This is a genomic window from Pseudomonas sp. IT-P12 (assembly GCF_949767465.1).
Lineage (GTDB): Bacteria > Pseudomonadota > Gammaproteobacteria > Pseudomonadales > Pseudomonadaceae > Aquipseudomonas.
Genome location: NZ_CATKPY010000023.1, coordinates 519,045 through 575,671 on the forward strand (window position 1 = coordinate 519,045; position 56,627 = coordinate 575,671).

The window sequence follows — 56,627 nt, forward strand, 5'->3', positions numbered from 1 at the left end:
GCAGCCATCTGTGGGGCCCGGCAGGCCGCTTGGTCGGGGGCTGGCTGCCGCAGAAACAGGGCTTTGTGGCTGCCGAATCGGTGCGCTTCGCCGCGCTTGATCGGGCGTTGAGCCCGGCGTTCTGCCACAGCGACGACGCCGTGCGGCATGCCCATGAGCAGGCCGGCAAACGCGACGGCTGGAGCTTTGGCCTGGTGCTCACCTCATCGCGCCTGGCTCATTCGGTCACCAGCCTGCCGGTCGCGGCGCACGACCTGAAATTTCCCCATGAACGGGTGTTTCTGCGGGGGCAACTGCCCACCGGGTATTCGGTGCAGGGCCTGTATCTGTGCGCGCCGGCCCGGCAGCCGGAAGAGCTGCCGCGCTCCGAGGTGTTTCGCAGTTTCATTGCGCCTTCGGTGCTCGCGGCGGCGCTGTCGGCCGTGCAGGTGTTCACGGCGGGGACGTTGACCCGGTTTCACCCGTTGTACCTGTCCTGCGCCGATGGCGCGCTGCTCAGGTACGACGCCGTGGCGTGGGACAACGATCTGCAAAGCCATGCGAAGCTGACGGCTTATGTGCAGTCGTTGCAGGGCGATGGCAACCCTGCCGACTACATCCGCAAGGTTGCGCGCGGCGGTCGGCTCGAGGTGCTGGTGCGCAGTGCCACTTGGGCGATGACCGGGCGTGTCGGGCCCACGTGGTCGCCAGGCAAGGTCGAGGCCCGGGTTACCGCCGACGATGAACGCCTGGCGCTCGGCCCGTTGTGTGCCCACCCGGACGACGCGGCGCGATGGATGTGGCGGCGGCTGCGCAACACCCGTGGCGAAGCGCGATTGGCGGCGATTCTACGGGACGCTCAATCGAACGTCGTCGCCACCGAACCGCTGGAGGATGCCGGGCCGACCGTGCCCCCCGGGCTGCGTGACGCTACGCCGGCCTTTCGCCGCCTGTTTGTCGGGGCCATGGCTCGCGGGGCGTCCAAGCGGTATCCGGCCGGTTATGAGGTGATGGGTGTGCAGCAACTCTACAAGGTCGATGACCGGGAGCAGCGGTTCAGCAGTCGGTTTGAGGAAACGCTCTATCGCAATTTCGTCGCTCAGGATGAGATCCGGGCTTGCATCGCGTTGCTCAGGGGCCATGGCGTCGCCGACGGCCGTTATTACCTGACGCCACGAAACGGCGCGTTGCTCGCCTTTCGCCCCGGTTACCAAGACAGCGAGTCCCAGGTGCTGCTCGACGCCTGGTCCGATGAGGCACACGGCGTCACGCGGTCCAGGCTCTCGCACGTGCTCGGCACCCTGATCCTCACGGGCCGACTGGAGATCCTGGAACCTGACCGGTTCTGGCACCCTCGCGGCCCGCTTACGACCCGTTTGTTACTGGAGATGAGCCGTCGACCGAGCTGATCCCTCGTGTGCCTCCGGGCTCATCGCTGACGCGGGGTGCCCGCTACCCCGCAGCAGCGTTCACGCCGCCGAGTCCGGTTCCGCCTGCCGATTGAAACGCGTCAGCAGCAGTCGATCCAGCACCCAGACCACCACCAGCGAAGCGCCCACCAGCGGGAACGCCACGGCCAGCACCAGCATGATCGCCACGCCGGTTTTCCAGGTCGGCAGGTCGTGGCGCAGCGGTGGAACGCCGAACTTGCCCTGTGGCCGGCGCTTCCACCAGATCACCACGCCGCTGACGGCGCTGAGCAGGATCATCAGGCAGATCAGCAACACGATGATCTGGTTCAGCGTGCCGAACATCTTGCCTTCGTGCAGCATCACGCCCAGCTCCGTCGCGCGGGCGACGGTGCCGTATTGCTCCCAGCGCACATCGGCCAGGACTTTGCCGCTGTATTGATCGACGTGCAGGGTGGCGTCGTTGCGCGGGTCGTCGGCGAACACGGCGATGGTGAAGACGCCGGTCGCGGTGGTCGGGAAGGTGATGCTGTAGCCCGGTTCGACCTGGCGTTGTTCGGCAATCTCCTGCACCGCCTGCAAGCTGACGGTTGGCGCGGCGGGGCCATCGTGCGCCGCACCGTGGGCCATGTGTTCGGCATGGTCGCCGGACATCGGCATCGGCGTGTTTTCCATGGCCCACGGCACGGTCTGGCGGGTGGCGGTGTTGAGGCTGCGTGCCTCCACGTCCGACTTGGGCATGTCGTTCCACATGGCATCGGGAAACACATTCCACACGGCGGCGTATTGCTTGCCCCAGAAGCCGGTCCAGGTCATGCCGCTCAGCAGCATCACCAGCAGCAGCGTGGCGCCCCAGAAACCGGTGACGGCATGCAGGTCGCGCCACAGCACGCGGCCGCGACTGCTCAGGCGCGGCCACAGGATCCCGGCCGCCTGGCCTCGCGGCCACCACAGGAACACCCCGGACACCACCAGCACCACGCCCCAGCCGGCGGCCATTTCGATCAGTCGGTCACCCACCGTGCCGATCATCAATTCACCATGAATCGCCCGCGCCACGGCTTGCAGGTTCTTCTTGGCGTCTTGCTCGCCGAGGATGTCGCCGTGGTACGGATCGACAAACACGTTCAGCTCCGTATCGCCATCGAGCACGACGAACTGCGCGCTTCGCCCGGCACTCACGGGGGGCAGGTATTGCTTGATGGCGGCTTGCGGGTAAGCGGTTTTCACCCGCTCGAGCAGCTCGTCGGCCGGCACGCTGTGATGCCCGGCCGGGACGTTCATCAGGTGGCCGTACATCAACGGATCGAGCTGCGGCTTGAACAGGTAGACGGTGCCGGTCAGGGCCAGCATCACCATGAATGGCGCGACGAACAGACCGGCATAGAAATGCCAGCGCCAGGCCAGGTTGTAGAAATTCACTTTGGGCTGTTTCATCGGTTGTGCTCCGCTTGGCGTGAGGCTGTTTTAGTTGTTCATTCCCGGACCCCACAGGAGCGAGCGGGCTCGCTCCTGTGGGGTGGTGTTCAGAAACTCATGTCCACCTTGGTCCAGAGCGTGCGCCCCGGTTCCTTGATGGCCTGCGGGTCATTGGCCGGGTAACCGAAACCGGCGTTGCCGGCCAGGTTCAAATGCTCGGCGTACGCCTTGCCGAACAGGTTGTCGACGCCGCTGCTGACCTTCCAGTGCTTGTTGATCCGGTAGGCGCCATTAAGCGAAAACACGCCGAACCCCGGGGTCTTGGTGAAGTCCTTGCCCACCACGTTGCCCTTGTTCTGGTCGATGCGGTTTTGCGCCGCGACCACTCGCCACAGGGCGCCGGCGCTCCAGTTGTCTTCGCTGTAGGTCAGACCGAACCGAGCATCCAGCGGTGGCATTTGCGGCAGTGCCTTGCCGTCGCTGCTGTTCTTGCCCCAGGCATAGGCCAGGGTGGCGTCGGCCTTCCAGTTCGAGGTGAGCTTGTAGGCCGCGCCGAGTTCGCCACCCATGATCCGCGCGTCGATGTTCTCGGCTTGCGAGGTCATGCCCATCATGCCGGGCGTGTAGTCGAACAGGATGTAGTCACGGATCTGCCCGACATAACCCGAGGCCCAGGCTTCGAGGTCATCGGTCTTGTACTGCAGGCCGAAGTCGAGCTGAGTGGTTTTCTCCGGCTTGATCGCATCGAAGGCATTCACCGAACCGGCCGGGCCAACGTTGGGCGAGAACAACTCCCAGTAGTCGGGGAAGCGCTGGGTATGGCCCAGGCCTGCGTACAGCGTGGTCGGGCTGTCGGCCAGGTCGTGTTCGTAGCGTACGAAACCGCTGGGCAGGGTATCGGCGCGGGTGTCGTCGGCCGTCGGGTTGGGCCGGGTCATCATCCCGGAGCCAGTGGTCTGGCGGAAATCCCTGGCGGATGCGCGATCGAGTCGGGCGCCGCCGATCAGGCGATTGCGGTCGGCGGCGTACCAGGTCAGTTCGCTGAACACGCCGTAGTTGTGGAAGTCGGCGTCCTTGCTGTACGGCAGCTCCTTGTAGGTGTCGACGCCCATGCTGCTGCGTTGGCGATGCTCGTTGGTCTGCGCGTCGAGGCCGCTGATCAATTGCACATCGGCCCAGCGCCAGGTGGCCTTGATCCGTGCGCCGAGGGTGCGGCGATCGACGTTGGAGGCCATCGGCCCGGCCATCATCCCGGTGCCGGAGGGGGTGCGCAGGCTGTAGTTGTCCATCACGTGGTCAGCGTAGTTGTAGTAGACCTGTGCCTCGATCTTGTCCAGCACTTCGCCGATGTTGGATTTTTCAAAACGCAGCCCCAGGCTTTCGCGTTTGAACTGCGCGCCGTCCATGCCCCGTCCGGCGTAACGTGCTTCGCCATCGCCCTTGCCGGCAGTGAGTTCCAGCAGCGTGTCGGCATCCGGTGTCCAGCCGACGGCGACATCGCCGTTCCACTTGTCGTAGCGTGACGCCACGGTGTCATTGTTGCCGTCGCGATAGTCATCGGCCTGGGCGGTGTTGCCGATCACCCGCATGTAGCCCAGGGGACCGCCTGCGGCGGCGTCCACGGTTTTGTCGAAGCGGCCGTTGGAACCGGCCAGTACGCTGGCGTTCACCCGCGTGCCGAGTTCGCCGAAGCTTTCCGGCTCACGGTCGAACAGGATGGTGCCAGCCGACGAGCCCGGCCCCCAGAGCACGGTCTGTGGGCCTTTGATCACGGTCAGTCTGTCGTAGGTTTCCGGGGAAATGTACGAGGTCGGGGCGTCCATGCGGCCGGGGCAGGCGCCTAGCATCACGCCGCCATTGGTGAGGATGTTCAGCCGTGAGCCGAACATTCCGCGCAACACCGGGTCGCCATTGGTGCCGCCGTTGCGGACCAGGGCGAAGCCGGGAATGGTCTTCAGGTAATCACCACCGTCGCTGGCGGGCACCGGTTGGCGTGGGTCCTTGGGATTGGTGACGACGGTCAGTGGTGAACTCGGGGCGACGGCGGTGATTACCGTGGGGCTCAGTTCTTCACGGTGGTCGGCGTGTTCGTCCGCCACCACCAGAGGGGTCAGCAGTGCGCCGCACAGGAAGGCAGTGGCGTGCCTGAAACGTACGCGCACGGCGTTCAGGGCGAAAGTCGCTTGGGCAGGGCTCAAGCGTGGGTCAGCAGAAAACCTGGACATGACAATTTCCATCGAACAGTCGTAAACGATACGGACGGCAACCTGCGCGTTTCCTGTGGGCGTGCTCGCGGCAGCGCGGCGTCAGGCGACCTCGATGTCGACTGAACCGCCCTTGTCGCAAGCCGGCTCGCTCCCTCAGGGGACTCTGGCTGTCTTCGGACCGTGTGATAGCTGGGGGGTGTTTACGCGACGATGGGGGGCGCTCGGGTGCGGGCACCGGGGAAGAAGGTGGACCGGGCGTGGCCCAGTCGTTCGGCGGGAATGCTGAAGGTGTTGGTGAAGGGTGTAGCGAATGCGATGAAGGACTGGCCACCCGTCAGCGCCGGGCAATTGAACAGCAGGCTGCAATAGCCGCACTTTTCCCAGATCGCATGATGGCTCGCCTCGGGTGGGCAGTGCTCGGCGGCGGGTGCGGCGTCATGCTCGCCGTGGTCCATCGCCGCCATGTCCATGCTCATGTCCATCGACATGCTCATGTTCATGGTCATTGCAGCGGCGCGTTGATCCATCGGCATCGACTGGGAAATCAGCGGGCCGATAAAGATCATCAACATGGCGAACAGGCTTATCCAGCTGCCACGAGTCAGTCCCCGGGACTGACGACGGGAGGCGGATGACCTGGCGCTAAGCGGGCGCATGGGCGATGTCAGCTCTGGCGATCAGGGTTTGTGGACGTGGGTCTGGGTGCCGTCGGGGGCGGTTTTCTGCACCGCGACTTCGACGGTTACGTCACCGGATTTCTCGAAATGCATCGTCAGCGGGAAACGCTTGCCGTCGCTCAGCAGGCTGCGGTCCTTCAGTTCCAGCAACATGACGTGATACGCCATCGGCGCGAAGGTGACGGTGCCGCCGGCGGGAATCTCGACCCGGGGCACTTGCTGCATTTTCATCAGGTCGTTCTGCATCACGTGTTCGTGCAGCTCGGCGATGCCGGCAATCGGTGAATCGACGCCGAGCAGGGTATCGGCCGCTTTGCCGGTGTTGTGAATCACGAAGTAGGTCGCGACGGTCGGCGCGTTGGGTGGCAGTTCCTGCGACCAGGGGTGAGCGATTTCCAGTTCGCCCACTTTGTATTCATGGGCATTGGCAAAACAGGCAGGCAGCAGCAATGCGGCCAGGACGATGAGTTTGTTCAACATGGCAGTGCTCCGGACGATTCAAAACGCAGGTCAACGTGCGAGAAGCAATCACACCAGAGGGGAAGCGCGGGGATTGAGGTTCGGCCATTGCTGGCGCGGGGTGGGGTTGTCGAGAGAGGTGGCAGGCTGGCTTCGATGGCTTTCGAAACGGGCGAAATACAAGTGCGGTGCGTGCCCCGGCAATGCCACCAGCGGCGCGGAACCGGAGCAGCACCAGCAATGCTGCATGTTGGAATGTTCGTCGCTCTGCGGCGCTTTCTGCTCCAGGTCGCCCAGGGAGATCGCCACCATGCGGGTGCCGCCGGACGAACAGAAACTGCCCCACATCACTTGCTCGGCGGGGGCTTGCGCCGCCTGCGCCATCGCTCCGGTCATCGGCATGGCGAGCAGGTTGAACAGCACTGCGAAGCAGGCTATCCAGGCAATTGCGAGCCGTTGTCGGGACATGGGACGAATCCGGTTGGGTGGTCAATCAGGCGCGGCTATTTAGCCTGATCAGTGCCGATAAGTAAAAAGACGGCGTGCGGTTTGGTGTCGCAGTTCGAGCGGTTACTGCTCTAGCGTTCAGCTCGCGCGTACTGCATGTACTTGCATATCGACGCCAAGCGTAGCCCGAATCACGGCGAAAATGGCTGCCAGGTTATCCATGCTTGGATTGCCCTTGGCGGACAGCATCCGATGAAGGCTTTTGCTTGGTTTGGCCGTCTCCTTTGCCAGTTCTTCGAATCCAACGGTGGCGTTGACGAGGTCCCGCAGGATGATCCTGGCCATTTCAGGCTCGCCGTTAAGAAACAGCGTAGCAGCCTCATCCAATAATGCCTGTGCGAACTCGGGGTCGCGCTGGGCGCGCTCGGAAATGGTGTGTTTGTAACTGCGAGTGAGTGCCATGACCTTACCTACGATTCTGCTCAGCTCTTTTGCGAATGCGAAACTCGGCTATGAGAGACTTCGCTTGTTTGATGTCGGTTCTTTGGGTGGACTTGTTTCCTCCGCCGAAGAGGATGATCAGACGTTTTCCTTCTTGAACCAGATAGATTCGATAACCGGGGCCCCAATCTATCCGGTACTCGCCGAGACCGTCGAACCACTTGATGTTGGATGTGTTGCCTGACTCCAGCCGCAACAGGGCAACCGATACCTTGCATGCTGCTTGCGCATCTAGGCTGGAAAACCATTGTCCAAACGGGCTTGTGTCGTTTTCCCGCAGGTATTCTTCGAGTGTGATCACGGACGGCCTTGAAGGTAACAAATAGGTTACTGTTCACGCAAGCCAGTGATCTTGCCTTACAGAAAGGTGGCCGCCAATGCGCCAAGTGTTTCCTCCAGCGTCGAAAACTCCCGATCCACCGCCGCCAACACCGGCCGCTTCAACACCAGCACCGGCACCCCGCGCTCGCGTGCCACTTCCAGTTTTGGTTCGGTGGCGGTGCTGCCGCTGTTTTTGCTGACGAGCACGTCGATCTGGCGACGCTCGAACAGCGCACGCTCGTCGTCGATCAGGAACGGCCCCCGGGCCCCGATCACTTCGCAGCGCGAATTGCCGGGGTAAACGTCCAGGGCGCGCAGGGTCCAGAATTGCTCCGACGGAATTTCATCCAGGTGTTGCAGGGGCTCGCGGCCGAGGGTGAACAGCGGTCGCCGGAATGGTTCAAGGGCCTGGATCAACTCCGCCCAGTCGCTGACGTCGCGCCAGTCATCCCCTGCCTGCGGTTGCCAGGCCGGACGCCTGAGCGCCCAGCAGGGAATGCCGCTCAACCGGGCGGCACTCGCGGCGTTCTGGCTGATCTGCGCGGCATAGGGATGCGTTGCGTCCAGCAGCAGGTCGATGCCTTCGTCACGAATGTATTGCGCCAGCCCCTCGGCACCGCCATAGCCGCCGACACGCACCTGGCAACTCAGGTCATCGGGCACGCGACCGATGCCGGCCAGGCTGTAGATGTGTTCCGGCCCCAGCGTGCGGGCGATGGCCAATGCCTCGGTGACGCCGCCCAGCAGCAGAATGCGCTTCATCGAACAGTCCCCGCCTGGCCGACGATCGCGCCCTGGCGGTCGATGGCAAACACTTCCACCTGAACCTGCGCCGGCACCACGCTGCGGGCGAATGCCAGGGCGTGCTGACACACTGCATCACCGAGCGCGATACCCGCGGCGCTGGCCATCGCCAGGGCTTGCTGGCTGGTGTTGGCCTCGCGGATCCCCTGCTGCAACGCCGCGTCGGCGCCGAGCGTTGCCGCCCATTCGGCCAACTGCGGCAAGTCGATGCTCGAATGCCGGCTGTGCAAATCCATGTGCCCGGCCGCCAGTTTGCTGATCTTGCCGAACCCGCCGCAAAGGCTGAGTTTATCCACGGGGACTTTGCGCAGGTGCTTGAGCACGGCACCGACGAAGTCGCCCATTTCGATCAGGGCAATTTCCGGCAGGCTGTACACCCGGCGCATGGTGTCTTCGCTGGCGTTGCCGGTGCACGCGGCAATGTGTCGGTAACCGTTGGTCTTCGCTACGTCGATCCCTTGCTGGATCGAGGCGATGTACGCCGAGCAGGAGAACGGCCGGACGATGCCGCTGGTGCCCAGGATCGACAAGCCACCGAGAATCCCCAGTCTCGGATTCATGGTTTTGAGCGCCAGCGCCTCGCCGCCTTCGACGTTGACCGTGACCTCGAAACCGCCCGGGTATCCCAGCTCCTGTGCCAGCCCCATCAGGTGCTCGGTGATCATTTTGCGCGGCACCGGATTGATCGCCGGTTCGCCGACCGCCAGCACCAGGCCCGGTCGGGTGACGGTGCCCACACCGCGCCCGGCGCAGAAGCGGATGCCCGGTTCGGCGCGCAATCGCACCTGGGAGAACAGCAGTGCGCCATGGGTGACGTCCGGGTCATCGCCGGCATCCTTGAGGGTGCCGGCCTCGGCGCCCTCATCCAGCAGGCGGCAGAATTCCAGGCGCATCTGTACGCGCTTGCCCTTGGGCAGGACGATGTCCACGGCGTCCGCGCCGGCGCCGCCAAGCAGCAATCGCGCTGCGGCGAGGCTGGTGGCGGTGGCGCAGCTGCCAGTGGTCAGGCCGCTGCGCAGGGGCCTGGGCTGTTCGGCGGTTTCGTCACGCATCGAGAGGTTTGACCACATCCAGCAGGGTTATCGGCAAGGCCTGGCGCCAAGTGTCGAAGCCGCCGAGCGGTTGCGCCTGGGCGATGTGAATGCGCGTCAGCTCGCCACCGTGTTGCTCGCGCCAGGCCATCAGGGTCATTTCACTTTGCAGTGTCACGGCGTTGGCGACCAGTCGGCCGCCGGGTTTCAGCTGCGCCCAGCAGGTGTCGAGCACACCTTCGCGGGTGACGCCGCCACCGATGAAAATCGCATCCGGGGGTTCAAGGCCGGCAAGGGCGTGCGGTGCCTTGCCGCGAACCAACTGCAGGCCGGGTACACCCAGCGCGTCGCGGTTATGTTCGATCAGCGCCTGGCGTCCCTCATCGGCCTCGATGGCCAGCGCACGGCAGCTGGGATGAGCGCGCATCCACTCGATACCGATCGAGCCGCTGCCCGCGCCGACGTCCCACAGCAGCTCACCGGGCACCGGAGCCAGGCGGGCGAGGGTGATGGCGCGGACATCGCGTTTGGTCAACTGGCCGTCGTGTTCGAACGCCGAGTCCGGCAGGCCGGCCAGGCGCGATAGACGCGGCGCAGCGGTTTCGGCGATGCATTCGATGGCGACCAGGTTCAGGTCGGCAATCGAAGGATCGCTCCAGGCCTGCGCGAGGCCATCAATGCGCCGCTCGGCGGCACCGCCCAGGTGTTCCAGCACCGTCAGGCGGCTGGGGCCGAACCCACGCTCGCGCAACAGCGCGGCAATCGCCGCCGGGCTGTGGCCATCGTTACTGAGCACCAACAGGCGAACACCGCTGAACAGTTGTGCATGGAGCGCCGCGATCGGGCGTGCAACGACCGACAGCGTGACCACCTCCTGCAACGGCCAGCCCATGCGTGCGGCGGCCAGCGAGCAGGACGAGGGCGCGGGCAGGATCAGTATTTCATCGCTGGGCAACTGCCGGACGAGGCTGGCACCGACGCCGAAAAACATCGGGTCGCCGCTGGCCAGCACGCACACCGGCTCGCCGCGCAGGGCCAGCACCGGGTCGATGGAAAACGGGCTGGGCCAGGTGTCGCGCCGGCCCCGGATGCAGGGCGGCAACAGGTCCAGGTGTCGCTGGCCGCCGAAGATTCGCGAGGCGCGCAACAGCGCGTGCCGGGCGTTCTTGCCCAGGCCTTTGAAACCGTCTTCACCGATGCCGATAACCGTCAGCCAGGGCGTCATGCCTGCTCCTTGAAAAAGCCGCCCACTCATGAAGGGCGAGCGGGTTCGTGCCGGGCGCAATGATACCGCGCTGCAGCGCTTTCTGTTCCTCGAGTGCTCTGGTCGTCCGACAGGCTTTTCATACCCGGTTGCAAAGCAGGCATAATACCGCCCGCTTTGCCCGCGAAGCGCCTCGCCACCTGTACGGGTCATGCCCTTGAACGAACGTCCGATGTCCACCGCAGTACGCCCCTCGGCCTGTCCGGGACTGTTACGCATCGTCCCGGCGCTGGACGGCGGTATCTGCCGCATCAAGTTGACCGGCGGCTCGATCAGCAGCGCCCAGGCCGATGCGGTGGCCCGTGCAGCAGAGGACTTCGCCAGCGGTGCGATTGAAGCGACCAACCGCGCCAACCTGCAGATACGCGGGATAGGCGCGGAACAGGCGGCGTTGATCGAGCGCCTGCTGGCGGCGGGTCTCGGCCCGCACCACGCGGCCGGCGATGACGTGCGCAACCTGATGCTCAGTCCGAGTGCCGGCATAGACCGGCACATGCTGTTCGATACCCGCGCCCTGGCCGAGCAGATCCTGGCCACCGTGCAGCGCCATGAGCCCTTTCACGATCTCAGCCCCAAGTTCGCCCTGCAGCTGGATGGCGGTGAGGCGCTGGCAATGCTCGAGCACCCCAACGACCTGTGGCTCTCGGCCTACGGGCAAGCGGGCGAGTGCCGACTTGCGTTCGGCCTGGCGGGTTGTCCCACGGACGTGCCGGCCGGGTCGGTGGCGCTGGACGCTGGCCATGACCTGGTGGTCGCGGTGCTGGAGTTGTTCCTTGAACTGGCGCGCCCCGAGCAGACGCGCATGCGTCATGTGCTGGCCGACATGCCGGTTACCACGTTCGTGGCGCGACTGGCCGAGCGCGTGCCCCTTCAGCCGGTCACGGGCTGGCAGCGCCCGGTCCATGAGACGGGCCTGCACATGGGGGCGCACGCGCAGTCGCAGGCGCAACACGTCTATGTCGGTGGCGTGCCGCCCCTGGGCCGACTCGATGGCGCGATGCTGCGCGGTGCCGCGCAACTGGCGTGCGAATACGGTGATGCAACGCTGCGATTCACGCCCTGGCAAAGCCTGCTGTTGCCCAATGTACCCCGCGAGCACGCCGATGAAGTCCTGCGCCGCCTGCAGCAGTTGGGGCTGTTGTGCGACGCCGATCAGGCCTTGTCGCAGTTGATCGCCTGCACTGGATCCACGGGCTGTGGCCGGGGCCTGGCCGACACCAAGGGCGATGCCCGGCAACTGGCGGCGCTGTTGCAGCGTCACGGTGATGCGTTGCAGGTGCACCTGAGCGGTTGCCCGCGCTCCTGCGCCGCCGCGCATATCGCCCCGGTGACCCTGCTGGCCGTTACCCCCGGTCACTATGACCTCTATTTTCGCGAAGCGGGGCAGCCGGGTTTCGGCGCCCCGCACGCACGCAACCTTACTATTGAAGCGGTCGACGCCTTGCTCGCCGCCCGCTCACGGAGCCCGCTTGATGCTTGATTATATTCGCGACGGTCAGGAGATCTATCGCAACTCCTTCGCGATCATTCGCGCCGAGGCCAACCTCGCGCGCATTCCTGCCGATCTGGAAAAGCTCGCGGTCCGCGTGATTCACGCCTGCGGCATGGTCGATGCCATCGACGGCTTGCAGTTCTCCCCGGGCGCCGGCCAGGCCGGGCGCGATGCGCTGGCGGCCGGTGCGCCGATCCTGTGCGATGCGCGTATGGTGTCCGAGGGCATCACCCGCGCGCGTCTGCCGGCCAACAATCAGGTGATCTGCACCCTGCGCGACGACAGCGTGCCGCAAATGGCCCGTGAGCTGGGCAACACCCGCTCGGCCGTAGCCCTGGAATTGTGGCGCCCGCACCTGGAAGGCAGCGTCGTGGTGATCGGCAACGCACCGACCGCCTTGTTCTATTTGCTGGAAATGCTCGACGCCGGCGCCCCGAAACCGGCGCTGATCCTGGGCTTCCCGGTGGGCTTCGTCGGCGCCGCCGAATCCAAGGCAGCGCTGGCGGCGGACAGCCGTGGCGTGCCGTTCGTGATCATGCAGGGCCGGCTGGGCGGTAGCGCCATGGCCGCCGCTGCGGTCAATGCCCTCGCCACGGAGATCGAATGATGCAGCAACCTGGACGCTTGATCGGCCTGGGCGTCGGCCCGGGTGATCCGGAACTGATTACCGTCAAGGCGCTGCGACTGCTGCGCGAATCGCCGGTGGTGGCGTACTTCGTCGCCAAGGGCAAGAAGGGCAACGCGTTCGGCATCATCGAGGCGCACCTGCAAACGGCGCAGACGTTGCTGCCACTGGTGTACCCGGTGACAACCGAAGCCTTGCCGGCACCGCTGTCGTATGAACAGGTCATCAGCGATTTCTACGATGCGGCCGGCGAAGAGCTCGCCGCGCACCTGGACGCCGGCCGGGACGTGGCGGTGATCTGCGAGGGCGATCCGTTCTTCTACGGTTCCTACATGTACCTGCACGATCGTCTGGCCGAACGTTATGAAGCCGAAGTGGTGCCGGGTGTCTGCTCGATGCTCGGCGGTGCGTCGGTGCTCGGTGCGCCATTGGTGTATCGCAACCAGAGCCTGTCGGTGCTGTCCGGTGTTTTGCCGCACGAGGACCTCAAGCGACGCCTGGCCGATGCCGACGCGGCGGTGATCATGAAACTGGGGCGCAACCTGCCCAAGGTGCGTCAGGTACTGGAGGAACTCGGGCTGGCGGGGCGTGCGCTGTACGTCGAACGCGCGACCATGGCCAACCAGAAGATCGTGCCGCTGGCGGAGGTCGAGCCGATGTCCTCGCCCTACTTCTCGCTGATCATCGTTCCGGGTGAAAGGTGGCAAGGCTGATGACGCGTCCAGTTCCGGCGATTGTCATTCTTGGCAATGGCAGCCTCGCCACCGCGCGCAGAATCCAACAGCTGTACCCCGGCGCCCTGGTCCATGGTCTGGCCGAACGGGTCGAGGGTGCGGATCGTGTCTATCGCGAATTCGGCGCGACCCTGCGCGAACTCTATCAACAGGACACGCCGATCATCGCCCTGTGCGCGGCCGGCATCGTGATCCGCACCCTCGCACCCTTGCTGCTGGAGAAAGGTGCCGAGCCGCCGGTGCTGGCCGTTGCCGAAGACGGCAGCGCGGTGGTGCCGTTGCTGGGGGGGCTGGGTGGGGTGAACGTCCTGGCGCGGGAGATAGGCGCTGCGTTGCAGGTGCCGGCCGCGATCACCACCAGTGGCGAATTGCGTTTCGGCACCTGCCTGCTCAACCCGCCCACTGGCTTCGCGCTCGGTGATCTGGCGTTGGGCAAGCGTTTCGTCTCCGATCTACTCGCCGGTGAAACGGTGCGCATCGAAGGCTCGGCCCCATGGTTGGCCGACGCGCAGTTACCGCAGGACCCCGAGGCGCGGCTGGCGGTGTATGTCGGGCATGCCGAGCGCACGCCCACGGCCAACGAATTACTGATCTACCCGCGCAACGTACTGGTGGCGGTCAGTGCCGGGGTGGCCGACCTGCCGCAGGCGATTCGCGAGGCGCTGCACCAGGCGAACATCGCTGTGCAATCGGTGGCGTTGCTGTTGGCGGCCGATCGTGACATGGCCGACCCGTCGTTGCGCGAAGCCGCACTGGAACTGGGGGTGCCGCTGCGCTTTGCCAGCGGCACCGCAGCGCTCAGGGAACGGGCGCGCAACGCCGTCGATCAGCCGGTGTCGATCTTCGGCGATGACGCCATCGCCATCGCCGTGGCCGAACATCCGCTGCAGCCGCTGTCGATCGGCCGTCCGCGCGGGCGCCTGGCGGTGATCGGCCTGGGGCCTGGCGCGGCGGAGTTGATGGTCCCGGCGGTCAAGGCGGAGCTGGCCCGGGCCAACGATGTGCTGGGCTATGAAACCTACGTGCGCATGGCCGGCCCGTTCCGCGCCGATCAAGTGCTGCATTGCACCGACAACCGCGAAGAGATGCAGCGTGCCCGTCATGCCTTCGAACTGGCGGCGCAGGGGCGCTCGGTGGTGGTGGTGTCTTCGGGCGATCCGGGCGTGTTCGCCATGGCGGCGGCGGTGCTCGAGGCGTTGCATGAGTCCACCGACCCTGCATGGCACAACGTTGAACTGGAAATGCTGCCGGGGGTGTCCGCCTCCCTGGCAACGGCCGCGCAGGCCGGGGCACCGCTGGGGCATGACTTCTGCGTCATGTCGCTGTCGGACAACCTCAAACCCTGGGCCATCATCGAGAAGCGCCTGGACCTGGCAGCGCAGGCGGACCTGGCGCTGGCGTTCTACAACCCGATCTCCCGCTCGCGCCCCTGGCAGCTGGGGCGTGCGCTGGAGATCGTTGCGCAACATCGTCTGCCCCAGACCCCGGTGGTCCTGGGCCGCGACATCGGTCGCCCCGGCCAGACCTTGCGCGTGACGACGCTCGGGCAACTGACGCCTGATCAGGTGGACATGCGCACCATGGTGCTGGTCGGTTCTTCGACGACCTGCACTTTTCCTCGTCCGGACGGCGGTGTCTGGGTGTATACCCCGCGCTGGTACGGCGCCAAGCCCGGCAGTTGATTAAAACGGCTCCCTCGGAGCCGCTTTAATGTTTGAAAGTATCCTTCTTTCAGTAAAGTTAGAGCGGCGTTAGTGTGTCGGTAATTAATGGTATAAGTTGCACTTTATTATTGAGTTGAATGTTTGTTATGCCTGTTTTAGTTTGCGGTTGCCGCATGGAGCGGTTATCAATTAGCCGAAGGACTAAAACATGAATAACGCATTGGATAATAATGCCGTAGAACCTACTTTCAGCACGGCGGCGCAAGATGCCTTCTTTGAAAGTATTGAAGCGGAACTGGCCAAGGTGGCTTCGCCGCGTCGGGTCAGGCGCTCCACCGGGACGATGAAGGACGCTGCCGGGCGCGACGATCCGTCGCCCGATGCTTCGGTTGTCGGCCCATCCCTGGTTGTCTTCGAACAACGCCTCAGCGCCGAGGACCGCCAGTGTGCCCTCGACAGCCAGGCATTCGCCGAAGCCGTGGTCAGCCGCATGCCTGCCGACACTTCCCAGGAAAAGCGCTACGAAAAATACAACGAATGCCTGGCCGCTGCGGGCTGGCCCATGGAGAGCTTCACCCGCAAGCAGTATGAATCCAAAGAGCTGACGCTGACCATGAACGAAGCGCTGCTTCAGGTATTGAAGACCGTGATCAGTGCGGGCTCCGGCAATGTATTGAATCTGGTGCTCAGTGGTTTTGAACAGCTCAAGGGCGACGCGAAAGCCCTCACGATCATCGATTCGGGCAGCAAGAACAGCCAGCTTGTCAGCTTCAAGGCGGTGCCCTGCATCGTCGCTCCAGGGGGCGGCATGGCGATGGTCATGGGCGGGCTGGACGTCTACAGCAAGAACTACCGTGGCAACTTCCTGTTTTTCACTTTCAATACGGCAGGGGTTCGTATCTTTCAGGCCGCTGGTCTTCGACACTTCAATCGGCGTGCATACGAACGTAAGCGCAATGAGATCGAAGCCTATGTCGATCAGTTCGGTGCTGACCTGTTCGCGAAGTTGGTGGGCTGACGACTACAATCGGTGCTGAGGTATTCAAATGTCAACGATTGCTGATGCAGTGGTAGTGGGCGGTTGTTTGTCGTCCTTTACCCCGCAAGTAAGTTCGCAAGATCGCCAGGACATACAGGACTGCCTGTTATATGCCGAGTTGGCCGCCAATGACAAATACCCGGGGCGAGTCTCGAAAAAGGTCTGGTTCGATTATTATCAGGGACGCCTGATAAAAGCCGGTTTCAAGCTGAAGGCTTTCGTTGCTTCCGAGCCGGTCCGGGTGGCGAATATTCAGGAACTGTTGGCGATGAGTCATACGGTGATCGGTCGCATGGGCTACCCCAGTCTGGGGCAACTTCTTCGTGATACCTACAAAACCCTGACGCTGGACCGTTTTGCCTGGGAATTTTTCCAGGGCAATGTGGCGCGAGGGGGGCAGGGCATTCTCAAATGTTCGCCGTGCGAGCGCCTGGCGTCGGGTGAAACGGTGGTGTGCCTGTTGAGCGTGCAATACAGCACCCGGGTGACGGAGCAGGCGTTTTTTCTCTGGAGCGAGTTTCACGAGGATCTGCAGATTGTCCCGGGTGGTGGTGTCTTTGCCTTCGACCCGGAGGTGTTCCAGCGCTACCGTGAGCGAGTGCATGAAAAAATAGAGTCGTACTCCGCCAAAAGCCTGGTGCACGAACTCAAGCTCTGAAGGTGCAGTGACTGAAAACGAAAAAGGCCTTGTTCCCGGGAACAAGGCCTTTTTTACGGCTGTCACACCTGGGCAGATCAAGGCACCAGGTAACCTCGGACCCCGGTGAAAATGATCTGCGCCGCCAGGGCACAGACGAACAGCCCCATCAGCCGGCTGACAATCTGCAAGCCCTGATCACCGAGAAGGCGCTCGATGCGATTCGACAGATACAGCACCACGCCGACGGTGAAGCTGGCCAGGGCGATGCTGAGGATGGCGGTGAGTTTGTCGTCCCAGTGCGGTTGGCTGACGCCCATCACCAGCAACGCACCGATGGTACCGGGGCCGACGGTCAGGGGGATGGTCAGGGGGACGATGGTGACGTCCTGCTGCACGTTATCGGTCTGTACCGCCGACTTGCCTTGGGCCATGCCCAACGCCGAGATGAACAGCACGCTGCCCGCACCGATACGGAAAGCGTCCACGGTGATGCCGAACACGCTGAAAATGACGCGACCGAACAAATACAGCAGGACACTGGAGACCAGCGTGGCGATCGCCACTTTCCAGGCGAGCCGGTGCTGTTCCTTGCGCGAATAACCGCGGGTCAGGCTGATGAAGCAGGACAACACAAAGAACGGGCTATAGAGCACCAGCATCTTCAGGTAAACGCTGAACAACACGTGGAGCATGGGGCAGGCTCACTGGCGAGGGAAGTCGGGGGGAGTCTATCAGGCGTCGCCGACTCTGTCGGCTCAGGACGTTTGCGCGGCCGCGCGGTTCTGCTGTTCGCGCTGGGCGACCCAATGCTCGATCAGCTCGCGCAGTTGTGACAGCTCCACCGGCTTGGCCATGTGCCCGTCCATGCCAGCCTGGCGCGCACGCTCCTTGTGTTCGGCGAGGATGTGCGCGGTCAACGCGACGACCGGGGTACGAACCCGTTGGTTGCTGACTTCCCATGCGCGCAGTTGCTGGGTGGCGGAGAATCCGTCGAGGATCGGCATCTCGCAATCCATCAACACCAGATCGTAGCGCTGCGCCTTCATCGCCTGCAAGGCTTCCTCGCCATTGCTCGCGGTGTCCGGTTGCAGGTTGAGCTTGCCCAGCATGCCACGGATGACCTTGGTCGAAATGCTGTTGTCTTCGGCAACCAGAATGCGGAAATCACTGGGGACCTTGACCGGCACGGTCGGGCCGCTGGGTGTTTGCGGCGAAACGGCGAGCCCCTTGTTGCGCTGGTTCAGTTCATCGGCCAGGGTGGTCTTGAGGGTATAGCCGGCCACGGGTTTGGCGAGGATGCGCTTGATCCCGGAGTTGCGCGCGATGATCTTGCTCGGCGCATTGCTGATGCCGGTGAGCATGACCAGCAGGATGTCGTGGTTGAGGCTCGGGTCTTCCTTGATCTTGGCCGCCAGTTGCATGCCGGTCATGCCGGGCATGTTCTGGTCCAGCAGCACCACATCGAAGTAGTCGCGCAGGTGCGCCTTGGTGCGCAGCAGCGCCAAGGCTTCCTTGCCGGATGGCACCGCACTGACGTTCAGGCCCCAGGCACTGCACTGCTGCACCAGCACCTTGCGACAGGTGTCGTTGTCATCCACCACCAGCACCCGTGCCCCCTGCAACGGGCCGTCGAGGTCGGAGGTCGGGTGTTCGAGCCGGTCAGGGTCCAGGGGCAGGGTCAGCCACAGGGTGCTGCCCTGGTTGGCGCCACTCTTGATACCGAATTCCCCTTGCATCAGGCGAATCAGCTGGCGGGCAATCACCAGTCCGAGGTTGCCGCCCAGGCGGGTGGCGGACAGGAAGTTCTTGCTGTGCAGCTCGGCGTGCATCAACGCGTCGCGCTCTTCGGCGTCCATCGGTTCGCCGCTGTCCTGCACGGCAATGCGCAGGCGTGGACGGGCGCTGCGTTCGTCGAGAGCGACGACGATCAGGATCTCGCCTTCGTCGGTTTTCTTCAGGGCGTTTTCCAGCAGGCTCAGCAGGGTCTGGCGCAGGCGTGTCGGGTCGCCGCTGATGACCCGCGGCACTTGCGGCTGGATGAAGCTGATCAGTTCGACGTTCTGCTGTTCGGCCTTGGCGCGGAAGATGCTCAGGCAATCCTCGATCAGCGCATTGAGGTCGAACTGCACGTCGTCCAGCTCGATCTGCCCGGATTCGAGCTTGGAGATGTCGAGGATCTCGTTGATCAATGTCAGCAGTTCGTTGCCGGCACTGTGGATGGTTTGCACGTAGTCGCGCTGCTTGACCGACAGCGGGGTGCCCAGCAACAGCTCGGTCATGCCCAGCACGCCATTCATCGGGGTGCGGATTTCGTGGCTGATTTTCGCCAGGAATTCAGCCTTGGCATTGATTTCGGCATTGCTGGCGGCGAGATCGCGGCTGATGCTGAAACGGTCTTCGGTGATGCTGCGCTGACGCTCGCTCAGCGCGATGCTCATCAGCAGGCCGCTGAGGCAGATGAACGCCAGCAGGGCGGTGATCAGGCCTTGCGGTTCAATCAGCGTCAGCCCCATCAGGGCCGGAAGAATGATCAGCGTGCCGAGGTTGAACACGACCATGGCGGCCACGAACAGCCGCGCCGGGCGATAGCCTTTTTGCCAGTGCCAGGCGCTGACGAACAGCATCGTCAGGCCGGCGAGGGCGACCATGGCGTAGGTGATGATGTTCAGGGGCAGCGTATTGACGAACAACAGCAGCAGGCCGCAGAAACAGATGAACAGAATGTCGCCCAGCAGCAGCTTGTTCAGCGGATGGGGGCCGAGCGGGGCGAAGAAACGGTAAGCGAACATCAGACCGCAGGGCGCGGTCAGCAGCAGGGCGAGGTAAGCGCCCGGTGTCTGCAGGCCGTGCCAGTCCGGCAGCCAGGGTCCGGCGAGGTTGAGCAGCAATGCCACGCTGAGCATCAGCAACGCTTCACAGCCGGCCAGCCACAGGCTGCTGCGCGAGCGGGTATAGGCGTAGCGGATCAGGTTGTGCAGGATCAGCATGCCGATGCAGCCGAACAGCAGGCCGTAAATCAACGTCTGGTTCTGATTCGCCGCGGTCATGATCGCCGATTGCAGGGTGATGTAGGGCCGCATCTGGTGTTCGGACGCCAGTCGCAGGTAAACATCGAGGGGTTTGTCACTTTGCGGCAACGGCAACATGAAGTCGCTGTTGGGCAACGGCCGTTCGGCCTGAGGCTGTTCGGAACCGCTGTTCAGCTGATCGATCAGCTTGTCGCCGTCGAGCACATACAGGTTGAGGCGTGACAGGTCGGGGGCAAACACCCGCAGCAACTGTTCGTGTTTGCCGGGGGCCAGCCTGAAGCGCAGCCAGAGCGCGCCGCCGGGTTCGGCTGCGGTGAGGCGTTCGAGTTCGGTGGGGCTGAATTGATTGATATAGCGAGCGGAACGGATGTCGCTCAGTTGCAGGTCGCCCTGCTCGTCGAACAATACCGCCCACCCACTGCCCTGCGCGGCCTGGGCCGACAGCATGAAGAGCAGCGTCATCAGCGTGACGGTGAAACCTATGGCAATCCTGAGCCAGCGCACGGCGAAATCCCTTCGTAGGTTGATGCCAGAGTATAACTATGCGCGGCGCCGGAATAGTCCGGCAAGGGCCTGAAACCCTTGCCCGACCGAATGAAACGCTTATTCCTGATTTTCGCCACGCTCGCGGGCAATGGCGCGGTAGCCAATGTCCTTGCGATAGAAACAGCCTTCCCAGTCAATCTTCGCTGCCAGCTTGTACGCCTGTTGCTGAGCGGCATCGACGCTGGCGCCCATGGCGGTTGCGCACAGTACCCGGCCACCGGCGGTTACCACTTGACCGTCCTTCAGCGCGGTGCCGGCGTGGAAGACTTTACCCTCCAGGCCCGCAGCGGCGTCCAGGCCCTTGATGGCTGCGCCTTTAGCGTAGTCGCCAGGATAGCCGCCTGCCGCCAGCACGATGCCGACGCTCGGACGTGGATCCCATTGCGCTTCGACTTTGTCCAGGGCTTGAGCCAATGCCGCTTCGACCAGCAACACCAGGCTCGATTGCAGGCGCAGCATGACCGGCTGAGTCTCAGGGTCGCCGAAACGGCAGTTGAATTCGATAACTTTTGGGTTACCAGCCTTGTCGATCATCAGGCCGGCGTACAGGAAACCGGTGTAGACATTGCCTTCGTCGGCCATGCCGCGCACGGTCGGCCAGATCACCAGGTCCATGACGCGCTGGTGCACTTCGCTGGTGACCACGGGCGCCGGGGAGTAAGCGCCCATGCCGCCGGTGTTCGGGCCGGTGTCGCCGTCGCCGACGCGTTTGTGGTCCTGGCTGGTGGCCATCGGCAGCACGTTCTTGCCGTCGACCATGACGATGAAGCTGGCTTCTTCGCCGTCCAGGAACTCCTCGATGACCACACGCGAACCGGCGTCGCCGAACGCATTGCCGGCGAGCATGTCGCGCACGGCGTCCTCGGCTTCGGCCAGGGTCATGGCCACGATCACGCCTTTACCGGCGGCCAGGCCATCGGCCTTGATCACGATCGGAGCACCCTTTTCACGCAGGTAAGCCAGGGCCGGCTCGATCTCGGTGAAATTCTGGTAGTCAGCGGTCGGGATCTTGTGGCGTGCCAGGAAATCCTTGGTGAACGCTTTCGAACCTTCCAGTTGCGCGGCACCGGCCGTCGGGCCGAAGCAATCCAGGCCACGGGAACGGAACAGGTCGACGACGCCGGCGACCAGCGGCACTTCCGGACCGACGATGGTCAGGGAAACATTTTTCTCGGCGAAATCGGCCAGTTGTTCCAGGGCCAGCACGTCGATGGCGACGTTTTCGCACTTGGCTTCGATGGCGGTACCGGCATTGCCCGGGGCCACGAAAACCTTCTGCACGCGCGGATCCTGAGCCACTTTCCAGGCCAGGGCGTGTTCACGGCCACCGCTGCCAATGATCAAAACATTCATTTCAAAAACCTCGGATGACGCTGATTCTGTTTTGGACCCCACAACGCTTCACGTTGTAGGAGGTCGCGATGAAGCCGGTAGATGCAAGGCGGAGTCGGCCTCGATGAGCGGAGTTGCCTCTAGGCAATGAGCATCTTCGAGGTCGGCTCCAACGCATCAGGTGCCGGTTTCAGTGCGGCCGTTGTTCGATTAGTGGCGGAAGTGGCGCATGCCGGTGAACACCATGGCGATGCCAGCCTCGTCGGCGGCCGCAATCACTTCCGCATCACGCATCGAACCACCCGGCTGGATCACCGCTGTAATCCCGACCTTGGCGGCATTGTCCAGGCCGTCGCGGAACGGGAAGAAGGCATCGGAAGCCATGACCGAGCCCGCAACCTGCAAACCGGCGTGCTCGGCCTTGATCGCGGCGATGCGTGCCGAATTCACGCGGCTCATCTGACCTGCGCCGACACCGATGGTCTGACGGTTCTTGGCGTAGACGATGGCGTTGGACTTGACGTACTTGGCCACTTTCCAGGCGAAGATCAGGTCGTTGATTTCCTGTTCGGTCGGTGCGCGCTTGGTCACCACTTTCAGGTCATCGGCGCTGATCATGCCGATATCGCGGCTCTGCACCAGCAGACCGCCGTTGACACGCTTGTAGTCCCAGGCCGCGGCGCGATCCGCCGACCATTCGCCGCAGGCCAGCAGGCGTACGTTGGCTTTGGCGGCGACGATGGCGCGGGCTTCTTCGCTGACGCTTGGGGCGATGATCACTTCGACGAACTGACGCTCGACGATGGCCTTGGCGGTTTCAGCGTCCAGCTCGCGGTTGAAGGCGATGATGCCGCCGAACGCCGATTCGGTGTCGGTGGCGTAGGCCAGGTCGTAGGCCTTGCGGATACCGCCTTCGGCATCCGGGCTCACCGCGACGCCGCACGGGTTGGCATGCTTGACGATCACGCAGGCTGGCTTGACGAAGCTCTTCACGCATTCCAGCGCGGCGTCAGTGTCGGCCACGTTGTTGTACGACAGCTCCTTGCCCTGCAGCTGGGTGGCGGTGGCGATGCCGACTTCAGCCGGGTTGGCTTCCACGTAGAACGCCGCGCTCTGGTGCGGGTTCTCGCCGTAGCGCATTTCCTGGGCCTTGACGAACTGGCTGTTGAAGGTGCGCGGGAACTCGCTGCGACCTTCGGTGGAGAGGGTCTCGGCGGCCTGGTTCACGGTACCCATGTAGTTGGCGATCATGCCGTCGTAGGCGGCGGTGTGTTCGAACGCCTTGAGCATCAGGTCGAAACGCTGGGCGTAGGTCAGGCCGCCGGCCTTGAGGTTTTCCAGGACGTTGGCGTAGTCGCTGGCGTTGACTACGATGGCCACGTCCTTGTGGTTCTTGGCGGCGGAACGGACCATGGTCGGGCCGCCGATGTCGATGTTCTCGATGGCGGTCGGCAGGTCGCAGCCCGGCTTGCTGATGGTGGCTTCGAACGGGTACAGGTTGACCGCCACCAGATCGATCGGCTTGATGCCGTGCTCGTTCATGATGGCGTCGTCGATACCGCGACGACCGAGGATCCCGCCGTGGATTTTCGGGTGCAGGGTTTTTACCCGACCGTCCATCATCTCTGCGAAACCGGTGTAATCCGCGACTTCCACTGCGGCAACGCCGTTGTCGCGCAGCAGCTTGAACGTTCCGCCGGTGGAGAGGATCTCGACGCCCAGGGCTTCAAGCTCTTTGGCGAATTCGAGGATCCCGGTCTTGTCGGAGACGCTGATCAAGGCGCGGCGGATCGGCAGGCGGGTAGTCTGGTCGGTCATTTCAATTTCCATCAAAAGCAAAGGAGTCAGCAAAAAAGGCGACCGTTTTTACGCGGGCGCCTTTCTGGTTTGATTGAATGCTTACAGCAAATCGTACTGCTTGAGTTTCTTGCGCAGGGTGCCCCGGTTGAGTCCGAGCAGCTCGCTGGCCTTGGTCTGGTTGCCCTTGACGTAGTTCATCACGCACTCGAGCAGGGGCGCCTCGACTTCGGAAAGCACCAGGTTGTACACATCCGTGACGGCAGCGCCCTCAAGGTGGGCGAAATAATTGTGCAGCGCCTTCTCGACATTGCCGCGAAGGGTCTGACCTTCTTCGCTGGGCGTATTGAGGTGCTGTTTCAAATTCACGTTGTCGCTCACGGGCGTTGTTCCACTCACTAAAGTCTCTGTCATCATCGTCATGCGGCCACCCACTCTCCGTCCCCTGTCAGGCTCTTATAACGTTCGGCAAAGAAGCTCCGAACGTTGGCGCATTGTGCTTCCGTATCTTCCAAACGATTGAAGTGGGCGCGAAACTCCCTGGCGCCCGGCAAGGTTGCGAGATACCAGCCCACATGCTTGCGGGCGATCCGCACGCCCATGACGTCTCCATAGAAGACGTGCAGTGCAGCCAGATGCTCTAGCAGAATGCGTTCCACTTCGACCAGTTCCAGCGCCGGGAGCTTCTCGCCGGTACGCAGGTAATGGTCGATCTCACGAAAAATCCATGGCCGCCCCTGGGCAGCCCGTCCTACCAGCAATCCATCGGCACCGGTTGCGTTGAGCACATACCGGGCCTTTTCCGGCGAATCGATGTCGCCGTTGGCGAAGACGGGCATCGACACCGCCTGCTTGATCGCGGCGATGGTGTCGTACTCGGCTTCACCGGTGTACAGGTCAGCACGGGTGCGGCCATGGACCGCCAACGCCTTGATGCCTGCCTGCTCGGCAATCTTCGCCACCGTCACACCGTTCTTGTTGTCCCGGTCCCAGCCGGTACGAATCTTCAGCGTGACCGGCACATCGACTGCGGCCACTACGGCCTGCAGGATCTCGGTCACCAATGCCTCATCCTTCAACAGCGCGGAACCGGCCGCCTTGTTACAGACCTTCTTCGCCGGACAACCCATGTTGATATCAACAATCTGCGCGCCCAGCTCGACGTTGGCCCGGGCCGCCTCCGCCAGCATCTGTGCATCGCCACCGGCGATCTGCACCGAGCGGGGCTCGGGATCGCCTTCGTGGATCATGCGCATGCGCGATTTGCGGGTGTTCCACAAACTCATGTCGCTGGTGACCATTTCCGAGACTACTAGTCCTGCGCCCAGTCGCTTGCACAGCTGACGAAAGGGTTGGTCGGTGACGCCCGCCATCGGGGCGAGAATCAAGCCGTTTTGCAGTGTGTATGGACCGATGCGTACCGCCGACATAGGACTTCCCTGTTGTGGGGCCGGATCATGAGAGTTCGAAAAAGGGTTGGCATGATACCCGCTCTCGATGACCGGATAAAGGCTGAATTGAACAAAATCTGAACAGTTATTCTGTTATCGCCAGCAGTTTGGTATGAGCGGTGTCTGTCAGAAATGTGCCGTCAAACCCCGATCGCTGAAGCGTTTCACTCGGGCGAATGGAAGCTCAGGCTGTAGTTCACGGCTTTTGCGCCTGGGTCGAGAATGTCCAGGGCGATGTGGATCGGTGTCTGCGGAGGCATTTCTGTCATGCCTTCGAGGTCGCCGTTGAGGTACTCGCCGGGTTTGAAGCGACGACTGGCGATCAGGTGACCGTTGAGGTCGGCAAAGCGCAGCTCCAGCAGCGGGAAGGGCTGGGAGAACGGGGCGCGGTTGTAGATGATCGCGTCGACCACCAGGGCGCCATTGAATTCAGGGTGGCTGCGTACCACCAGGTTGCTGCTCTTGATTTTCGCGATGTCGACTTTGGACGGCACCGTGCAACCGATTTGCGGACAGAACTGCTGGAACCAGGGGCGGTACTGATCCTGGCGAGCCAGCTCATCGAAGTGGTAGGCGATGTACTGGCCGACAAGGGCGCCGGCACCGAGCAGGATCAGCAACAGCCAGAGAAAGCGTCGGCCCCAGGGCGAGCGACGTTGCTGCCAGTCGAGCTGAAGCGGGTCGTCGGTCAGGTCTTGCAGGACCTCGGCACGCATCGCCGGCTCGCGCCGCTTGCGCAGGGGTTCGATGGACGGCAGGTTGGCGTCGAGTTCGTCATCGGCGTCGGCCGCCGACAGGCGTTCGTGATGCAGCGGAGCGTCGAGCGGGTCGTCCAGGCGCAGTTGCGCGGGTTGCGGTTCCTCGTCGAGCTCCTCAGGTTCCAGAGATAGCGAGGGTTCGGTGCGCGAGGGTTTGCCTGGCTCGATGTCCGGTTCTGGCGTGATCGTCGCCTCAATGGCGTCTGCGGCTTCAGCGGCTTCAGCGCGTTCGGCCGGCGAGTCGCTGAACAGGCTGTCGGACCAGGGAGCGTCGTCCGCTTCGGTGCTGTCGCGGCGGGCGCTCAGGTTGTCTTCGCGGTGGCGGCCGAACTCGGTCGTCGGCTGGATTTCCCGTTGTTCGAGCCGGGCGAGTTCTTCGTCCAGGTCCAGGGCGTCCAGGTCGAGTTCAGCGGCGCTCCACTGCTTTTGACTGATGGCTCGCGGCTCGGGCGCCGTCGTCTCGGCCAGTGGCGGGGCCACGGGTGTCACCGCCTCCTTGCCGGCCTGCTCCAGCAGCTGCTTGGCGGCGTTGAACACCTGCAGACACGAGCCGCAACGAACCACTCCCCGGGCCACGCTCAATTGAGCATGGCTGACGCGGAAGCTGGTTTGGCAATGCGGGCACTGAGTGACGAAGCTGTCGGTCATGCGGCGATCCGGATTATGCAGGCGTCCATTCTAGCGCCGACGGCCAGTGATGCGCACCCAGCCGTCACGATTGGCGATCGGGTCGAGGTCGAAGTCCTGCGCATAGGCGCCAGCCACTTCTTCGCCCTGCTCGGCGAGAATCCCCGAAAGCGCCAGGCGACCGCCCGGCTTGACCAGGCTGGACAATTGCGGCGCCAGAGATACCAGCGGCCCGGCAAGAATGTTGGCCACCAGCACGTCGGCCTGAACCGGCGGCAGGTCTTGCGGCAGGTACAGCGGGAACAGGGCCTCGGCAATGTTGTTGCGACCGGCGTTGTCGCGGGAGGCTTCCAGCGCCTGCACGTCGATGTCGGTGCCGACGGCTTCCTTCGCACCCAGCAGCAGGGCGGCGATGGCCAGGATTCCCGAGCCGCAGCCGAAGTCCAGCACGTTGCAGCCTTTCAGGTCCTGGCCGTCCAGCCATTCCAGGCACAGCGCGGTGGTCGGGTGGGTCCCGGTGCCGAAGGCGAGGCCCGGATCGAGCAACAGGTTCACCGCCTCGGGTTCGGGGGCGGCGTGCCAGCTCGGCACGATCCACAGGCGCTGCCCGAAACGCATGGGCTGGAAACCATCCATCCAGCTGCGCTCCCAGTCCTGGTCCTCGATGACTTCGCTGTGATGTTCGGGCAGCGGGCTGCCCGTCAGCAGCTCGAGGTGGGCCAGGACGGCGGCCGCTTCGGTGCCGCCCTCGAACAGGGCCAGCAAATGCGTGTGCGACCACAGCGGCGTGGTATTGAGTTCCGGCTCGAAGATCGGTTGATCTTCGGCGTCCATGAAGGTCACCGAGACGGCGCCGACTTCGAGGAAAGCGTCTTCGTAGGTTTCGGCTTGTTCTGGGCTGATGGCGAGACGGACTTGCAGCCAAGGCATGGCGGGCACCTTTGAAAAATATTGATTGCAGCCTAGCGGTCTGCGAGAAGCGCGCAAGTTTACGCGAGCGCGGGGCGTTTGTGGGAGTGATCCTTGAACACGCCGGACCCGCCAGGGCGAGCCAGGAACAACAAAGCCGCCCGAAGGCGGCTTTGTCATTGCGGGTTGAAAGCTTAGTGCTTTTCACCAGCCAGCTTGTGTTCCAGGTAGTGGATGTTGATCCCACCCTTGCAGAAGCCTTCATCACGGACCAGATCACGGTGCAGCGGGATGTTGGTCTTGATCCCGTCGACCACGATTTCGTCCAGCGCATTGCGCATGCGCGCCATGGCTTCGTCGCGGGTTGCGCCGTAGGTGATCAGCTTGCCGATCAACGAGTCGTAGTTCGGCGGAACCGCATAACCGCTGTACAGGTGCGAGTCGACGCGAACGCCGTTGCCGCCTGGTGCGTGGAAATGCTTGACCGTGCCCGGGCTCGGCATGAAGGTTTTCGGGTCTTCGGCGTTGATCCGGCATTCCAGCGCGTGACCGCGGATGACCACGTCATCCTGGGTGAACGACAGCTTGTTGCCGGCGGCGATGCTGAGCATCTCCTTGACGATGTCGATGCCGGTGACCATTTCCGAAACCGGGTGCTCTACCTGGACACGAGTGTTCATCTCGATAAAGTAGAAGCGACCGTTCTCGTACAGGAACTCGAAAGTGCCGGCGCCACGGTAACCGATGTCGATGCACGCCTTGACGCAGCGGGCGAAGACTTCCTGGCGAGCCTTCTCGTCGATGCCCGGTGCCGGCGCTTCTTCGAGAACTTTCTGGTGACGGCGCTGCAGCGAGCAGTCCCGGTCGCCCAGGTGCACGGCGTTGCCCTGGCCATCGGACAATACCTGAACTTCCACGTGGCGCGGATTGGTCAGGAATTTTTCCAGATAGACCATCGGGTTGCCGAACGCTGCGCCCGCTTCGGAGCGGGTCAGCTTCGCCGAGGAGATCAGGTCTTCTTCCTTGTGCACCACACGCATGCCGCGACCACCACCACCGCCAGCGGCTTTGATGATCACCGGGTAACCGACTTCGCGACCAATGCGCAGGGCGGTTTCTTCGTCTTCAGGCAGTGGGCCGTCGGAACCCGGAACGGTTGGAACGCCGGCAGCAATCATGGCGTGCTTGGCCGATACCTTGTCGCCCATCAGGCGAATGGTTTCGGCTTTCGGACCAATGAAGGCGAAGCCGGAGTTCTCGACCTGCTCAGCGAAATCAGCGTTTTCCGCAAGGAAACCGTAGCCTGGGTGAATGGCGGTAGCGCCGGTCACTTCGGCTGCGGCGATGATTGCCGGAATGTGCAGGTAAGAGTGGGCGGCAGAAGCCGGGCCGATGCAGACGGATTCGTCTGCCAGACCCAGGTGCATCAGCTCTTTGTCGGCCTTGGAGTAAACGGCGACGGTCTTGATGCCCATCTCTTTGCAGGCACGCAGAATCCGCAGTGCGATCTCACCGCGGTTGGCGATCAGAACTTTTTCCAACTTCGCAGTCATCAAAGTTTCTCCGCGGTTCAAACGATGGTGAACAGCGGTTGGTCGTACTCAACCGGCTGGCCGTCTTCGACGAGGATGGACTCGATCACACCGCTGGTTTCGGCTTCGATGTGGTTCATCATCTTCATGGCTTCGACGATGCACAGGGTGTCGCCTTTCTTCACGGTCTGGCCCACTTCGACGAACGCTGGCGAAGTTGGCGAAGACTTGCGATAGAAGGTGCCGACCATCGGCGAACGGGCAACGGTGCCGTTCAGTGCTGGCGCGGCGGGAGCAGCCGGGGCGGCAGCGGCAGCCGGAGCAGCGGCAGGCGCGGCAACCGGAGCAGGCATTGGCGCCGGAGCGTAGTACTGCTGGGCTGGAGTCTTGCTGTTACGGCTGATGCGTACGGACTCTTCGCCTTCCTTGATCTCGAGCTCGTCGATGCCGGACTCTTCCAGCAATTCGATCAGTTTCTTAACTTTACGGATATCCATGAATCATCAACTCCCAAGGGTCGGTCAGGGGCGTTTAACGCTTGTTGTTCAAGCTTTTGCCTGGCTTTCAAGCTGCTCTAGAGCGGCCTCCAGGGCCAGTCGGTAACCGCTGGCGCCAAGGCCGCAGATCACTCCCACCGCTACGTCGGAGAAGTAAGAGTGATGGCGGAAAGGTTCGCGTTTGTGCACGTTGGACAAATGCACTTCGATGAATGGGATGCTCACCGCCAGCAGCGCGTCACGTAATGCGACACTTGTGTGCGTAAAAGCTGCTGGGTTGATCAGAATGAAGTCCACGCCTTCGCTGCGGGCCGCGTGGATACGGTCGATCAATTCGTACTCGGCGTTGCTTTGCAGATGCAGCAGGTGATGGCCGGCGGCACGGGCTCGTTGCTCCAGGTCCTGGTTGATCTGCGCCAGTGTCGTGGCACCATAGGTGCCCGGTTCCCGGGTGCCGAGCAGGTTCAGGTTGGGGCCGTGCAGGACCAATAGGGTTGCCATCTGCTGTTCCTTGTTATCCGAATGCAATTGTCAGAACCCGGCGACTATGCCGCAAAGCCTTTGTGACTGTCCAGTTCTATGCAATAGCCAGCACGATGGCCGATGTTTGCGCGAAATATGTGACTGGCTGATGAATTCCGGTCATTTGCTTTCGCGCCGCGCCTGCGCGACCCGATCGGCGAAGTCCCTTGCATTGATTTCGCCGATCACCCGCGCATCGGTACGTTCGACGCCATCCTCGCCGAAGAACATCAGCGCCGGAGGACCGAACAGCTGATAGCGGTCGAGCAGGACGCGCTGTTCGGCGTTGCTGGCGGTGATGTCAAAGCGCACCAGGCGATAGCCCTTCAGGCGTTCGACGACGTTGGCGTCGCTGAGGACCTCGCGCTCAATGACTTTGCAACTGATGCACCAGTCGGCGTACCAGTCGAGCAGCAGTGGCGTGCCGGACGATCTTGCATCTGCGAGGGCGCGGTCCAGTTCCGCCGCAGTGGTCACGGTTTGCCAGTCGTCGGTGCCTTGCAGCGATTGCTGGGTGCCTGTGACGATGCGCGGCTGGCCGATCGGGTTGAACGGGTCGGTCTGGCCACTGAACGCGCCGTACCAGCAGGCCAGTGCATAAAACAGCAGGAACAGGCCGAGCAACTGGCCAAGGCGCTTGCGTGGCGGTTTATAGACAAACTCCAGGGCGCCGAGGAACAGCCCGACGCCACCGGCCAGCAGGCCGATCAGCAGCAGGGTGATCTGCCCCGGCAAGACCCGGCTGAGCAAACCGATTGCCAGTCCCAGCAGCAACACCCCGATCGCGTTTTTCACATAGACCAGCCAGGGGCCGCTCTTCGGCAGCCAGGCAGCGCCCCCGGTGGCGACCAGCAACAGTGGCGCGCCCATGCCGAGTCCGAGCATGAACAATTTCAAGCCTCCGCCCAGGGCGTCGCCGCTGGCGCTGATGTACAGCAACGCGCCGGCCAGCGGTGCCGAGACGCAGGGCGAAACCAGCAGACTGGACACCACCCCCAGCACCGCCGCGCCCCACAACGAACCGCCCTCGGTGCGACCGGCGATGCGGTCCAGCCGGCTGCTGATCGCGTGTGGCAGCTTGAGTTCGAAGACGCCGAACATCGCCAGGGCAAACAGTGCGAAAAACATCGCGAATGGCACCAGCACCCAGGCCGACTGCAGGCGCGCCTGGAGATTCAACTGGGCCCCGAACAACCCCATCAGGGCGCCGAGCAGGGCAAAACACGCGGCCATCGGCAGCACGTAGGCGAGGGACAGGTTGAAGCCGCGCCATCCGCCGACCTGGCCGCGCAACACCACCCCGGAAAGGATCGGCAACATTGGCAGCACGCAGGGGGTGAACGTCAGGCCCAGGCCTGCCAGGAAAAACAGCGCCAGTTCGCGCCAGCTCCAGTGCTTGCCGGCGTCCGTGCCGTCGATCTTCAGGCGTTCGGTCTCGGGCGGATAGCACAGGCCTTTGTCAGCGCAGCCCTGATAAGTGACGAGCAGCGTGAAAGCCCGTTGCTCGGTGCGCGGCAGTTCGACATCGAGGATGCCGTGGTAAACCTCGACATCGCCAAAGTACTCGTCGTGCTTTTGTTCACCCTTGGGCAGTTGCACCGCGCCGAGGGCAACGTCGGACGGTTCGGCGCGAAACTGAAACCGCTGGCGGTAGAGGTAGTAACCCTCGCTGGCGACGAATCGCAGCTTGATCGATTGCGGCGTGCTCTGCACCAGGCTCAGCTGAAAGGCTTCGCGCACCGGCAGGAAGTCGGCGCTGTTGTTGATCGAGCCTAACGTGGCGCTGGGTCGGCTCTCCAGCAGGCCGCCGGCGCCGGCCGGCAGGGCGAACACTATGAACAGCAGGCAGAGCAGGCGGCGCATGACGATCTCGCGTATCGGAATTGCGGGCATGATAGCGGACCGTGGCAGGGCGTGCCGGGCGTCGTGCTGCGACCAATGTTCCGGCGCCTTCGAGCAAGCCTGCGCCGACATTCAACCCTGTGCTGCCATGGGAATGCGAGCACAGGGTGTGCGGGCTTGCTCGTGAAGGAGTTTTATCAGACGCGGAAGGCCTGGACGGCGGTATCCAGCCGTTCACCGAGCACCAGCAAGTGCTCGCCTTGCTCACGGCCCTGGCCAATGCGCAACAGGTTATCCCCGCCCAACTGGTGAATCCTCTCGCTGTGATCTCGGATTTCGCTGACCGCGCCGCTCTGTTGTGCGGTGACGTCGGCAATCCGGATCGCTGTGTCGGCAATGGTCTGGATCGCCCCGACGATCTTGTCCAGCGCGCCGTCGGCGGCCTGGGCCTGATTGGCAGTGGCTTCGGCGTGCTCGACCTGGGCGCGCATGCCTTCCACCGATTCTCGCGCCGCCGTTTGCAGCCCGGCGATCAAGGTCTGGATTTCTGCCGTGGCGCCTGCAGTGCGTTGCGCCAATGAGCGGACTTCTTCGGCAACGACCGCAAACCCTCGGCCCATTTCCCCGGCGCGGGCTGCTTCGATGGCGGCGTTCAGGGCCAGCAGGTTGGTCTGGTCGGCAATCGAGCGGATCACTGTCAGGACCCCGCCAATGGTGGCGGACTCCTCGGCCAGGTGTTCGATCATCTGCGCATTGCCTTGCACTTCCTCCACCAACGCATGCAGGCCGGTGAGGCTCAGGCCGATGACTTCCTGGCCGTGCTCCACCGCCAGCCCGGCATGACGGCTGGCGTCGGCGGCCTGGCTGGCATCGCCGGCGACCTGTTGAATGGTCGCCTCCAGTTCGCCCAGTGAGTCGCGAATCAGCGCGGTGTCGCCGGCCTGGTGTTCGGCGCCGTTGTGCAGGTCGTTGCTCAGTTCGGCGAGCGTGCGGCTACTGCCGGCGACCTGTTCGGCGTTGAGGCGGATGGTCCCCACCAGATCGGCCAGGTAGGCGCGCAACCGGTTGAGCGAGGCCTGGATGTCATGCAACTCGCGGTTGGTCTTGCCCAGTTCGATGTCCCGGCTGAAGTCGCCCTCGGCCCAGGTCGACAGGGCCGGTGCGAGGTTGGTCAGGGTCCGGGCGAGGCGGCGTTGCAGAGTGTCGATGAGCAAGGCGATCAGCAGGATCAGGCCGATCATCACCCCTTGCATCAGGCGCACTTCACCCTGGATTTGCCCGTGTTGAGCGCGAACCACCGGTTCCAGGCCGGCGATGGCCTGTTGCACTTCGGTGATTTTCAGGTGCGTCGCGGTGCTGAGGTCGGCACGTTTGCGGATTTGCTCGCGGGTGCGCTCAAGTTCGGCGGGATAGCGGGTCAGCAGGCTGTTGAGTTCGCGCTTGAGCCCGACACCGGCATCCTCGGCTGCGGTTTTTTCGCTGTTCTCCAGCCCCATCATGGCGGCGAAATCGTCGGATACCGATTCGGTGGTGGTGGCGACGCCGAGCAGCGGCAGGGCGTTGAGCAATTCGGCTTGAGCGCGAATGTTGGTGACTTCACGTTCAACGTCCGCCGCCAGTTCGCTGCGACCGCTGCTGACCAGTTTGTCCCGGGCCAGTGACAGTTTGCCCAGGTGCTGGGACGCGGCCAGCAAAGGTGTCAGATAGGGTGCGTTGCCGCTGGCGTACTGGCTGAGCTGGTCGAGGCTGGCGCCGAGTTCGCGTTCGGCTTGCAGCAACAGGGCCTGCGGGTCGCCCGCGAGTTTGCCGGCGGCCAACAGGTCGGTTTTGCTGAATTCATCCAGGTTCGTCAGGCTGGGGCGCAGGGTGTCGGCCAGTGTCGACGGCAATTCCCCCAATTCCTTTTGCAGCGTTTCGATGGCCTGACTGGCAGCGCTCAGGCGCAGGGCATCACCGCTGGCGAGGTAGTCCTCGACGTTGCGCGCCACTTGATTCTGGAACTGCTGGGACAACCCCAGGTAGCGCTCCATCAACAGATACGGACGTTCCAGGGCTCTTTGCGACCACCACAGCGTCGCGCCAAGGGCCACGCACACGGCGACTAAAAGAAGGGTATTGAAATTGGTCAGCAGCTTGAGGCGCATCGCGGACTACCAACGGCAGAATGGTAAGCCCGTGAAGTTATTGCGATTGTGTTACACGGTTATGACCGATGGAGTCGAATCCGATGAAAAAGTGGCATTTTGCTTTGATGTCCGGGCGGCATGCACACGGTTGCGTCCGGCGTGCTTGGCGCGATACAGCGCCTCGTCCGCCTGACTGGCCATCATCAGGCTGTCAGAGTCCTCACAGAGTTCGACCACCCCGGCGCTGAAGGTGCACCACAGGTCCTGGGGCTGGGCCGGGTAGTGAATTTCCGCAAACCGCTGGCGGATTTCGTCGAGCACCTGGTGTGCCGCCTCGATATCGGTGTCGGGCATGACGATGGCGAACTCCTCGCCGCCGTAGCGCCCGATGAAGTCGGTCTTGCGCAGGCGTTGCTTGAGAAACAGTGCCAGGCTCTTGATCACGCGATCACCCATGGGGTGGCCGTGGCTGTCGTTGACCCGTTTGAAATGATCGATGTCGAGCATCGCAAAACTCAGCGGCTTGCTCTCGCGGCGCGAGCGGAAGCTGCAGTCTTCGAGCAATTGCAGAATGTGCGTGTGGTTGTACAGCCCGGTGAGGCTGTCGCGCACCATCCGTGCCTTGAGGTTGCGCGCCCGCGCCGCGCGGTTGCGCACGGTGGTGATCAGGTGCCGGGGCTTGATCGGTTTGGTCAGGAAGTCATCGCCGCCCTCGCTCATGGCGTCGAGCTGCTTGTCCAGGTCGTCCTCGGCGGACAGGTAAATGATCGGCACGCTGACATAGCGGTCGTTGTGCCGAATCACTTTGGCCAGTTCCGTGCCGGTGCAGGTCGGCATGTACATGTCGAGGATGATCAGGTCGGGCTGGAAGTCCGCCAGTTCGGCCATGGCCTGGATCGGATCGATCAGGGTGCGCGTGACGATCCCGGCGCTGTTGAGCAGGCGCTCGGTATGCAAAGCCTGGGCGCGGGAGTCGTCGATGATCAGCACTTTATAAGGTTCGTACTGCGCGACGCAGGTCAGGACTTCGATTTTCTCCAGCAGACTCGAGGCTTCGAGGGTGCCGGTCAGGAACTCCTGGCCACCGGCCCGCACCGCAGCGAGGCGAGTCGGGGTGTCGGTTTCGTGCAGGCTGAAGAACAGCAGCGGCAACGGTTCGTCCAGGCCGACCTGGGCTTCGGCGGCCAGTTTCAGGCCAATGCCCGGACCGCTGAAGTCCACATCCATGACAATCGCGGCGGGCAGGCGCTCGACCATCGACGAGCGGAAAGCCGCCACGCTGTCGAGGGATTGGGCGCTGAGCCCGAAGAACTCGAGCTGCTTGGCCAGGCGCTCGGCACGGTCGTGATCCTGCAGCATCACGTAGATCGGCTTGCGCAGTGGTGGCAGGAACGTTTGTTCGAGTTGATCGCCATGGCGCAGGCCGGTGCGCGACAGGCGCTGCATCAGGCGGTTGAGGTCGGTGATCAGCCCGCTGCTCAAGCGACCGCGATTGGCGTCGACCGCTTCGAGCGACTGGCCGATATGGCGTGCCAGCTGGGTGTGTTCCGGCTGTTCGAAACGCTCGGCGAAACGCAGCAGGCGCAGATTGGCCTCGCTTAGCTCCGTCAGATCGGCGAGCGACCACTCAGTGCGTTGCAGGCGCTGCCAGATCTCAAGAATTTGACGTGCCTGGTGAATCACCCGCTGGGCAAAGTGGTGCTTGAGGCGATCGCGGCTTGGGTCTTCTGGCTCGGTCATATCCTGACTACTAGGTAGGGTGCATGCTGAGGTCGACTGGTGGCTCTATGCTAGCACCTCTTTTCGGTGGGATGAGTGTCGTACGTCAATAATCTGCAACGTGAATGCATTCAGTTTCTGACTTGGCGGTCTGTTACTGCCTGCTCGTTTCCCCCAGGCTCCCGAAAAACAGGGGGTTCAGGAACTTTCCGGCCGCTGTGTGCGAAACCTCTGCCGCGTCGACATGCGTTGGCTGTCCGGAAATTCTGATTTTTCATCGGGCTGATTCAAACGCTTTTTGGCGCTGGCAGGGTTCAGGGAAACCCTTAGATGCCGTGACGGTCATGAGCCAGTGCTCCAAGGATCAACCCTGCGATCAGCAACGCCTGATCCAGCCAGGCCAGCTAGAGTTCTCGGGATGACGCGGCACTGTTTTTTTCCGATCACCCGACGACGGGTGCCGGGCCAAGGCACGTTGTTGTATGGTTGTGGTCGAAACGATGAACTCAAGTGATTGAAAGGATATCGCCATGCTGGACTGGAAGAACCGCGCGGGCAGCGCGCCTGAACGACCTGCTGAACCGAAGTCGGCCACCCGCAGTTACGTCGGTGGCCTGTTGTTCAGCCGGGCGCTGGCCACGTTGATCGGTCTCTACCTGCTTGTGACCATTGCGCTGGGCTGGTACTGGAGCCAGGAGCCGGCGCTGTTCCCGGTTCAACAGAACGCCCAGCTGGCCGCCGAGAGAGAAGGCAAGCAGATGGTCATCGGCTACACCACGGTGGAAACTCTCAAGACGGTCGCCGATACCCTGCTGACCAAACCGGGTGGCTATATTTCCAACGACCGCTTCCCGCCAGGCCTGTGGATGGATAACACGCCGAGCTGGGAGTACGGCGTGCTGGTCCAGGTCCGCGACCTGACGCGTGCCCTGCGCAAGGATTTTGCCCGTTCGCAATCGCAGTCCGCCGAGGACGCCGATCTGGCCAAGGCCGAGCCGCGTTTCAATTTCGACAACAGAAGCTGGGTGTTGCCCTCCAGTGAATCCGAGTACCAGGAAGGCATCGCTTCCCTGAGTCGCTATCAGGCGCGCCTGTCCGATCCGCAGCAGAAAAACGCGCTGTTCTACGCGCGTGCCGACAACCTGAACAACTGGCTGGGCGATGTCGGCACGCGCCTGGGTTCGCTGTCGCAACGCCTGTCGGCCAGCGTCGGGCGGGTCAAGTTGAATACCGCGCTGAAGACTGAAGTGGTCGCGCCGGGCGAGGTGCCGCAGGTCGACGAAGAAATCGTCGAAACCCCGTGGATGCAGATCGACAACGTGTTCTACGAGGCGCGCGGCCAGGCGTGGGCGCTGTCCCATCTGTTGCGGGCCATCGAGGTCGATTTCGCCGATGTGCTGGCGAAAAAGAACGCAACGGTCAGCGTGCGCCAGATCATTCGTGAGCTGGAAGCTTCGCAGGAGCCGGTGTGGAGCCCGATGATCCTCAACGGCAGTGGCTTTGGCGTGCTGGCCAACCATTCGCTGGTCATGGCCAACTACATTTCCCGGGCCAACGCGGCGGTGATCGATTTGCGTCAACTGCTCAATCAGGGCTGAGTCATGGTCGATAACGCGAGGGAGGCCGCCCATCGCGCGGCTTCCGATGCCGAACAGATCGCCTGGGTCGACGAGCAGGACAACCTGCTCGGCGCCCTGGTCCGCTCCGACCTGCGCGAGCGCGGTCTGATCGGGCGCGGCACCTACATCATGCTGTTCAACTCCGCCGGGGACCTCTGTGTGCATCGGCGCACCTTGAGCAAGGCGATCTATCCGGGTTACTGGGACGTGGCGGCGGGGGGCATGGTGCTCGCCAGCGAAACCTACGCCGAATCGGCCGCCCGGGAGCTGGAAGAAGAGTTGGGGGTGAGCGGGGTGGCGCTGACGGCCCACGATCACTTCTTCTTTGAAGACACGGGTAACCGGCTCTGGTGTTCGGCCTTTTCCGCGGTGTGGGACGGACCCTTGGTCCTGCAACCCGAGGAAGTGCTGGAAGCCCGCTTTATCCCGATTGATCAGGTCATGCTGGAAATCCAGCAAAAGCCTTACTGCCCGGACTCTTTGGCAGCCTTGAAGCGCTATCTGCGGGCTCATCGGGACGACGTCGCAAAAGAGGCATAAATTGGCGCCGATTGGCTCTTAGCAATCGGCGTTTTTGCCGTTACACTGCGCGACCTTTTCAAACTGTGACGGCGTGGGTTTTTGCTGTTTCTGTTTTGCAGGCGCGAGCCAGCTCGTTCCTGCAGCAGTCCAGCCGTTTCAGTAGCGCTGCCCCTGCCTGAGTGGGGCTTCGCGGTCGATAGCCTTGTCCAGGGCTGCGACCAGTCTTTGTCCTCCCATAGAGGATTGCCGGTGGCCAAAAAAGCCGCATCCTTCGCCGCCCTAGGTGGCCTGGTATTCTCCACCGACGCAGGTCGTCATTGCCCGGAATGCAGTCAACCGGTGGACGCCTGCATCTGCAAACAGACCGTTATCCCGGCCGGCGACGGCATCGCTCGCGTGCGTCGCGAAAGCAAGGGCCGTGGCGGCAAGACGGTGACCACCATCACCGGCGTGCCGCTGGCCGAAGACGCGCTCAAGGAGCTGGCCACCACGTTGAAGAAACGCTGTGGCACCGGTGGGGCGTTGAAGGACGGTGTCATTGAAATCCAGGGGGATCATGTCGAGCTGTTGTTGGGCGAACTGATCAAGCTCGGTTTCAAGGCGAAGAAGTCTGGCGGCTAGCAGCCTCTGTGAAGACCACCTGTGGCTTGATCCAGTCCCGAGATCCTCTGGTCTGGCGTCGTCACCATGGTTTTCACAGAGCCTGTTCCTGACCGGCTTCTAAACTCGTTGCGGTCGACGGGGTCTACCCCTTCGTTGACGAACCGTCATTTTCATCCTTTAGACTGCGCCGGCCTGAATCCAGGCGACGCTCTATGACTTCTTTATAGGGGACTTCAATGTCCGTACGACGCACACGCAAAGACGATGGCAGCCAATGGACAGTTGCGGACAGCCGCAGTGTTTACGGGATTCGCCATTGGGGGGCCGGGTATTTCGCGATCAATGACGCCGGTCGCGTCGAGGTTCGTCCGAACGGCCCCGACAGTTCGCCTATCGACCTGTTCGAGCAAGTCGACCAGCTGCGCCAGAGCGGCCTGTCCTTGCCGTTGCTGGTGCGTTTCCCGGATATCCTGCAAGACCGCGTGCGTCAGTTGACCGGCGCGTTCGACGCCAACATCGCGCGCCTGGAATACCAGAGCAAGTACACCGCGCTGTATCCGATCAAGGTCAACCAGCAGGAAGCGGTGATCGAGAACATCATCGCCACGCAGAACGTGTCGATCGGTCTCGAGGCGGGCTCCAAGCCGGAACTGCTGGCCGTGCTGGCCCTGGCACCGAAGGGCGGCACCATCGTCTGCAACGGTTACAAGGATCGCGAGTTCATTCGTCTGGCGCTGATGGGCCAGAAGCTTGGGCACAACGTATTCATCGTGATCGAGAAAGAATCCGAAGTGGGGCTGGTGATCGAGGAAGCCGCGTCGCTGAAGGTCAAGCCACAGGTCGGCCTGCGTGTGCGCCTGTCGTCCCTGGCTTCGTCGAAGTGGGCGGACACCGGTGGCGAGAAATCCAAGTTCGGTCTGTCGGCGGCGCAGTTGCTGTCGGTGGTCGAGCGTTTCCGCGCGGCCGGCCTGGACCAGGGCATTCGCCTGCTGCATTTCCACATGGGTTCGCAGATCGCCAACCTGGCGGACTACCAGCACGGTTTCAAGGAAGCGATCCGTTACTACGGTGAGCTGCGCAACCTCGGCCTGCCGGTGGATCACATCGACGTCGGCGGCGGTTTGGGCGTGGACTACGACGGCACACACTCGCGCAACGCCAGCTCGATCAACTACGACATGGACGATTACGCCGGTGTGGTGGTCGGCATGCTCAAGGAATTCTGCGACGCGCAGAGCCTGCCGCATCCGAACATTTTCTCCGAGAGCGGTCGTTCCCTGACCGCGCACCACGCCATGCTGGTGGTGCAGGTCACCGACGTCGAGAAACACAACGACGACGTGCCGCAGATCGAGAACAAGGAAGCACTGCCGGAAACCGTGCAGTGGCTGGTCGACCTGCTCGGCCCGACCGATATCGAAATGGTCACCGAAACCTACTGGCGTGCCACGCACTACATGAGCGACGTGGCCGCCCAGTATGCCGACGGCAAACTGACCCTGGCGGAAAAAGCCCTGGCCGAACAATGCTACTTCGCGGTGTGCCGTCGCCTGCACAACTCGCTGAAGGCGCGCCAGCGTTCCCACCGTCAGGTGCTCGACGAACTCAATGACAAGCTGGCCGACAAGTACATCTGCAACTTCTCGGTGTTCCAGAGCCTGCCGGACACCTGGGCCATCGGCCAGGTGTTGCCGATCCTGCCGCTGCACCGTCTCGACGAGGAGCCGCTGCGTCGTGCCGTGCTGCAGGACCTGACCTGTGACTCGGACGGCAAGATCAAGCAGTACGTCGACGAGCAGAGCATCGAAACCAGCCTGCCGGTGCACGCACTGAAGGACGGTGAAGACTACCTGCTGGGCATCTTCCTGGTCGGGGCCTATCAGGAAATTCTCGGCGACATGCACAACCTGTTCGGTGACACCGACTCGGTGAACATCTACCAGAATGCCGATGGCAGTGTGTACCACGCGGGTATCGAAACCCACGACACCATCGAAGACATGCTGCGTTACGTGCACTTGTCGCCGGAAGAGTTGATGACTCATTACCGCGACAAGTGCGCCAGCGCCCGTATCTCGGCCGCCGAGCGTACCCAGTTCCTTGACGCCTTGCGTCTGGGCCTGACCCGTTCGTCTTACCTGTCGTCCTGACGTCAGTCCACGCCAGGCTGTCTGAAAATGTACCGCTTGCTGCGGGAATTTCAGATGGCCTGGGTGCGGCGTTTCTCCATTTTTCCGGGAAGTTACTCCGACTTCCGGCCATCAAAGTCATATGGTCTTCTTTTCGCGTAGGCCATTTCCTAAGTTGTACTTCAGCACTCTACTCGGCCATGTCTCTCGGCGAGAATCCCCGGCCGCCCCTCCTGTAGAGAATCGCCGATGTTCGATCCAGTCAACGAGCCCTCATTTCGTCTGGATATAGCCGGTCTGCCTGAGCCTTTTGAAGTCCTGGCCTTTACCGGTAGAGAAGCGATCAGCGAGCCCTTTGCGTTCGACGTGGATCTGCTGATCGAAGACCCGGCGCTTGACCTCGCCAGTTTGCTGTATCGACCGGCCGCGTTGCATATCGGACCCCAGAACCGAGCGATACAAGGCCAATTGCACGAACTGGTCCAGCGTGACCATGGCATCAGCGCCCGGCTCTGCCAGGTGCGACTGGGGCCGAAGCTGGCGTGTCTTGACCAGCGCTTGAGCCAGCGGATTTTCAATGCGCTGTCGGTGCCAGAGATCCTCGATCAGGTGCTCAGAGAGCATGGCATCGTCGGCAGGGACCGGCGCTTCGAGTTGGAAGGCGATTACCCGCCGCTGGATTTCTGTACCCAATATCGAGAGTCGGATTTGCAGTTTCTTCATCGCCTCTGCGCCCAGGCATCACTGCATTACCACTTCGAGCATCAGGAGCGTGGACACTGCCTGGTGTTTGGTGATGGTCACGGGCATTTCCGTGCAGGCGCGCGTGCCCCGTTTCGGGTCGATGGCGAGCGTCCGGGCGTGCGCCAGTTTCAACTTCAGGCGGGTCAGTGCCAGGCACCCGGTGCTGAAGGTTGCAGCGATCTGTCGGCGTTGCGCAGCGGGTATTCGATGGCGTTGACCGGTCATCCGGTCGCCGAGTGGAACCGGCGTTGGCTGCTGACCCACGTCGAACACCAGGGCCGCCAGGATCCCGTCGAACCCTACACTAACCAGATTCGTGCCGTGCCCTGGCCGGCCCCCTTCGACTCGCCACGAGCTCCCGTGAAACCGCGAATGCACAGTCTGCAACGGGCCTGGGTGGTGGAAGTCGAGGAGCTTCGGCCGGATCCGTCCCGACCGGTCGCCGTCCAGTTCGACTGGCTCTATCAGGGCGAAGGTGCCAGCCCCAGCCATTGCTGGTTGCCGCTGGCCGGCGAACTGCAAGGCTCGAATGCCTTCAGTGAGGGCACCGAAGTGGTGGTGAGCTTCATCGAGGGCGATCCGGACCAGCCGATGATCTGCGGTTTTCTGCCCACGCCGGCGGCGGTTGAAGAGCTTGGGGTGATGCCGGTGTCATTGGCGGGGTCGGCCGGTGAAGGCATGCTGGAACAGCTGCGCTCGGGCGAGCCCTTGGTGGTGTTGTGCCTGATGCCCGGTGGCGGCAGTTTCAGCCATTGCTGCGAGGTGTTGTGCACCTGTCGGGCGCTGACCCGGTCTGGCCAGAGCGGTGTGGCATGATCGGTGCGACTGCGCAATGGCTGTTGCTGGATGTACCGAGTGTCCCCCAGGCGCGGGCGCTGTTACAAAAGGCGTTACCCCTGGACCGCTGGCTCTGGTTGTTCGAGGGCACGCAATGGCACACGTTGCGTGAGCACGGCCCGGCGCTGATCGATCTGCGCCAGTGCCCGGCGCTGGCGCAGGCGTGCTACGGCCAGGCGCAGGTCTGCCGTGGCCTGCTCATCGTCAGCGAGGCACCACCCACTCGATTGCTCGAGCATTTGCGGCGCATGCTCACCGTCACGCTGGGGCTGCACCACCGAGCCCTGCTGAGTTACTACAACCCGAACACGGCCAGCTATTTTTTTGATGCCTGCGATGCCCGGGAGCTGAGTCGCTGGCTGGGCCCGATCAGCCAGTTGCATTGGTTCGGCGGGACCTGGGCCGACCGGGCGTTTGGCAGCCAGGGGTGGCAGCAGTTGCTCAACCCGGCGCTGGCCGTGCGTCCTTTGGCCGTCGAAGAAAGCCTCAGCCTGCGTCAGCGGGAGAAGCTGCAGGTCTGCCTGCTGGAGCAGCATGCCTGGCGCTGGAGCCAATCCACCGGGACCGACTACCAGCGTCTGTGGGCATACCTGCAGGAAGGGCTGGCGCTGGGGTTTAGCGATCGGCCGGTGCTCGATGGCTGGTTATGGCTGCGCCTGCAGCACCCGACAGCCCCGCTGGTATTGCCGCTGGAGGGGCTGACGCAACAGGAGCGCCTGGACAGCCTGAGCCAGCGCTGGCAGGACGACCGGGCTCAATGACTTCGCCCGGCGAACCAGCGATCGTGCTTGCGCAACGACCAGGCGATGGCGCCGAGGGTCAGGCTGCGCAGCACCATGAACAGCAGGAACGCGATCCACAGGCCATGGTTGCCCAGGCCTTGCAGGGCCCAGGCAAACGGCAGGATCAGCAACACCGCCAACAGCATGCCGTTGCGCATTTCCCGGGCTCGGGTGGCACCGATGAACAGGCCGTCGAGCACGTAGCTCCAGACCGCGATCAACGGCAGGGCAGCCAGGTAGGGCAAGTAGATGAAGGCGGTGTCGCGCACGCTCTGGATGTCGGTCTGCATCTCGATGAACAGGTGCCCGGCGAACAGGAACAGCGTGGCAAATCCCAAACTGGCCAGCAGCGACCAGCCGCAGGCCACGACCAGTGAGCGGCGCAGGGCGTCACGATCGCGCGCGCCGATCGCATGCCCGCACAGCGCTTCAACGGCGTGGGCCAGGCCATCGAGCGCATGGGCGGTCAGCAGCAAGCCGTTGAGCAACAGGGCGTTGGCGGCAACAGTGGCGTCACCCAGCCGCGTGCCTTGTACGGTGATCAGCATGAACACCAGTTGCAGCAACAGGCTGCGGATGAAGATGTCGCGGTTGACGGCCAGCAGCGGGCGCCAACTCCCCCACAGCGTCAGGGCGGCCCAGGCGATCTGGCCGGGGTAGGCGCGCAGGGCTTTGCGCGTCAACAGCAGGCCGATCAGGGCGCCGGTCCATTCGGCGATCACCGAGGCCCGGGCCGAACCGGCCACGCCCCAGTCCAGTCCGAGGACAAACCACAGGTTCAGGGCAATGTTCACCAGGTTGGTGCTCAGCAGGATCGCCAGCGGCGCCCGGGCGTTCTGGGTGCCGAGGAACCAGCCGACCAACGCGTAGCTGGCCAGCGCGGCCGGCAGACCGAACAGACGCGTGTGGAAAAACTCGCGGGTCATCTGGCCCAGTTCCGCCGAGGGCTGCATGAAGTGCAGGGCGATACTGCTCAGCGGAATGCCCAGCGCACCCAATACGACGGCCAGCGCCATGGCCAGCAACAGCCCCTGTAACAGGATCTGGCGCAGCGCCGTACCATCGGCTCGGCCGGCGGCCTGGGCGGCAAAACCGGTGGAGCCCATGCGCAGGAAGCTCATGGCCCAGGCCAGAAAACTGTAAAGGCTGGCCCCGACCGCGACAGCGCCCAACTGATGGGCGTGGGGCAAGTGGCCGATGACCGTGCTGTCGACCAGGGCCACCAGCGGCACGGAAATGTTCGAGAGAATCATGGGGGCGGCGAGCGCCCAGACCCGGCGATGGGTGGGGCGGTCGCGCCAGTCGGCGATCAGGTTGGACATGCAGGCTCCTTGCAGAGCCGGCATTGTAGCGATTCATCCGGTGTCCGCGCCGATCCGTTGCAAGGGGGCGGTGTCAGTGAATGATCCAGCTCAGCAACCACAGCCCCAGCAGCAGCCAGATGATGCCCATGATGATCGATGCATTCATGAACGCCCGGATCGCTGACCACAACAGCATGAGGCCGACAATCAAGGCAATGATGCTGACGATCGACGTGTCCATGCCCAGCGTGCGGGACAACCCTTCGACGAAATTGCTTCCTGCGTTGCTCAGCAGATTGAACAGGCCGCTCAAACCGTCAACGATAAAGCGGATGACCGAACCGAGTACCTGGCCGAGCGATTCGAAAAAGCTTTCTACCTGCATGTCATTAACGTCCTGATGTCAGTGGTTGAGCCTTGGGCCACGGATGGGCGCGGCGAGTTCCGTAGCCGGATCGATTGAGTATGGCGCAAGAAACTTGCCTTCAGGGGGTTATCCCCCCGAAGCTATACGCCTTCAGGAGAGCCCGATGAACCTTGTTGAACTGACCGAACGCCTGCATGCCATCCGTGACCGCAATGACTGGCGGCAATTTCACAGCCCGAAGAACCTGGCCATGGCCGCGAGCGTGGAAATGTCCGAACTGGTGGAGATCTTCCAGTGGCTGAGCGAAGACCAGTCGCGCCAGCTGCCGGCGGATCAACTGGCCCACGCCGGGCAGGAAGTTGGCGACATTGTGTTGTATCTCCTGCTGCTGTGCAGCGAGCTGGGGTTGGACATGAACGAAGTGGTGCGCAGCAAGCTTGCCGACAGTGAGCGGAGGTTCAGCTGATGAGCGACCGTCATTTCGATCAACTGGCGACCCGCTTCGCCGAGAAAATCTACGGCGGGGCCAAGGGGGCGATCCGCCTGGCGGTGTTGCAGGCCGACCTGGCCGAGGCCTTGCCGGATCGACCGTTGCGGGTGCTCGACATCGGCGCGGGCCTGGGCCACATGTCATTGTGGCTGGCCCAGCGTGGTCATGAGGTCACGCTGGCCGAACCTGCCGAACCGATGCTCGAAGGCGCTCGCCAGCGATTCGCCGAGGCCGGGCAGGCCGCGACATTCATTCAGGCGCCCTGGCAGGATCTGCTCGGCCAGCTCACCGAACCCTACGACCTGGTGCTGTGCCACGCCGTGCTGGAGTGGCTGGCCGAACCCCATGCGATTTTGCCGGTGCTGCATCAGTTGACGCGACAGGGCGGCTGGCTGTCCCTGGCCTTTTACAATCGTGATGCGCTGATCTACCGCAACCTGCTCAAGGGCCACTTCCGCAAAATGCGCAAGAACGACATGGCCGGCGAAAAGCAGAGCCTGACCCCGCAACAACCCCTTGATCCGCGTGAACTGGCGGCGCAACTTGAAGGCCTGTGGCAGGTCGAAACACAGAGCGGGGTCAGGGTTTTCCACGACTACATGCCCGTGGAGTTCCAGGCCCGTGCCGAATTGGTCGACTTGCTGGAAATGGAACTGGCCCATCGACGTCACCCGAGCTTTGCCGGGCTTGGGCGTTACCTGCACTGGATGTGTCGGCCGATCTGATCGGAGTGCGAAATGAAAAGTCGTTCAGGGTTACTGTTGATCTGCCTGGGCCTGGCCGCCTGCCAGGGCAGCAATCCGTATGTGGCGAGTTCGAAGCCCTTGCCGCCGGCGCCGCCACAAGCGGCCACGACGTTCGACCGCAGCGCCTACCCGGCCGCGCCTCGAGACTACGGCCGTTATCGCAGCTGGGCCTGGCTCAATGGCACGCTGCCACCGGGCACGGCGTGGGCCGACTCGGCACAGGTCGCCGAGGCCGTGAGCAATGCCCTGGATCAGCGTGGTCTGCGGCCGCTGCATGACAATCGCCCGGCGGACCTGTTCGTCAGTGCCAATCTGCACCTGGAAACCCGCCTGCGCCAGTATCGGGACGACTATGGTTATTACGGCGGCGGGTATGGTGGCTACAACCGTTACGGCAGCGGTTATGGCCTGTACAACACGGTACCGATCGTGCGGACTTACTCGGAACAGGTCGTGGTGGTGCAGGTGAACCTGTTCGATGCGCAAAACGGTCAGCCGGTGTGGAGCGCCAGTGCCGAAACCAGCAGCAAGAGTAGCCAGAGCGCGCAAGCCGATGCCATTCGGGAGGCTGTGGAAAAAGCCATGTCGGCGTATCCTCCCAGTTAGCTTCTGCAATAAGAAGCATTGCGCAGGTTCATGTCTTCAACCGGAGAATCATCATGTTCCGCCGTCTCGTTCTACTGGTCATGGCCGTACTCCTGAGTGCCTGTGCCGCCAACCAGGTCAATCATGACTTCGATGCCAGCCGCGATTTTGCCGCCTATCGCAGCTGGAGCTGGAAAGACCCCGTCCTGCAATATCGTCCCGATGACCCGCGGATCAAGAGCGACCTGACCGAACAACGCATCCGCCAGGCGGTCACCGAGCAACTGGACCAGCGCGGCTTGCGCCCGGCGGCGGCAGGCAGCAAGGGTGATGTGTGGGTGCAGACCTATCTGATCGTCGAGGACCGCCAGCAACAGGTCACCACCAACTACGGCGGCGCCTGGGGCAATCCATGGAATGGCTACTGGGGCGGTCCGATGTACAACGAGACCCGCAACATTTCCTACAAGGTGGCGACCATCCAGGTCGATCTGCTCGACGGCAAGGACGGCAAACTGGTGTGGCGCGGCAGTGACGAACAGATCCTCAGCAGGACACCGAACCCTTCGGATCGCAGCACGGCGATCCAGGATACCGTCAGGAAAATCCTCGCCAACTACCCGCCGCGCTGACCCCGGCCCTGAAAAACGCTGGGAGCGAGCCCGCTCGCGATAGCGATCCATCAGTTACATGATGCGCCGTTATCGCGAGGGGACTCGCCCCCGGCGTTTTGGCCTGCCTCGAAGTTGTGAAATTAATGACAGCCTTGACTCTGCGACGGACGGTGCAGGCCTGATCGTGACGCTGACTTGATGTCAGGTTCGGCTAGTGTGCACTGGCCATCACTCGCGCCAAAAGTCTGTCTATATGCAAGTCAAAGACTTAAAGGTGTACTCGATTTGTCGGGCTGAAAGTGTCAAACAAGCGGCGATCAGTGCGCTTTGTGCAGTCGCTCTGTTCCGGCTTCTTGATGTGGATCCAATCGCCAGGCGGTGTATGACAGAGTCGGCAAGTGCGTCTACTTTCAAGACAGTAGTTGTACAACCAGTGACGGGTAGTACAGAAAAGGTCAGGCTTTGACCCGGAAAGGAGCTGCAATTGAACAAGTCGGTGTCACCGGTAAAAGTCCTCGTCGTCGATGATCAGCCGTTGATTGTTGAGATGGTCTGCGAATTTCTGGAGGGCAGTGGTTATCGCTGTGTGCCTTGTGAGTCGAGCCAGGAAGCGGTCGAACGTTTCAGCGAGGACGTGGACGTCGGCCTGGTGCTCTGTGATTTGTACATGCCGGGGCTGGACGGGATTGAGCTGGTGCAAGAGCTGCAACGGTTATCCGGCAAACACCGGGTTTTCGAGGCCATCATGCTCACCGGTCACGCGGAGAAGCAGGATCTGATCAAGGCCTTGCGGGCCGGGATTGCCGATTACTACCAGAAACCGGTCAACCTGGCCGAAATGCTCGAAGGTATTCAGCGTCAGGAAAGGGTCCTGCAGGAGCGACAAAAAAATGTGCAGTTGGGGCAGTTGAGCCAGAAGCTGCAATACCTGTCCGCCTCGATCGATGACTTGTATCAGGACCTGGACAAGATCCGCCACAGCCCACAGTTGCCGGAGGAGGTCCAGGGGGATGCCGGTGACACGGACGAGGGTGAGATCCCGGCCATCTTCAATCAGTTATCACCCAGGCAGCTGGATGTGGCGCGGCTGGTCGGCAAAGGGCAGACCAACTATCAGATCGCCTGTGAACTGGGCATTACCGAGAACACCGTGAAGTTGTATGTGTCGCAAGTGTTGCGGCTGACGCACATGCACAACCGGACGCAACTGGCTCTGGCGCTGTCGCCGAGCCGTTCGGGTACGCGCCAGCGGGACACTACGCACTGATCCAACCCTTGTCCCTGTGGAAGCGAGCAGGCTCGCCCCTTCAGGAACAAGGCCCGTCACAGCTGATAACTGAAACTGATGCTGTACCTCGGTTTGCGATTGAACGTATCCAGGGCTTTTTCCGACATCGGTTTGGCTGCCTCGAGCGCAATGTTGTAGTACTTGGCATCGCCAAAGCGCACACCCAGCGCCGCCGATGAGAGGTCGTTGCCCTTGACCGGCAATTGGTTGAACCAGGTCCTGGCGCGGTCCAGCACCATGTACGGCTGCACAATCCTCAGCCAGTTCGCGTCGCGGTTGAAACTGTAGTTCAACTCGTAGGCCACCCCCCAACCCTTGTCGCCGGATGCCTGGTCGTCGGGGTAGCCACGACCGAAGTTCTGCCCGCCGAACACGGCGCGCTCGCTCTCGGGCAAGCTATCGTCGCTCCAGTACAAGGCGGCGGACACCACACCCTGCCAGTTGTCGAAAAACTTGTCGCTTTGCACCCCCGACAGGCGCACACGGAAGAAGTCCAGGTCCAGGGCGGTGTCGTTGGTGCGCGCGCCCATGCCGTTGATGCCCTGATACAGGCCGCCGCTGAGAATCCGCAAGCGGGTCTGATCGGCCTTGCGCCAGTCGCTTTCCACGGCGACAGCGCGAATGTCGCTGCGTTGCTCCAGGCTCAGCGGCAGGCCGACCACCTGGTAGCGGGTCCTGTCGTTGACCGCATACAGCCGCGCGCCGGCGCTGAGTATCTCGTTGGGGCCGGCAATCAGCGGATGGCTGAAGCCGAGTGAGTAACGGTCGTTTTCCCGGTGCGGCTTGAGTTCCAGCCCGTTGTCCAACGGCACCCGGGTGCCGGGGTCTGCGCGATATCGCGAAGCAGACAACGCCAGTTGCGTGCCTTCGGCATTGAGGAACTGGTTGTAGTCGAGGCGATAGTAATGCTCGGCGTCATCGCCCGGTGGAAAAAGCCCGCTGAGGCTCAGCTGTTCGCCCATGGCCGTGTGGGAGTTGCTGCTGACGCCGAGCAGCGCCTGGGTGCCGTTGCGGTTGTCCTCGGTGGCGTTCAGGCTGCTGGTGAAGGACTTGCGGCTGGCCTGCACGGCGAGGTACGCCGCACCGTCGGTGGTGCCCGGCGGCGGTACCTGGGCCTGCAGTGTCACCCCGGGAATGCGGCTCATCAGCGTGGTGTAGCGCTCGAAGGTCTTGCGCGTCAGCGGCCGTTCCGCCTGGAGTCTGGCCACCAGTTTGTCCAGCAGCCCCTTGACCCGTCCGACGTCGCCCTGCAACTGGTAATCCTTGATATAGCCCTCCACCAGCACCACCCGTGCCACGCCATTGTCGAAGGGTTGTTGGGGCAGGAAGGCATAGGACAGCAGGTAGCCGTCCTGTTGATAACGGCGGGTGATGTTGCGGGTCGCCTCGATCAGCTCGGCGACGCTGCTTTCGCGGCCTAGCAACGGCTGATAAAGCGCCGCCAGTTCGCTGAGCGGGTAGATCGTGCCGCCCTCGATCTGCACGGTCCGGAGGGTGAGCCGGGTGCCCATCAGCAAGGGTTGGGCCTGCGCTGCACCGGGTTCCGGCACCTGCAGGGGCGCGGCGGTCGGGCGGTAGGCGTCGGCGGGCAGGTTGGGGACGGGGAGGTTGCGAATCGTGTCGTTGCTGTTGAGAAAACTGGGAAGCGAGTCTGCGAGGGTGCAGGAGCTGACGGTGAGCAGTAGCAATGACGCCATGACGCGCATAAGACATTCCCTGTTCTATTCGCTGCGGGGTTCATGTCCGGGAATGACGGCGCAAGACCGGTGATGAGTCTTGCGCCGTCAATCAGGATGGGCGCTATCGTTGAGCAACCGGATGCCAACTAGCGTTTATTGCCCAGCCCTCCGAGCAGACCGCCGCCGCCCGTGCCGCCGTTGACCAACCCGCCCGCAGCAGTGACGGTGTTGCCCAACGAGGTCACGGTGTTGCCCAGCGAGGTGCTGACCGGGTTGGCATTGCCGGCGGCAATCGCACCGCCAAGGTTGGCGACTGCACCACCGGCCTGGCCGGTCAGGCTGGCGACCGGACTGCCGAGGCCGGTGGCGGCGCCGACATTCTGAGTCACGCCGCCAACGGCGCCCACCACCGGGCTCAGCGCTGTGCCGAGGTTGCTGCCGACGCTGGCCAGCGGTGCCGTCGGCCCGAGGTTGGCAACACCGGAACCGCCCAGTGCGCCGCCGACACTGGCAACGAGGTTGCCGCCCGCAACCGCGTTACCGCCCGCTGCGTTGATCACGGTATTGCCGCCGTTGAGGCCTTGGCCAATATTGACCACGGCGCCGCCCACGGTTTCCAGCAAGCCATTGCCGCCCGCGCCTGAACCGCTGCCATTGGCGACCAGGCCGCCGGCCTTGCCAACTGCCGTGCCAGTATTGCTCAGCGCGTTACCCAGGGTGTTGGTCACAGGATTGCCCTTGCCGGCATCGGTGACCTTGTCACCCACGCCATCGACGGTATCCCCCACTTTCTTGATCACACCCTTGAGCGGCTCGCCCAGCCCGGTGGCGTCGCCGACCTTATCGGTGGTGTTTTCCACCATGGCAATCACCGGTACCAGTGCATCGCCGGTTTCCTGGGTGACTGAACCCAGGGGACCCGTGGTGGTGGCTGTGCTCAGGGTGTCGCCGAGCATCGTGACTTTCTGGCCGACGCCATCGAGCACCGGCGCGACGCGAGTCACGACGCCACCGACCACCGGGATGCGGTTGGTGGCCGTGTCGAGTTTGCCACTGACGTCGGAAACGCCATTGCCGACATCCTGTACCACGCCGCCCACCGCCGAGGCGGTGACGCCGAGGCCGTTCGGATCTGTGCCGAGCTTGCCGACACCGTTGGCCAGGCCGTCACCCAGGGTGGTCACCACATTGCCCGCGGTGTTGGCCACGCTTTGCACCACGCCGCCGGCCACTGGAATCGAGCCCAGGGAATCGCCGATCTGGCCCACGCCATCGCCGAGGCCGCTGACGGTGGTGCCGACATCCTGAACCAGCGTGGTGGTCACCAGTGGCGTCGCCGTCGGTGGGGTCGTGCCACCGCCGCCAGTTCCACCGCCGCCACCCGAACCGCCGCCCGAGCCATCGCTGCCACCGCCGCCCGCGCCGGCCGAGCTGTCAGGTGAGCTGCTGCCGGAACTGCTGTGATGACCGCCACCGCCACTGCTGCAACCGCCCAGGCCCAGTGACAGGATCAGTGCCAGAGCCGTTGCCGATTTACACCACGCTGGATTTTTCATGGAGAGATTCCTTGCACCTGTAACAACGCCGTGGTTTCGATAGCTCGCCGTGACTGCCGGCGATGCTGCCTTCGTCCGTTGTTTACATAAAAGGCGCAAGCGCTCTGGGACGCCATTCTCCAATTGGTATTAACACCTTGGATAATGGCGTAGGAAGAGGGTGCCGGGGCTGATCGTTCCCACTCGGAGCGTGGAAACGATCAAGGACCGGGGGCCTGAAACGTCAGGCGATCGGTCGCCAATGCCCCACCATGTGCTCAAGATCGCCGGCACCCATAAGCTGAAAATCGCCGCTGGACCCGGCTGCACTGGCGAGCAGGATGACCTCGCTGGGCAGCCTCACCGGTTTACGAAACTGCACCGCGATCTCGATATTTGCCGTCGGCAAATGCTCGGCCAGCGCCGCAAGGGTGCGAGCCTTGATCCACAACCCGTGGGCGATGGCCGTGGGGAAACCGAACAACTTCGCGCTCGCGGCGCTGAGGTGAATCGGGTTGTAGTCGCCGGACACTTTGGCGTATTGCCGACCGATGTCCGTGGGGGCTTTCCAGCGAGTCACTTCGCTTTGCGCCTGTGAGGTCGTCCATTCTTCCTCGACCGGCTCACCCTCGAGCTTCACCCCGCGACAGAGCATCCGGCTCTGCGCTTCCCACAGAGGTCCCAACTGATCGTCCAGCGTCGTCAGCAGATCGAACGTCGCGCCCTTGGCGTGGGGTTGCAGGTTCTCCACTCGTACGCCGATCCTCACGCGGTTCACCCCTCCCAGGGGGCGCAATACGCTTATCCGGTTGCTCAGGTGAATCAGTCCCAGCAGCGGAAACGGAAAGGCCTTGGCCGTGAGCAATTGCATCTGCAATGCAAACGCCAGGATGTGTGGATAGGTGGGCGGCAGCAGTCCATTGTCGGCGAAGCCGCAAACGGAACGGTAGGCGGCCAGGCGTTTGGCATCGACATCGACCCAGCAGCGTAAACCGGTGTCGGGTAATGTGCTGCCCGTGATCTTGCGTCGTGTTGCGGCCCGCGCATACAACCCTGGCAAGCCAGGTTCGCGGTCGAGGGTGTGCCAGTCGGTGATCATATCGTCAGGCCCCCAGAACGCTTTGGCCGCAGACCCGCAGCGCCTGACCGGTGAATGCGCCGGTACCCGGTTGCGCCAGCCAGGCCACCGCTTCGGCCACGTCCTGTGGCAAGCCACCCTGGCCCAACGAACTCATGCGCCGACCCGCCTCACGCAAGCCGAACGGAATGTGCGCGGTCATCTGTGTCTCGATGAAGCCGGGGGCCACCGCATTGATGCTGATCCCACGCTCATTGAGCTGCGGCGCCCAGGCTTCGGCCAGGCCGATCAATCCGGCCTTGCTCGCCGCGTAGTTGGTCTGGCCGCGATTGCCGGCGATGCCACTGATCGACGCCAGCAGAATCACCCGGCCGTTGTCGCGCAAGGTGCCGCTGTCGAGCAGGGCCCGGGTCAGCACTTGTGGCGCGTTGAGATTGACCGCAAGCACTGCGTCCCAGAATTCCGGGGTCATGTTGGCCAGGGTTTTGTCCCGGGTGATGCCGGCGTTGTGCACCACGATATCGATCCCGTCAGGCAGGTGTTCGATCAACTGCGCAGCGGCGTCCTCGGCGCAGATGTCCAGGGTAATGCCGCGCCCGCCGAGGCGTGCGGCCAGCGCTTCGAGATCGGTTTTGGCCGCTGGCACATCGAGCACAATGACCTGGGCGCCGTCACGGGCCAGGGTTTCGGCGATGGCCGCACCAATACCCCGCGCCGCGCCGGTGACCAGTGCCTTGCGGCCCGCCAATGGCCGCGTCCAGTCCGTCACTGGCGTGTCGCAGGCGTCCAGGCGGATCACCTGTCCGGACACGAAGGCGCTTTTGGGCGAGAGGAAAAATCGCAAAGGCCCTTCCAGTTGGTCCTCGGCGCCTGCGCCGACATGAATCAGCTGCAGGGTGCCGCCGCTGCGCAGTTCCTTGGCCAGCGAACGGCTGAAGCCTTCGATGGCACGTTGCGCGCTGGCGGCGAAGGGATCACTCAAGTCCTGCGGGGCGCGCCCGAGAATCACCAGGTGCGCGCTGTGATCGAGGTTTTTCATCAACGGCTGAAAGAACTCGCGCAACTGCTTCAGCGCATCGGTGTGCACCAGGTCGCTGGCGTCGAACACCACCGCCTTGAGTTTGGGGCCGTGGCCGGGAATCCACGGGGTGGCCATCGAAGGCTCCGTTCCGTAGCTGTAGATCGCATCGGTCAGACGGTTGGCGAAAGCGCTGACTTTCTCCGCCAGCGGCCCGCCGCCGATCAGCAGCGCCCCCTCGACCGGCCGCAACCGGCCGGCTTGCCAGCGCTCCAGCCGCACGGGTGACGGCAGACCCAGGGCCCCGACCAGTCGATGGCCGATGGACGAATTGGCGAAGTCGATATAGCGGTCAGACATGGAACGCGCTCCGGTAGCTGGGGTTCAAAGTGTGGACCACGAATGGCAATCGGTCGTTCGATTCCCGAGATAAAGCCTACGCTTGTGCTTTCAGGCGGACGAAACCGCCCTGTGGGAACGGGCCTGCTCGCGATGGGGCCCTGTCAGCCAACATGCCTGTCGCCTGATCAGCCGCCATCGCGGGCAGGCTCGCTCCCAGCGGGGGAACGCACATTTTTCGATTCAGAAGGAGCTTTTCATGACTCAGTTGCGCCGCGTCGCGATCATTGGCGGTAACCGAATTCCATTCGCCCGCTCCAATGGGCCTTACGCCACCGCGAGTAACCAGGCCATGCTCACCGCAGCGCTTGAAGGCCTGATCGAGCGTTTCAACCTGCATGGCCTGCGCATGGGCGAAGTGGCGGCCGGTGCGGTGCTCAAGCATTCCCGGGACTTCAACCTGACCCGCGAATGCGTGCTTGGCTCGCGACTGTCACCGACCACCCCGGCCTATGACATTCAGCAGGCGTGTGGCACCGGCCTGGAAGCGGCCTTGCTGGTGGCCAACAAGATCGCCCTGGGTCAGATCGAGTGCGGCATTGCCGGCGGGGTCGACACCACGTCCGACGCGCCCATCGGCATCAACGAAGGATTGCGCAGGATCCTGCTGCAAGCCAATCGGGCCAAGACCACGGGCGACAAACTGAAGACCTTCCTGCAACTGCGCCCCGGTCATCTGATCCCGGAGTTTCCGCGTAACGGCGAGCCGCGCACCGGGCTGTCAATGGGCGATCACTGCGAGTTGATGGCGCAGACCTGGAACATTGCGCGCGCCGAGCAGGATCAACTGGCGCTGGAGAGTCATCAGAAGATGGCGGCGGCATATGCCGAGGGCTGGCACAACGACCTGATGACACCGTTTCTCGGCCTGACCCGCGACAACAACCTGCGCCCGGACCTGACCCTGGAAAAACTGGCCTCGCTCAAACCCGCCTTCGAGAAAAGCGCCAAGGGCACGCTGACCGCCGGCAACTCGACGCCACTCACCGACGGCGCATCGCTGGTGCTGCTGGGCAGTGAGGCGTGGGCCAAGGAACGTGGTTTGCCGGTCCTGGCCTATTTGCGTGACGGTGAGGCCGCCGCCGTGGATTTCGTCAAGGGGGCCGAAGGCCTGCTGATGGCGCCGGTCTACGCGGTGCCCCGCTTGTTGGCGCGCAACGGCCTGACCCTGCAGGACTTCGACTATTACGAAATCCACGAAGCCTTCGCCGCGCAGGTGCTCTGCACCTTGAAAGCCTGGGAAGACCCGCAGTACTGCCAAACCCGCCTGGGCCTCGACGCACCGCTGGGCACCCTCGACCGCGGCCGGCTCAACGTCAAGGGCAGCTCGCTGGCGGCGGGGCATCCGTTCGCGGCCACCGGCGGGCGCATCGTCGCGAACCTGGCGAAGTTGCTCGATGTGGCCGGGAAGGGGCGAGGATTGATTTCGATTTGTGCGGCGGGTGGGCAGGGAGTGACAGCCATCCTCGAACGCTGACCAATGCTTTCGGCCGACCCCTGACCCTGTGGGAGCGGGCAAGCCCGCTCCCACAGTGATCGTTGGTGTTGATTGGAAAGGGCACTTGCCCTACCGTCCCACGCATCATCCACCTGGCAACACAAGGCCCCCGAATGGCGACTAACGGACAGCTTTCCCTGGAGCGCGCCATTCCAGTGCTTGGCGCCTTGCCACGCCCGCTCTATGCCCGGGTAGAAAGCCTCAACGCTGGCTCTTGGACCCCCGCCCATCGCCACGACTGGGTGCAGTTCTCCTACGCGATCAGCGGCGTTCTCGGCGTGCACACCGCCGAGGGCAGTTACTTTGCGCCGCCGCAGTGGGGGATCTGGATTCCGGCGGGGGTCGAACATCAGGTGGTGACCTCGATGCGCGCCGAGATGCGCAGCCTGTATGTGCGCCGCGAAGACTGCCGCTGGGCCGAGGACCGGTGTCGGGTGCTGGAGGTGACGCCGCTGGCGCGGGAGCTGATCAAGAGTTTTTGCCAACTGCCGGTGGAGTATCCACCAGGCGACAGCCCGCAGGCGCGGCTGGTCAGCGTGTTGCTGGATCAACTGGCGAGCCTGCCGGAAGTCGGCTTCTCGCTGCCGTTGCCCCGTCATGAGCGGTTGTTGGCGCTGTGCAACGAGTTGATCGAAACCCCGGAGCACGACGTGACCTTGCAGGAGTGGGCGCAGCGCCTGGGGACGTCGCAGAAGACGCTGATGCGCCTGTTCCAGCGTGAAACCGGCTTGAGTTTCCGGGGCTGGCGCCAGCGCATGCGATTGCTGTCGTCGTTGAGCCTGCTGGAGGAGGGCGGCAGCGTGACCGATACCGCGTTGGCCTGTGGCTATGACTCGACGTCAGCGTTCATAGCGGCGTTCAAGGGGTTGTTCGGCTTTACGCCGGGGGAGTTGTTCCGCCAGTAGGATCGGCGCTGTCTCCTGTGGGAGCGGGCTTGCCCGCGAAGGCAGAGTGTCAGTTGTCACACGTATCGACTGGCACACCGCAATCGCGGGCAAGCCCGCTCCCACAGGGAGGATGTCAGGTCTTGAAGCGTCGAACCAACCCGTCCAGTTCACTCGACAACCCTGCCAAACTCTGGGAATCCAGCCGCGCCGAGTTCGCCAGTTCCGCCACCAACTGCGCATCGCCGTGAATCTGGCTGATGTGCCGGTTGATGTCCTCGGCCACCTGGTGCTGCTCTTCCGCTGCCGTGGCGATCTGGGTGTTCATGTCGCGGATCACGTCCACCGATTCGCGAATTTGCCCGAAGCTGCTGCGCGCCTCGCCGATGCGGGTCACCGACTGCTGCGACACTTCCAGGCTCGCGTGCATCTGCTGGGTCACCTCGCTGGTGCGTTTGGCGAGGTTGCCGAGCAGGCCGTCGATTTCCGCCGTGGAGTCGGCCGTGC

At 63.1% G+C, this 56,627-nt stretch carries 51 protein-coding genes (2 of these 51 cut by a window edge); 20 read left to right on the forward strand and 31 right to left on the reverse strand.

Annotation, left to right across the window (positions count from 1 at the left end):
* Window positions 1–1,388 carry the final stretch of a hypothetical protein gene (locus tag ACM6IM_RS20490; protein WP_414866144.1) on the forward strand. The gene continues 4,579 nt to the left of window position 1, outside the view, so 1,388 of the gene's 5,967 nt are visible here — the last part of the coding sequence; the start codon falls outside the window, past its left edge; it ends in the stop codon at window positions 1,386–1,388.
* Window positions 1,389–1,448: 60 nt separating this feature from the next.
* Here the strand turns inward: ACM6IM_RS20490 and ACM6IM_RS20495 are convergent, their stop codons facing one another.
* From ACM6IM_RS20495 to cbiE, 10 genes are all read right to left on the reverse strand, one after another.
* Window positions 1,449–2,825 carry a PepSY-associated TM helix domain-containing protein gene (locus ACM6IM_RS20495; RefSeq protein WP_414866145.1) on the reverse strand — a complete coding sequence of 459 codons (1,377 nt, stop codon included), beginning with the start codon at window positions 2,823–2,825 and terminating at the stop codon, window positions 1,449–1,451.
* Window positions 2,826–2,914: 89 nt separating this feature from the next.
* Window positions 2,915–5,032, reverse strand: coding sequence for a TonB-dependent copper receptor (locus ACM6IM_RS20500; RefSeq protein ID WP_414866146.1), 2,118 nt, complete (start codon window positions 5,030–5,032; stop codon window positions 2,915–2,917).
* 182 nt (window positions 5,033–5,214) lie between these two features.
* Window positions 5,215–5,670 carry a DUF2946 domain-containing protein gene (locus tag ACM6IM_RS20505; protein WP_414866147.1) on the reverse strand — a complete coding sequence of 152 codons (456 nt, stop codon included), beginning with the start codon at window positions 5,668–5,670 and terminating at the stop codon, window positions 5,215–5,217.
* Window positions 5,671–5,691: 21 nt separating this feature from the next.
* Complete coding sequence (locus tag ACM6IM_RS20510) at window positions 5,692–6,171, reverse strand: copper chaperone PCu(A)C (RefSeq protein ID WP_414866148.1); 480 nt, start codon at window positions 6,169–6,171, stop codon at window positions 5,692–5,694.
* 48 nt (window positions 6,172–6,219) lie between these two features.
* Complete coding sequence (locus ACM6IM_RS20515; protein ID WP_414866149.1) at window positions 6,220–6,618, reverse strand: DUF2946 domain-containing protein; 399 nt, start codon at window positions 6,616–6,618, stop codon at window positions 6,220–6,222.
* 117 nt (window positions 6,619–6,735) lie between these two features.
* Window positions 6,736–7,059 (reverse strand): DNA-binding protein, encoded by a 324-nt coding sequence (locus ACM6IM_RS20520; RefSeq protein ID WP_414866150.1) that lies wholly within the window; start codon window positions 7,057–7,059, stop codon window positions 6,736–6,738.
* A gap of 4 nt (window positions 7,060–7,063) precedes the next feature.
* Complete coding sequence (locus ACM6IM_RS20525; protein WP_414866151.1) at window positions 7,064–7,399, reverse strand: type II toxin-antitoxin system RelE/ParE family toxin; 336 nt, start codon at window positions 7,397–7,399, stop codon at window positions 7,064–7,066.
* Between the two features lie 56 nt (window positions 7,400–7,455).
* Complete coding sequence (locus ACM6IM_RS20530) at window positions 7,456–8,181, reverse strand: cobalt-precorrin-6A reductase (protein ID WP_414866152.1); 726 nt, start codon at window positions 8,179–8,181, stop codon at window positions 7,456–7,458.
* A complete protein-coding gene (locus tag ACM6IM_RS20535; protein ID WP_414866153.1) occupies window positions 8,178–9,275 on the reverse strand; it encodes a cobalt-precorrin-5B (C(1))-methyltransferase in 1,098 nt (365 codons plus the stop codon). The genes ACM6IM_RS20530 and ACM6IM_RS20535 overlap by 4 nt, the downstream gene beginning before the upstream one ends.
* A complete protein-coding gene (cbiE, locus tag ACM6IM_RS20540; protein WP_414866154.1) occupies window positions 9,268–10,479 on the reverse strand; it encodes a precorrin-6y C5,15-methyltransferase (decarboxylating) subunit CbiE in 1,212 nt (403 codons plus the stop codon). The genes ACM6IM_RS20535 and cbiE overlap by 8 nt, the downstream gene beginning before the upstream one ends.
* 211 nt (window positions 10,480–10,690) lie before the next feature.
* On the opposite strand from cbiE, the gene cobG reads away from it, so the two are divergent.
* From cobG to ACM6IM_RS20570, 6 genes are all read left to right on the forward strand, one after another.
* A complete protein-coding gene (cobG, locus tag ACM6IM_RS20545; RefSeq protein WP_414866155.1) occupies window positions 10,691–11,998 on the forward strand; it encodes a precorrin-3B synthase in 1,308 nt (435 codons plus the stop codon).
* Window positions 11,991–12,617, forward strand: a complete 627-nt coding sequence (locus ACM6IM_RS20550) for a precorrin-8X methylmutase (protein WP_414866156.1) — start codon at window positions 11,991–11,993, stop codon at window positions 12,615–12,617. The genes cobG and ACM6IM_RS20550 overlap by 8 nt, the downstream gene beginning before the upstream one ends.
* Window positions 12,617–13,348: a precorrin-2 C(20)-methyltransferase gene (locus ACM6IM_RS20555; protein WP_192307858.1), complete on the forward strand. Its 732-nt coding sequence runs from the start codon at window positions 12,617–12,619 to the stop codon at window positions 13,346–13,348. Before ACM6IM_RS20550 ends, ACM6IM_RS20555 begins: the two co-directional genes overlap by 1 nt.
* The gene (cobJ, locus tag ACM6IM_RS20560; RefSeq protein ID WP_414866157.1) at window positions 13,348–15,051 is read left to right on the forward strand and encodes a precorrin-3B C(17)-methyltransferase; all 1,704 of its coding nucleotides are present in this window, start codon (window positions 13,348–13,350) and stop codon (window positions 15,049–15,051) included. The genes ACM6IM_RS20555 and cobJ overlap by 1 nt, the downstream gene beginning before the upstream one ends.
* Window positions 15,052–15,241: 190 nt before the next feature.
* Complete coding sequence (locus ACM6IM_RS20565; protein WP_201193570.1) at window positions 15,242–16,051, forward strand: hypothetical protein; 810 nt, start codon at window positions 15,242–15,244, stop codon at window positions 16,049–16,051.
* 28 nt (window positions 16,052–16,079) lie between these two features.
* A complete protein-coding gene (locus ACM6IM_RS20570) occupies window positions 16,080–16,730 on the forward strand; it encodes a hypothetical protein (protein ID WP_414866158.1) in 651 nt (216 codons plus the stop codon).
* Between the two features lie 77 nt (window positions 16,731–16,807).
* Here the strand turns inward: ACM6IM_RS20570 and ACM6IM_RS20575 are convergent, their stop codons facing one another.
* The 14 genes from ACM6IM_RS20575 to gcbA form a co-directional block, all read right to left on the reverse strand.
* Window positions 16,808–17,404: a MarC family protein gene (locus tag ACM6IM_RS20575; RefSeq protein WP_192307788.1), complete on the reverse strand. Its 597-nt coding sequence runs from the start codon at window positions 17,402–17,404 to the stop codon at window positions 16,808–16,810.
* A gap of 63 nt (window positions 17,405–17,467) precedes the next feature.
* Window positions 17,468–20,245 carry a hybrid sensor histidine kinase/response regulator gene (locus tag ACM6IM_RS20580; RefSeq protein WP_192307789.1) on the reverse strand — a complete coding sequence of 926 codons (2,778 nt, stop codon included), beginning with the start codon at window positions 20,243–20,245 and terminating at the stop codon, window positions 17,468–17,470.
* A gap of 99 nt (window positions 20,246–20,344) precedes the next feature.
* Complete coding sequence (gene purD / locus ACM6IM_RS20585) at window positions 20,345–21,640, reverse strand: phosphoribosylamine--glycine ligase (protein ID WP_192307790.1); 1,296 nt, start codon at window positions 21,638–21,640, stop codon at window positions 20,345–20,347.
* A 189-nt stretch (window positions 21,641–21,829) separates the two neighbouring features.
* Window positions 21,830–23,437, reverse strand: a complete 1,608-nt coding sequence (gene purH / locus ACM6IM_RS20590) for a bifunctional phosphoribosylaminoimidazolecarboxamide formyltransferase/IMP cyclohydrolase (protein WP_414866159.1) — start codon at window positions 23,435–23,437, stop codon at window positions 21,830–21,832.
* An 81-nt stretch (window positions 23,438–23,518) separates the two neighbouring features.
* Window positions 23,519–23,839: a DNA-binding transcriptional regulator Fis gene (gene fis, locus ACM6IM_RS20595; RefSeq protein ID WP_030128251.1), complete on the reverse strand. Its 321-nt coding sequence runs from the start codon at window positions 23,837–23,839 to the stop codon at window positions 23,519–23,521.
* Entirely contained in the window at window positions 23,836–24,846 is a 1,011-nt protein-coding gene (gene dusB, locus ACM6IM_RS20600) for a tRNA dihydrouridine synthase DusB (protein ID WP_414866160.1), read from the reverse strand. The genes fis and dusB overlap by 4 nt, the downstream gene beginning before the upstream one ends.
* 185 nt (window positions 24,847–25,031) lie before the next feature.
* A complete protein-coding gene (locus ACM6IM_RS20605; RefSeq protein WP_414866161.1) occupies window positions 25,032–26,273 on the reverse strand; it encodes a DUF3426 domain-containing protein in 1,242 nt (413 codons plus the stop codon).
* Window positions 26,274–26,303: 30 nt separating this feature from the next.
* Window positions 26,304–27,182, reverse strand: coding sequence for a 50S ribosomal protein L11 methyltransferase (gene prmA / locus ACM6IM_RS20610; RefSeq protein ID WP_414866162.1), 879 nt, complete (start codon window positions 27,180–27,182; stop codon window positions 26,304–26,306).
* 173 nt (window positions 27,183–27,355) lie between these two features.
* Window positions 27,356–28,714 (reverse strand): acetyl-CoA carboxylase biotin carboxylase subunit, encoded by a 1,359-nt coding sequence (accC, locus tag ACM6IM_RS20615; protein WP_192307795.1) that lies wholly within the window; start codon window positions 28,712–28,714, stop codon window positions 27,356–27,358.
* A 17-nt stretch (window positions 28,715–28,731) separates the two neighbouring features.
* Window positions 28,732–29,190, reverse strand: a complete 459-nt coding sequence (accB, locus tag ACM6IM_RS20620) for an acetyl-CoA carboxylase biotin carboxyl carrier protein (protein ID WP_192307796.1) — start codon at window positions 29,188–29,190, stop codon at window positions 28,732–28,734.
* A gap of 48 nt (window positions 29,191–29,238) precedes the next feature.
* Window positions 29,239–29,691, reverse strand: coding sequence for a type II 3-dehydroquinate dehydratase (gene aroQ / locus ACM6IM_RS20625; protein WP_192307797.1), 453 nt, complete (start codon window positions 29,689–29,691; stop codon window positions 29,239–29,241).
* A 141-nt stretch (window positions 29,692–29,832) separates the two neighbouring features.
* A complete protein-coding gene (locus ACM6IM_RS20630; protein ID WP_414866194.1) occupies window positions 29,833–31,575 on the reverse strand; it encodes a protein-disulfide reductase DsbD in 1,743 nt (580 codons plus the stop codon).
* A gap of 176 nt (window positions 31,576–31,751) precedes the next feature.
* Complete coding sequence (locus ACM6IM_RS20635) at window positions 31,752–33,698, reverse strand: methyl-accepting chemotaxis protein (protein WP_414866163.1); 1,947 nt, start codon at window positions 33,696–33,698, stop codon at window positions 31,752–31,754.
* A gap of 51 nt (window positions 33,699–33,749) precedes the next feature.
* Entirely contained in the window at window positions 33,750–35,420 is a 1,671-nt protein-coding gene (gene gcbA / locus ACM6IM_RS20640; RefSeq protein ID WP_414866164.1) for a diguanylate cyclase GcbA, read from the reverse strand.
* Between the two features lie 509 nt (window positions 35,421–35,929).
* Between gcbA and ACM6IM_RS20645 the strand changes: the two genes are divergently transcribed.
* The 6 genes from ACM6IM_RS20645 (at window position 35,930) to ACM6IM_RS20670 (ending at window position 42,614) form a co-directional block, all read left to right on the forward strand.
* Window positions 35,930–36,997, forward strand: a complete 1,068-nt coding sequence (locus ACM6IM_RS20645; protein ID WP_414866165.1) for a DUF2333 family protein — start codon at window positions 35,930–35,932, stop codon at window positions 36,995–36,997.
* Between the two features lie 3 nt (window positions 36,998–37,000).
* On the forward strand, window positions 37,001–37,558 hold the full coding sequence (locus ACM6IM_RS20650; RefSeq protein ID WP_201193556.1) for an NUDIX hydrolase: 558 nt from the start codon (window positions 37,001–37,003) through the stop codon (window positions 37,556–37,558).
* A gap of 231 nt (window positions 37,559–37,789) precedes the next feature.
* Window positions 37,790–38,161, forward strand: coding sequence for a translation initiation factor Sui1 (locus ACM6IM_RS20655; RefSeq protein ID WP_192307802.1), 372 nt, complete (start codon window positions 37,790–37,792; stop codon window positions 38,159–38,161).
* 218 nt (window positions 38,162–38,379) lie between these two features.
* Window positions 38,380–40,293: an arginine decarboxylase gene (gene speA, locus ACM6IM_RS20660; protein ID WP_192307803.1), complete on the forward strand. Its 1,914-nt coding sequence runs from the start codon at window positions 38,380–38,382 to the stop codon at window positions 40,291–40,293.
* A 228-nt stretch (window positions 40,294–40,521) separates the two neighbouring features.
* Window positions 40,522–41,832 (forward strand): contractile injection system protein, VgrG/Pvc8 family, encoded by a 1,311-nt coding sequence (locus ACM6IM_RS20665; protein WP_414866166.1) that lies wholly within the window; start codon window positions 40,522–40,524, stop codon window positions 41,830–41,832.
* Window positions 41,829–42,614 carry a DUF4123 domain-containing protein gene (locus ACM6IM_RS20670; protein WP_414866167.1) on the forward strand — a complete coding sequence of 262 codons (786 nt, stop codon included), beginning with the start codon at window positions 41,829–41,831 and terminating at the stop codon, window positions 42,612–42,614. Before ACM6IM_RS20665 ends, ACM6IM_RS20670 begins: the two co-directional genes overlap by 4 nt.
* On the opposite strand, the gene ACM6IM_RS20675 is transcribed toward ACM6IM_RS20670, so the two are convergent.
* A complete protein-coding gene (locus ACM6IM_RS20675; protein WP_414866168.1) occupies window positions 42,608–43,957 on the reverse strand; it encodes an MATE family efflux transporter in 1,350 nt (449 codons plus the stop codon). The genes ACM6IM_RS20670 and ACM6IM_RS20675 overlap by 7 nt on opposite strands.
* A 73-nt stretch (window positions 43,958–44,030) precedes the next feature.
* Window positions 44,031–44,324 carry a hypothetical protein gene (locus tag ACM6IM_RS20680; protein ID WP_414866169.1) on the reverse strand — a complete coding sequence of 98 codons (294 nt, stop codon included), beginning with the start codon at window positions 44,322–44,324 and terminating at the stop codon, window positions 44,031–44,033.
* A 145-nt stretch (window positions 44,325–44,469) separates the two neighbouring features.
* On the opposite strand from ACM6IM_RS20680, the gene ACM6IM_RS20685 reads away from it, so the two are divergent.
* The 5 genes from ACM6IM_RS20685 (at window position 44,470) to ACM6IM_RS20705 (ending at window position 48,008) form a co-directional block, all read left to right on the forward strand.
* Window positions 44,470–44,772, forward strand: coding sequence for a MazG-like family protein (locus ACM6IM_RS20685; RefSeq protein WP_192307808.1), 303 nt, complete (start codon window positions 44,470–44,472; stop codon window positions 44,770–44,772).
* Complete coding sequence (locus ACM6IM_RS20690) at window positions 44,772–45,521, forward strand: methyltransferase domain-containing protein (protein WP_201193549.1); 750 nt, start codon at window positions 44,772–44,774, stop codon at window positions 45,519–45,521. Before ACM6IM_RS20685 ends, ACM6IM_RS20690 begins: the two co-directional genes overlap by 1 nt.
* Window positions 45,522–45,533: 12 nt before the next feature.
* Window positions 45,534–46,148 carry a DUF4136 domain-containing protein gene (locus tag ACM6IM_RS20695; protein WP_414866170.1) on the forward strand — a complete coding sequence of 205 codons (615 nt, stop codon included), beginning with the start codon at window positions 45,534–45,536 and terminating at the stop codon, window positions 46,146–46,148.
* Between the two features lie 53 nt (window positions 46,149–46,201).
* Window positions 46,202–46,759 (forward strand): DUF4136 domain-containing protein, encoded by a 558-nt coding sequence (locus ACM6IM_RS20700; protein WP_192307811.1) that lies wholly within the window; start codon window positions 46,202–46,204, stop codon window positions 46,757–46,759.
* A gap of 466 nt (window positions 46,760–47,225) precedes the next feature.
* A complete protein-coding gene (locus tag ACM6IM_RS20705; RefSeq protein WP_414866171.1) occupies window positions 47,226–48,008 on the forward strand; it encodes a response regulator transcription factor in 783 nt (260 codons plus the stop codon).
* A gap of 56 nt (window positions 48,009–48,064) precedes the next feature.
* Here ACM6IM_RS20705 and ACM6IM_RS20710 read toward each other — a convergent pair whose 3' ends face one another.
* From ACM6IM_RS20710 to ACM6IM_RS20725, 4 genes are all read right to left on the reverse strand, one after another.
* A complete protein-coding gene (locus tag ACM6IM_RS20710) occupies window positions 48,065–49,735 on the reverse strand; it encodes a ShlB/FhaC/HecB family hemolysin secretion/activation protein (protein WP_414866172.1) in 1,671 nt (556 codons plus the stop codon).
* Window positions 49,736–49,854: 119 nt separating this feature from the next.
* Window positions 49,855–51,264: a collagen-like triple helix repeat-containing protein gene (locus ACM6IM_RS20715; protein WP_414866173.1), complete on the reverse strand. Its 1,410-nt coding sequence runs from the start codon at window positions 51,262–51,264 to the stop codon at window positions 49,855–49,857.
* 223 nt (window positions 51,265–51,487) lie between these two features.
* Complete coding sequence (locus ACM6IM_RS20720; protein WP_414866174.1) at window positions 51,488–52,342, reverse strand: MaoC family dehydratase; 855 nt, start codon at window positions 52,340–52,342, stop codon at window positions 51,488–51,490.
* 4 nt (window positions 52,343–52,346) lie between these two features.
* Window positions 52,347–53,699 (reverse strand): 3-oxoacyl-ACP reductase, encoded by a 1,353-nt coding sequence (locus ACM6IM_RS20725; protein WP_201193544.1) that lies wholly within the window; start codon window positions 53,697–53,699, stop codon window positions 52,347–52,349.
* A 238-nt stretch (window positions 53,700–53,937) separates the two neighbouring features.
* Between ACM6IM_RS20725 and ACM6IM_RS20730 the strand changes: the two genes are divergently transcribed.
* Together ACM6IM_RS20730 and ACM6IM_RS20735 are read left to right on the forward strand one after the other, a co-directional pair.
* Window positions 53,938–55,215, forward strand: coding sequence for an acetyl-CoA C-acetyltransferase (locus ACM6IM_RS20730; RefSeq protein ID WP_414866175.1), 1,278 nt, complete (start codon window positions 53,938–53,940; stop codon window positions 55,213–55,215).
* A gap of 134 nt (window positions 55,216–55,349) precedes the next feature.
* On the forward strand, window positions 55,350–56,141 hold the full coding sequence (locus ACM6IM_RS20735) for an AraC family transcriptional regulator (protein WP_192307818.1): 792 nt from the start codon (window positions 55,350–55,352) through the stop codon (window positions 56,139–56,141).
* 115 nt (window positions 56,142–56,256) lie between these two features.
* Here ACM6IM_RS20735 and ACM6IM_RS20740 read toward each other — a convergent pair whose 3' ends face one another.
* Window positions 56,257–56,627: the end of a methyl-accepting chemotaxis protein gene (locus tag ACM6IM_RS20740; RefSeq protein WP_412548023.1), read on the reverse strand. 397 nt of this gene lie beyond the right edge of the window; only the last 371 of its 768 coding nucleotides appear in the window; its start codon lies beyond the right edge, outside the window — the gene reads right to left on this strand; its stop codon occupies window positions 56,257–56,259.

What these genes read in the sequence shown, in the direction of transcription:
- accB (WP_192307796.1), bottom strand. Translation starts at nt 29,190, where the DNA reads ATGGATATCCGTAAAGTTAAGAAACTGATCGAATTGCTGGAAGAGTCC.
- ACM6IM_RS20495 (WP_414866145.1), bottom strand. Translation starts at nt 2,825, where the DNA reads ATGAAACAGCCCAAAGTGAATTTCTACAACCTGGCCTGGCGCTGGCAT.
- ACM6IM_RS20665 (WP_414866166.1), top strand. Translation starts at nt 40,522, where the DNA reads ATGTTCGATCCAGTCAACGAGCCCTCATTTCGTCTGGATATAGCCGGT.
- ACM6IM_RS20555 (WP_192307858.1), top strand. Translation starts at nt 12,617, where the DNA reads ATGCAGCAACCTGGACGCTTGATCGGCCTGGGCGTCGGCCCGGGTGAT.
- ACM6IM_RS20735 (WP_192307818.1), top strand. Translation starts at nt 55,350, where the DNA reads ATGGCGACTAACGGACAGCTTTCCCTGGAGCGCGCCATTCCAGTGCTT.
- ACM6IM_RS20650 (WP_201193556.1), top strand. Translation starts at nt 37,001, where the DNA reads ATGGTCGATAACGCGAGGGAGGCCGCCCATCGCGCGGCTTCCGATGCC.
- ACM6IM_RS20700 (WP_192307811.1), top strand. Translation starts at nt 46,202, where the DNA reads ATGTTCCGCCGTCTCGTTCTACTGGTCATGGCCGTACTCCTGAGTGCC.
- ACM6IM_RS20725 (WP_201193544.1), bottom strand. Translation starts at nt 53,699, where the DNA reads ATGTCTGACCGCTATATCGACTTCGCCAATTCGTCCATCGGCCATCGA.
- ACM6IM_RS20720 (WP_414866174.1), bottom strand. Translation starts at nt 52,342, where the DNA reads ATGATCACCGACTGGCACACCCTCGACCGCGAACCTGGCTTGCCAGGG.
- dusB (WP_414866160.1), bottom strand. Translation starts at nt 24,846, where the DNA reads ATGTCGGCGGTACGCATCGGTCCATACACACTGCAAAACGGCTTGATT.
- ACM6IM_RS20530 (WP_414866152.1), bottom strand. Translation starts at nt 8,181, where the DNA reads ATGAAGCGCATTCTGCTGCTGGGCGGCGTCACCGAGGCATTGGCCATC.
- ACM6IM_RS20690 (WP_201193549.1), top strand. Translation starts at nt 44,772, where the DNA reads ATGAGCGACCGTCATTTCGATCAACTGGCGACCCGCTTCGCCGAGAAA.
- purH (WP_414866159.1), bottom strand. Translation starts at nt 23,437, where the DNA reads ATGACCGACCAGACTACCCGCCTGCCGATCCGCCGCGCCTTGATCAGC.
- ACM6IM_RS20645 (WP_414866165.1), top strand. Translation starts at nt 35,930, where the DNA reads ATGCTGGACTGGAAGAACCGCGCGGGCAGCGCGCCTGAACGACCTGCT.
- ACM6IM_RS20680 (WP_414866169.1), bottom strand. Translation starts at nt 44,324, where the DNA reads ATGCAGGTAGAAAGCTTTTTCGAATCGCTCGGCCAGGTACTCGGTTCG.
- ACM6IM_RS20675 (WP_414866168.1), bottom strand. Translation starts at nt 43,957, where the DNA reads ATGTCCAACCTGATCGCCGACTGGCGCGACCGCCCCACCCATCGCCGG.
- ACM6IM_RS20630 (WP_414866194.1), bottom strand. Translation starts at nt 31,575, where the DNA reads ATGCGCCGCCTGCTCTGCCTGCTGTTCATAGTGTTCGCCCTGCCGGCC.
- ACM6IM_RS20570 (WP_414866158.1), top strand. Translation starts at nt 16,080, where the DNA reads ATGTCAACGATTGCTGATGCAGTGGTAGTGGGCGGTTGTTTGTCGTCC.
- fis (WP_030128251.1), bottom strand. Translation starts at nt 23,839, where the DNA reads ATGACGATGATGACAGAGACTTTAGTGAGTGGAACAACGCCCGTGAGC.
- ACM6IM_RS20565 (WP_201193570.1), top strand. Translation starts at nt 15,242, where the DNA reads ATGAATAACGCATTGGATAATAATGCCGTAGAACCTACTTTCAGCACG.
- ACM6IM_RS20515 (WP_414866149.1), bottom strand. Translation starts at nt 6,618, where the DNA reads ATGTCCCGACAACGGCTCGCAATTGCCTGGATAGCCTGCTTCGCAGTG.
- prmA (WP_414866162.1), bottom strand. Translation starts at nt 27,182, where the DNA reads ATGCCTTGGCTGCAAGTCCGTCTCGCCATCAGCCCAGAACAAGCCGAA.
- cobJ (WP_414866157.1), top strand. Translation starts at nt 13,348, where the DNA reads ATGACGCGTCCAGTTCCGGCGATTGTCATTCTTGGCAATGGCAGCCTC.
- speA (WP_192307803.1), top strand. Translation starts at nt 38,380, where the DNA reads ATGTCCGTACGACGCACACGCAAAGACGATGGCAGCCAATGGACAGTT.
- ACM6IM_RS20550 (WP_414866156.1), top strand. Translation starts at nt 11,991, where the DNA reads ATGCTTGATTATATTCGCGACGGTCAGGAGATCTATCGCAACTCCTTC.
- purD (WP_192307790.1), bottom strand. Translation starts at nt 21,640, where the DNA reads ATGAATGTTTTGATCATTGGCAGCGGTGGCCGTGAACACGCCCTGGCC.
- ACM6IM_RS20715 (WP_414866173.1), bottom strand. Translation starts at nt 51,264, where the DNA reads ATGAAAAATCCAGCGTGGTGTAAATCGGCAACGGCTCTGGCACTGATC.
- gcbA (WP_414866164.1), bottom strand. Translation starts at nt 35,420, where the DNA reads ATGACCGAGCCAGAAGACCCAAGCCGCGATCGCCTCAAGCACCACTTT.
- ACM6IM_RS20730 (WP_414866175.1), top strand. Translation starts at nt 53,938, where the DNA reads ATGACTCAGTTGCGCCGCGTCGCGATCATTGGCGGTAACCGAATTCCA.
- ACM6IM_RS20710 (WP_414866172.1), bottom strand. Translation starts at nt 49,735, where the DNA reads ATGCGCGTCATGGCGTCATTGCTACTGCTCACCGTCAGCTCCTGCACC.
- cbiE (WP_414866154.1), bottom strand. Translation starts at nt 10,479, where the DNA reads ATGACGCCCTGGCTGACGGTTATCGGCATCGGTGAAGACGGTTTCAAA.
- accC (WP_192307795.1), bottom strand. Translation starts at nt 28,714, where the DNA reads ATGACTGCGAAGTTGGAAAAAGTTCTGATCGCCAACCGCGGTGAGATC.
- ACM6IM_RS20635 (WP_414866163.1), bottom strand. Translation starts at nt 33,698, where the DNA reads ATGCGCCTCAAGCTGCTGACCAATTTCAATACCCTTCTTTTAGTCGCC.
- ACM6IM_RS20670 (WP_414866167.1), top strand. Translation starts at nt 41,829, where the DNA reads ATGATCGGTGCGACTGCGCAATGGCTGTTGCTGGATGTACCGAGTGTC.
- ACM6IM_RS20685 (WP_192307808.1), top strand. Translation starts at nt 44,470, where the DNA reads ATGAACCTTGTTGAACTGACCGAACGCCTGCATGCCATCCGTGACCGC.
- ACM6IM_RS20520 (WP_414866150.1), bottom strand. Translation starts at nt 7,059, where the DNA reads ATGGCACTCACTCGCAGTTACAAACACACCATTTCCGAGCGCGCCCAG.
- cobG (WP_414866155.1), top strand. Translation starts at nt 10,691, where the DNA reads ATGTCCACCGCAGTACGCCCCTCGGCCTGTCCGGGACTGTTACGCATC.
- ACM6IM_RS20605 (WP_414866161.1), bottom strand. Translation starts at nt 26,273, where the DNA reads ATGACCGACAGCTTCGTCACTCAGTGCCCGCATTGCCAAACCAGCTTC.
- ACM6IM_RS20535 (WP_414866153.1), bottom strand. Translation starts at nt 9,275, where the DNA reads ATGCGTGACGAAACCGCCGAACAGCCCAGGCCCCTGCGCAGCGGCCTG.
- ACM6IM_RS20510 (WP_414866148.1), bottom strand. Translation starts at nt 6,171, where the DNA reads ATGTTGAACAAACTCATCGTCCTGGCCGCATTGCTGCTGCCTGCCTGT.
- ACM6IM_RS20575 (WP_192307788.1), bottom strand. Translation starts at nt 17,404, where the DNA reads ATGCTCCACGTGTTGTTCAGCGTTTACCTGAAGATGCTGGTGCTCTAT.
- ACM6IM_RS20695 (WP_414866170.1), top strand. Translation starts at nt 45,534, where the DNA reads ATGAAAAGTCGTTCAGGGTTACTGTTGATCTGCCTGGGCCTGGCCGCC.
- ACM6IM_RS20505 (WP_414866147.1), bottom strand. Translation starts at nt 5,670, where the DNA reads ATGCGCCCGCTTAGCGCCAGGTCATCCGCCTCCCGTCGTCAGTCCCGG.
- aroQ (WP_192307797.1), bottom strand. Translation starts at nt 29,691, where the DNA reads ATGGCAACCCTATTGGTCCTGCACGGCCCCAACCTGAACCTGCTCGGC.
- ACM6IM_RS20500 (WP_414866146.1), bottom strand. Translation starts at nt 5,032, where the DNA reads ATGTCCAGGTTTTCTGCTGACCCACGCTTGAGCCCTGCCCAAGCGACT.